46 protein-coding genes and 1 pseudogene (2 of these 47 only partly in view) are annotated in these 57,671 nt (G+C 61.9%); 28 read left to right on the top strand and 19 right to left on the bottom strand.

Annotation, left to right across the window (positions count from 1 at the left end):
• On the top strand, nt 1–1,002 hold the 3' portion of the coding sequence (locus tag AC0NIE_RS19195) for a TonB family protein (protein WP_473486523.1). The gene continues 24 nt to the left of window position 1, outside the view; 1,002 of the gene's 1,026 nt are visible here — the last part of the coding sequence; its start codon lies beyond the left edge, outside the window; it ends in the stop codon at nt 1,000–1,002.
• A 61-nt stretch (nt 1,003–1,063) separates the two neighbouring features.
• Nucleotides 1,064–1,378 (top strand): heme-degrading protein HmuQ, encoded by a 315-nt coding sequence (gene hmuQ, locus AC0NIE_RS19190; RefSeq protein ID WP_473486524.1) that lies wholly within the window; start codon nt 1,064–1,066, stop codon nt 1,376–1,378.
• Nucleotides 1,379–1,486: 108 nt separating this feature from the next.
• On the opposite strand, the gene putA is transcribed toward hmuQ, so the two are convergent.
• Nucleotides 1,487–5,098, bottom strand: a complete 3,612-nt coding sequence (gene putA, locus AC0NIE_RS19185) for a bifunctional proline dehydrogenase/L-glutamate gamma-semialdehyde dehydrogenase PutA (RefSeq protein ID WP_473486525.1) — start codon at nt 5,096–5,098, stop codon at nt 1,487–1,489.
• Nucleotides 5,099–5,260: 162 nt separating this feature from the next.
• On the opposite strand from putA, the gene AC0NIE_RS19180 reads away from it, so the two are divergent.
• Nucleotides 5,261–5,713, top strand: a complete 453-nt coding sequence (locus AC0NIE_RS19180) for an Lrp/AsnC family transcriptional regulator (protein WP_123150538.1) — start codon at nt 5,261–5,263, stop codon at nt 5,711–5,713.
• A gap of 238 nt (nt 5,714–5,951) precedes the next feature.
• On the opposite strand, the gene AC0NIE_RS19175 is transcribed toward AC0NIE_RS19180, so the two are convergent.
• Together AC0NIE_RS19175 and AC0NIE_RS19170 are read right to left on the bottom strand one after the other, a co-directional pair.
• Entirely contained in the window at nt 5,952–7,154 is a 1,203-nt protein-coding gene (locus tag AC0NIE_RS19175) for a cytochrome-c peroxidase (RefSeq protein WP_473486526.1), read from the bottom strand.
• A gap of 13 nt (nt 7,155–7,167) precedes the next feature.
• A complete protein-coding gene (locus AC0NIE_RS19170; protein WP_473486627.1) occupies nt 7,168–7,617 on the bottom strand; it encodes a FixH family protein in 450 nt (149 codons plus the stop codon).
• A 210-nt stretch (nt 7,618–7,827) separates the two neighbouring features.
• Here AC0NIE_RS19170 and AC0NIE_RS19165 point away from each other — a divergent pair, with 210 nt between their 5' ends.
• Complete coding sequence (locus AC0NIE_RS19165; protein WP_473486527.1) at nt 7,828–8,748, top strand: sugar kinase; 921 nt, start codon at nt 7,828–7,830, stop codon at nt 8,746–8,748.
• Nucleotides 8,749–8,951: 203 nt separating this feature from the next.
• Here AC0NIE_RS19165 and AC0NIE_RS19160 read toward each other — a convergent pair whose 3' ends face one another.
• Nucleotides 8,952–9,986: a class I SAM-dependent methyltransferase gene (locus tag AC0NIE_RS19160; RefSeq protein ID WP_473486528.1), complete on the bottom strand. Its 1,035-nt coding sequence runs from the start codon at nt 9,984–9,986 to the stop codon at nt 8,952–8,954.
• 286 nt (nt 9,987–10,272) lie between these two features.
• Here AC0NIE_RS19160 and AC0NIE_RS19155 point away from each other — a divergent pair, with 286 nt between their 5' ends.
• From AC0NIE_RS19155 to AC0NIE_RS19145, 3 genes are all read left to right on the top strand, one after another.
• On the top strand, nt 10,273–12,294 hold the full coding sequence (locus tag AC0NIE_RS19155) for a putative bifunctional diguanylate cyclase/phosphodiesterase (protein WP_473486529.1): 2,022 nt from the start codon (nt 10,273–10,275) through the stop codon (nt 12,292–12,294).
• 419 nt (nt 12,295–12,713) lie between these two features.
• A complete protein-coding gene (locus tag AC0NIE_RS19150; protein ID WP_473486530.1) occupies nt 12,714–13,841 on the top strand; it encodes a multicopper oxidase domain-containing protein in 1,128 nt (375 codons plus the stop codon).
• On the top strand, nt 13,838–15,049 hold the full coding sequence (locus tag AC0NIE_RS19145; RefSeq protein WP_473486531.1) for a ZIP family metal transporter: 1,212 nt from the start codon (nt 13,838–13,840) through the stop codon (nt 15,047–15,049). Before AC0NIE_RS19150 ends, AC0NIE_RS19145 begins: the two co-directional genes overlap by 4 nt.
• A gap of 301 nt (nt 15,050–15,350) precedes the next feature.
• On the opposite strand, the gene AC0NIE_RS19140 is transcribed toward AC0NIE_RS19145, so the two are convergent.
• Nucleotides 15,351–16,139 (bottom strand): DUF899 domain-containing protein, encoded by a 789-nt coding sequence (locus AC0NIE_RS19140; RefSeq protein WP_473486532.1) that lies wholly within the window; start codon nt 16,137–16,139, stop codon nt 15,351–15,353.
• 131 nt (nt 16,140–16,270) lie between these two features.
• Between AC0NIE_RS19140 and AC0NIE_RS19135 the strand changes: the two genes are divergently transcribed.
• From AC0NIE_RS19135 to AC0NIE_RS19115, 5 genes are all read left to right on the top strand, one after another.
• Nucleotides 16,271–16,522, top strand: a complete 252-nt coding sequence (locus AC0NIE_RS19135; protein WP_473486533.1) for a hypothetical protein — start codon at nt 16,271–16,273, stop codon at nt 16,520–16,522.
• Between the two features lie 110 nt (nt 16,523–16,632).
• On the top strand, nt 16,633–17,430 hold the full coding sequence (locus AC0NIE_RS19130) for an N-formylglutamate amidohydrolase (protein WP_473486628.1): 798 nt from the start codon (nt 16,633–16,635) through the stop codon (nt 17,428–17,430).
• Nucleotides 17,427–19,325 carry a flavohemoglobin expression-modulating QEGLA motif protein gene (locus AC0NIE_RS19125; protein ID WP_473486534.1) on the top strand — a complete coding sequence of 633 codons (1,899 nt, stop codon included), beginning with the start codon at nt 17,427–17,429 and terminating at the stop codon, nt 19,323–19,325. The genes AC0NIE_RS19130 and AC0NIE_RS19125 overlap by 4 nt, the downstream gene beginning before the upstream one ends.
• A gap of 9 nt (nt 19,326–19,334) precedes the next feature.
• A complete protein-coding gene (locus AC0NIE_RS19120) occupies nt 19,335–20,381 on the top strand; it encodes a glutathione synthetase (RefSeq protein ID WP_473486535.1) in 1,047 nt (348 codons plus the stop codon).
• Between the two features lie 589 nt (nt 20,382–20,970).
• A complete protein-coding gene (locus AC0NIE_RS19115; RefSeq protein WP_473486536.1) occupies nt 20,971–24,033 on the top strand; it encodes an MFS transporter in 3,063 nt (1,020 codons plus the stop codon).
• Nucleotides 24,034–24,110: 77 nt separating this feature from the next.
• Here AC0NIE_RS19115 and AC0NIE_RS19110 read toward each other — a convergent pair whose 3' ends face one another.
• The 3 genes and pseudogenes from AC0NIE_RS19110 to AC0NIE_RS19100 all read right to left on the bottom strand — a co-directional run.
• Nucleotides 24,111–24,530: a hypothetical protein gene (locus AC0NIE_RS19110; protein ID WP_473486537.1), complete on the bottom strand. Its 420-nt coding sequence runs from the start codon at nt 24,528–24,530 to the stop codon at nt 24,111–24,113.
• Nucleotides 24,530–25,345, bottom strand: coding sequence for a recombinase family protein (locus AC0NIE_RS19105; RefSeq protein WP_473530181.1), 816 nt, complete (start codon nt 25,343–25,345; stop codon nt 24,530–24,532). Before AC0NIE_RS19105 ends, AC0NIE_RS19110 begins: the two co-directional genes overlap by 1 nt.
• Nucleotides 25,346–25,357: 12 nt before the next feature.
• Nucleotides 25,358–25,462 (bottom strand): annotated as a pseudogene (locus AC0NIE_RS19100) (recombinase family protein); the annotation flags it as partial.
• A gap of 23 nt (nt 25,463–25,485) precedes the next feature.
• Here AC0NIE_RS19100 and AC0NIE_RS19095 point away from each other — a divergent pair.
• The 3 genes from AC0NIE_RS19095 (at nt 25,486) to AC0NIE_RS19085 (ending at nt 30,242) form a co-directional block, all read left to right on the top strand.
• Nucleotides 25,486–25,845 (top strand): cyclic nucleotide-binding domain-containing protein, encoded by a 360-nt coding sequence (locus AC0NIE_RS19095; protein ID WP_128185028.1) that lies wholly within the window; start codon nt 25,486–25,488, stop codon nt 25,843–25,845.
• Between the two features lie 136 nt (nt 25,846–25,981).
• Nucleotides 25,982–26,446, top strand: coding sequence for an SET domain-containing protein-lysine N-methyltransferase (locus AC0NIE_RS19090; protein WP_128185026.1), 465 nt, complete (start codon nt 25,982–25,984; stop codon nt 26,444–26,446).
• A gap of 517 nt (nt 26,447–26,963) precedes the next feature.
• The gene (locus tag AC0NIE_RS19085; RefSeq protein ID WP_473486538.1) at nt 26,964–30,242 is read left to right on the top strand and encodes an AAA family ATPase; all 3,279 of its coding nucleotides are present in this window, start codon (nt 26,964–26,966) and stop codon (nt 30,240–30,242) included.
• 362 nt (nt 30,243–30,604) lie between these two features.
• On the opposite strand, the gene AC0NIE_RS19080 is transcribed toward AC0NIE_RS19085, so the two are convergent.
• Nucleotides 30,605–31,294 carry a haloacid dehalogenase type II gene (locus tag AC0NIE_RS19080; RefSeq protein WP_473486539.1) on the bottom strand — a complete coding sequence of 230 codons (690 nt, stop codon included), beginning with the start codon at nt 31,292–31,294 and terminating at the stop codon, nt 30,605–30,607.
• 554 nt (nt 31,295–31,848) lie between these two features.
• Here AC0NIE_RS19080 and AC0NIE_RS19075 point away from each other — a divergent pair.
• The 3 genes from AC0NIE_RS19075 (at nt 31,849) to AC0NIE_RS19065 (ending at nt 35,044) form a co-directional block, all read left to right on the top strand.
• Nucleotides 31,849–32,922: a phosphotransferase gene (locus AC0NIE_RS19075; RefSeq protein WP_473486540.1), complete on the top strand. Its 1,074-nt coding sequence runs from the start codon at nt 31,849–31,851 to the stop codon at nt 32,920–32,922.
• Entirely contained in the window at nt 32,922–34,292 is a 1,371-nt protein-coding gene (locus AC0NIE_RS19070) for an aspartate aminotransferase family protein (protein ID WP_473486541.1), read from the top strand. Before AC0NIE_RS19075 ends, AC0NIE_RS19070 begins: the two co-directional genes overlap by 1 nt.
• A gap of 80 nt (nt 34,293–34,372) precedes the next feature.
• On the top strand, nt 34,373–35,044 hold the full coding sequence (locus AC0NIE_RS19065; protein WP_473486542.1) for a GntR family transcriptional regulator: 672 nt from the start codon (nt 34,373–34,375) through the stop codon (nt 35,042–35,044).
• Between the two features lie 83 nt (nt 35,045–35,127).
• On the opposite strand, the gene AC0NIE_RS19060 is transcribed toward AC0NIE_RS19065, so the two are convergent.
• From AC0NIE_RS19060 to AC0NIE_RS19045, 4 genes are all read right to left on the bottom strand, one after another.
• Complete coding sequence (locus tag AC0NIE_RS19060) at nt 35,128–36,450, bottom strand: NAD(P)/FAD-dependent oxidoreductase (RefSeq protein WP_473486543.1); 1,323 nt, start codon at nt 36,448–36,450, stop codon at nt 35,128–35,130.
• Nucleotides 36,451–37,152: 702 nt separating this feature from the next.
• The gene (locus AC0NIE_RS19055; protein WP_473486544.1) at nt 37,153–38,184 is read right to left on the bottom strand and encodes an aldose epimerase family protein; all 1,032 of its coding nucleotides are present in this window, start codon (nt 38,182–38,184) and stop codon (nt 37,153–37,155) included.
• An 85-nt stretch (nt 38,185–38,269) separates the two neighbouring features.
• Entirely contained in the window at nt 38,270–39,727 is a 1,458-nt protein-coding gene (locus AC0NIE_RS19050) for an NAD-dependent succinate-semialdehyde dehydrogenase (protein WP_473486545.1), read from the bottom strand.
• A 328-nt stretch (nt 39,728–40,055) separates the two neighbouring features.
• Nucleotides 40,056–41,003: an AEC family transporter gene (locus tag AC0NIE_RS19045; RefSeq protein ID WP_473486546.1), complete on the bottom strand. Its 948-nt coding sequence runs from the start codon at nt 41,001–41,003 to the stop codon at nt 40,056–40,058.
• Nucleotides 41,004–41,170: 167 nt separating this feature from the next.
• On the opposite strand from AC0NIE_RS19045, the gene AC0NIE_RS19040 reads away from it, so the two are divergent.
• The gene (locus AC0NIE_RS19040; protein WP_473486547.1) at nt 41,171–41,719 is read left to right on the top strand and encodes a histidine phosphatase family protein; all 549 of its coding nucleotides are present in this window, start codon (nt 41,171–41,173) and stop codon (nt 41,717–41,719) included.
• Nucleotides 41,720–42,479: 760 nt separating this feature from the next.
• Here AC0NIE_RS19040 and AC0NIE_RS19035 read toward each other — a convergent pair.
• Both AC0NIE_RS19035 and AC0NIE_RS19030 read right to left on the bottom strand, forming a co-directional pair.
• Nucleotides 42,480–42,947 (bottom strand): hypothetical protein, encoded by a 468-nt coding sequence (locus AC0NIE_RS19035; RefSeq protein ID WP_473486548.1) that lies wholly within the window; start codon nt 42,945–42,947, stop codon nt 42,480–42,482.
• A complete protein-coding gene (locus AC0NIE_RS19030) occupies nt 42,944–43,198 on the bottom strand; it encodes a hypothetical protein (RefSeq protein ID WP_473486549.1) in 255 nt (84 codons plus the stop codon). The genes AC0NIE_RS19035 and AC0NIE_RS19030 overlap by 4 nt, the downstream gene beginning before the upstream one ends.
• 216 nt (nt 43,199–43,414) lie before the next feature.
• On the opposite strand from AC0NIE_RS19030, the gene AC0NIE_RS19025 reads away from it, so the two are divergent.
• From AC0NIE_RS19025 to AC0NIE_RS19005, 5 genes are all read left to right on the top strand, one after another.
• Complete coding sequence (locus AC0NIE_RS19025; RefSeq protein WP_095486660.1) at nt 43,415–43,696, top strand: acyl carrier protein; 282 nt, start codon at nt 43,415–43,417, stop codon at nt 43,694–43,696.
• A 38-nt stretch (nt 43,697–43,734) separates the two neighbouring features.
• Nucleotides 43,735–44,922: a beta-ketoacyl-ACP synthase gene (locus AC0NIE_RS19020; protein ID WP_473486550.1), complete on the top strand. Its 1,188-nt coding sequence runs from the start codon at nt 43,735–43,737 to the stop codon at nt 44,920–44,922.
• A gap of 19 nt (nt 44,923–44,941) precedes the next feature.
• Entirely contained in the window at nt 44,942–46,213 is a 1,272-nt protein-coding gene (locus tag AC0NIE_RS19015; RefSeq protein ID WP_473486551.1) for a beta-ketoacyl-ACP synthase, read from the top strand.
• 144 nt (nt 46,214–46,357) lie between these two features.
• Entirely contained in the window at nt 46,358–47,386 is a 1,029-nt protein-coding gene (locus tag AC0NIE_RS19010) for a zinc-binding dehydrogenase (RefSeq protein WP_473486552.1), read from the top strand.
• Between the two features lie 37 nt (nt 47,387–47,423).
• Entirely contained in the window at nt 47,424–48,419 is a 996-nt protein-coding gene (locus tag AC0NIE_RS19005) for a lipid A biosynthesis lauroyl acyltransferase (RefSeq protein WP_473486553.1), read from the top strand.
• A gap of 174 nt (nt 48,420–48,593) precedes the next feature.
• On the opposite strand, the gene AC0NIE_RS19000 is transcribed toward AC0NIE_RS19005, so the two are convergent.
• Nucleotides 48,594–49,490, bottom strand: coding sequence for a LysR family transcriptional regulator (locus AC0NIE_RS19000; RefSeq protein WP_473486554.1), 897 nt, complete (start codon nt 49,488–49,490; stop codon nt 48,594–48,596).
• 97 nt (nt 49,491–49,587) lie between these two features.
• Between AC0NIE_RS19000 and AC0NIE_RS18995 the strand changes: the two genes are divergently transcribed.
• Together AC0NIE_RS18995 and AC0NIE_RS18990 are read left to right on the top strand one after the other, a co-directional pair.
• The gene (locus AC0NIE_RS18995) at nt 49,588–50,775 is read left to right on the top strand and encodes an MFS transporter (protein WP_473486555.1); all 1,188 of its coding nucleotides are present in this window, start codon (nt 49,588–49,590) and stop codon (nt 50,773–50,775) included.
• Nucleotides 50,776–50,819: 44 nt separating this feature from the next.
• The gene (locus AC0NIE_RS18990) at nt 50,820–50,963 is read left to right on the top strand and encodes a hypothetical protein (protein WP_473486556.1); all 144 of its coding nucleotides are present in this window, start codon (nt 50,820–50,822) and stop codon (nt 50,961–50,963) included.
• A gap of 253 nt (nt 50,964–51,216) precedes the next feature.
• On the opposite strand, the gene AC0NIE_RS18985 is transcribed toward AC0NIE_RS18990, so the two are convergent.
• From AC0NIE_RS18985 to AC0NIE_RS18975, 3 genes are all read right to left on the bottom strand, one after another.
• The gene (locus AC0NIE_RS18985) at nt 51,217–51,996 is read right to left on the bottom strand and encodes an ATP-binding cassette domain-containing protein (RefSeq protein WP_473486557.1); all 780 of its coding nucleotides are present in this window, start codon (nt 51,994–51,996) and stop codon (nt 51,217–51,219) included.
• Complete coding sequence (locus AC0NIE_RS18980; RefSeq protein ID WP_473486558.1) at nt 51,989–54,244, bottom strand: ABC transporter permease; 2,256 nt, start codon at nt 54,242–54,244, stop codon at nt 51,989–51,991. Before AC0NIE_RS18980 ends, AC0NIE_RS18985 begins: the two co-directional genes overlap by 8 nt.
• A gap of 83 nt (nt 54,245–54,327) precedes the next feature.
• Nucleotides 54,328–55,410: a substrate-binding domain-containing protein gene (locus AC0NIE_RS18975; protein WP_287187388.1), complete on the bottom strand. Its 1,083-nt coding sequence runs from the start codon at nt 55,408–55,410 to the stop codon at nt 54,328–54,330.
• A 248-nt stretch (nt 55,411–55,658) separates the two neighbouring features.
• Between AC0NIE_RS18975 and AC0NIE_RS18970 the strand changes: the two genes are divergently transcribed.
• Entirely contained in the window at nt 55,659–57,062 is a 1,404-nt protein-coding gene (locus AC0NIE_RS18970) for a selenium-binding protein SBP56-related protein (protein WP_473486559.1), read from the top strand.
• Nucleotides 57,063–57,671: the 5' portion of a hypothetical protein gene (locus AC0NIE_RS18965; protein WP_473486560.1), read on the top strand. It continues 57 nt past the right edge of the window; 609 of the gene's 666 nt are visible here — the first part of the coding sequence; its start codon is at nt 57,063–57,065; the stop codon falls past the right edge of the window.

Below are 57,671 nucleotides of genomic sequence, written 5' to 3'. Positions count from 1 at the left end.
GATTTGACAAGCGGGTCGCGGCAGTTTCCGTTCCGCGACATGCGGGAAGTCAGTCCCCTCGCTAACGCCGGCGGCGAGCTGTTCATAGCACCGGCCGAGCTGCTGGCACAGGCGCCGCCATTTGCCCGGAACCGCAAGTGGGCGCTGGCGATTGTCACATCCTGCCTCCTCCACGCCGCCGTGGCGGCAGTTTTCCTCTTCTCGCCGGCCGGGACATTTGACTTCCAGGATGCCACTCAGTCGGAAGGCAGCGATCAATCGGGCGCCAACGTGGTTGGCAGCGCGCTGGATCGGGAAACGCCGGCAATCAAGGTCACATTGGTGCCGAACCCGCAGCCGAAACCAGCGGCGGCAAAGGCCCAGAAGCCGGTGCCGCCAACAAAGCCTCCTCAGCCCACCAAGGAAGTAACGAAGCAGCCCCTTGAGCCTCTGCCGGAAGCAGCCAAACAGTCGGCGGCCATCCCAGACATATTGGTGTCTAGGGCCCCCGATGACCAGAGTGTGGTCCCGAAGACGCCAGCACAGCCAACCGTTCAGACAGAAAGCACCGAGGCGCCTGCTGCGTTTGCCGGGCAGCCGCCGATCCCCAGCGCCAGGCCAAGCCCCGCAATGCCCCCTTCAGGAACAAGCGAAGCTGATGAGAAGCGCGGCACGGCAGATGGCCAGGACCGCTCTGCTCAGGCGGCGAGTAAGGGCAGGAAACAAAATGAAGCAGGTATCGCAGCGGAATCCAGCTACCGCAGCGACGTCATAAGAAAGCTCAGCCGTGTCAATCGCGGCGTCCCGCCGTCGGTGCAAGCAGCCGCACGCAACAATGCCGTTGTCACATTCGTCATTGGCAGTCGTGGCGGCATCAATGAGCTGCGCATCCTAGAGAGCTCTGGTTCGGAAGATTTCGATCAGGCCGTACTTGGCATCGTGCGGAAGGCAGCTCCCTTCCCTCCCATCCCGACAAAGGTCGGCAACAACCTGGTGTTTACAGGCGCGATCGGTCCGTTTTGAGGATCTTCGCCTCGTCGTTTCCATCTACGGTCACAGTTCGCCAATCCCGAAAGGACAACCAATGTACATCGCGATGAACCGCTTCAAGGTCCAGAACGGCTCAGAGGAAGCCTTCGAGGACGTCTGGAAGAACCGTGATTCGAGCCTTTCGGAGATGAAGGGTTTCAAGGAATTTCATCTGCTGCGCGGCCCAGTCAACGAGGCCGAAGGCTACACGCTGTTCGCCTCGCACACGGTGTGGGCGAGGCATGAGGATTTTGTCGCCTGGACCAAATCCGAGAACTTCCGCGCCGCGCACCGCAACGCCGGCTCCACCAAGGTGCACTATCTCGGCCATCCGCAGTTCGAGGGCTTTTCGGTCGTCGAGGGCGCGTAAGTAGGCGCCGTCGGCGAAGCTGCCAATCTCCCCCCTTGTGGGGGAGATTGGCTGTCACCTCGGCATTCGCCAATCTCCTGCCCGCGATGAGCGAGCCCTGGCCGACCTTCACGCCGCGGCCAAAAGGCTGGCATTGCCGCCCGCAGCCGTGGTGTCGACGCAGACGGCGCGCTCATGTGCATAGGTCGCCGGGTTGAGCACTTCGCTGACCAGCGGCACGATCGGGCCGGCGCGGTCGGCGATCACCTTGCGCACGATACGCGCGGCCTCGGGCGTGCCGGAAAAGGCGACGACATCGACACGCAGCGCGCGTGCCTCGACCGGGTCGGGCCGGCCGTCAATGGCCGCCAGCGGCAGGCCCTTGCCGGTCAGCGGCGACAGTGCCGCTGGCGCGCCGGGCGCGACGGCCAGCACCGCATTGCCGGCCGCCAGCGCCTGGATGGTCTGGGCAAGCAGCGTGTCGGCATCCGGTCCGAGGCAGAGCACGCGGCCGCGCGGCGACAGCGACAGCGTGTTGGCCTCGCCGGTCGGTCCGGGCAAATCGACCTGGCCGAAATCGATGCTGGCGGCGGCACCGATGGCCGCAGCACCCTTGCCGCGCAAATGCTTCCTCAGCACCGCCACCCGGTCCGCCCGCGTCGACCAGCCGCCCAGCGCCGGGTCCGGCAGATTGTCGGCGAGTTCGGTCGCCGTCACCTTGCGGCCGTCAAGTATAGGCGTGCCCGCCTGCGGCCCCTTGCGGAACCGCCTGAGATAGTGCGGCCCGCCGGCCTTCGGTCCGGTGCCGGAAAGCCCTTCGCCGCCGAACGGCTGCGAGCCGACGACGGCGCCGATCTGGTTGCGGTTGACATAGATGTTGCCGGCATGGATGCCGTCGACGAAATGCTGGGCGCGGCCTTCGATGCGGGTGTGCAGGCCGAAGGTCAGGCCATAACCCTTGCGGTTGATCGCGGCGATGACCCCGTCGATATCGTCGGCGTCGAAGCTGGAGACGTGCAGCACCGGCCCGAACACCTCGCGCTCCATGTCCTCGATGCCCTTGACCCGGAAGACATGCGGCGCCACGAAGCGGCCATCCTTCGGCGTTTCGAGCTTGGCGATCAGCCGGCCCTGCAGGCCCATGTCAGTGCAATAGTCGCGGATCGATTTTTGTGCCTCGTCGTCGATGACCGGGCCGACATCGGTCGAAATCCGCCAGGGGTCGCCGAGGCTGAGCGCTTCCATCGCGCCCTTCAGCATCTCCAGCATCTTCTTCTCGACGTCCTTCTGCACATAGAGCACACGCAGGGCCGAGCAGCGCTGGCCGGCACTCTGGAAGGCCGAGGCAAGGATGTCGCGAACCGCTTGTTCGGGAAGCGCGGTGGAATCGACGATCATGGCATTCAACCCGCCGGTCTCGGCGATCAGCATGGCATCGGGCGCTGCAGTCTCGGCCAGTTGCTTTTCGATCAGCTTGGCGACCTCGGTCGAGCCGGTGAAGCAGACGCCGGCAATGCGTGGGTCGGCGGTCAGTGGGCCACCGACCGAGGGGCCGTCGCCGGGCAGAAGCTGGATGACGTCTTCCGGCACACCGGCTTCGCGCAGCAATTCGACCGCGCGGAAGGCGATCAGCGGCGTCTGTTCGGCCGGCTTGGCGATGACCGAATTGCCGGTCACGAGTGCTGCCGCGATCTGCCCGGTGAAGATGGCGAGCGGAAAATTCCATGGCGAGATGCAGGCGATCGCGCCGCGCGCTTCCGTGCCGGGTTCGGCATTGGCAGCTTCGGCGGCATAATAGCGCAAGAAGTCGACCGCTTCGCGCACTTCGGCGACACCGTCGGCCAGCGATTTGCCGGCCTCGCGGCTGGCGAGCGCGAAGAATTCGACGGCATTGGCCTCATAGAGGTCGGCGGCGCGGTTGAGGATGGCGGCGCGCTCGGCGACAGGGCGTTTTGCCCATGTCGGCTGTGCCTCCACCGCGATGCGCACGGCGGTCGCGACCTGCTTGGCGGTGGCCTCGCTGACCGTGCCGACCACCTCGTCGGGCTTTGCCGGATTGACCACCGGACGCTGTTTGCCATAGCCGGCGGCCCGGGTGATTGGCTTGGCGTGCCAGCGGTCCGGGCCGGCAAACTCGGTCTTCGCCTTGTCGATCGCGGCCAGCGTCAGCGGATCGGTGATGTCGAACCCCTTCGAGTTGCGGCGGGCAGGACCGAAGATCGCCGACGGGCTGGGGATCGCCGGATTGGCGGCGGGACCCTGTTTCTCGACCGTTTCGAGCGGGTCGCGAGCAATATCCTCCGGCTCGACCTCCTCGTCGGTGAGCTGGTGGACGAAGGAAGAATTGGCGCCGTTTTCAAGCAGCCGGCGGACCAGATAGGCAAGCAGGTCGGAATGGGCGCCGACCGGCGCATAGATGCGGCAGCGCGTACCCTCGGCCCGCCGCGCCGTCTCGTGCAGCGCCTCGCCCATGCCGTGCAGGCGCTGGAACTCGAAGGAGTCACGATCCCCGGCCATCGACAGGATGGCGGCGACGGTGTGGGCGTTGTGGGTGGCGAATTGCGGATAGATGCGGTCGGTCATCGACAGCAGCTTTTTCGCGCAGGCGAGGTAGGACACGTCGGTGTTGGCCTTGCGGGTGAACACCGGATAGCCGTCGAGCCCGAGCGCCTGCGCCCGCTTGATCTCGGTGTCCCAATAGGCGCCCTTGACCAGCCGCACCATGATGGTGCGGTCGTGCTTCTTCGCCAGCGCATAGAGCCAGTCGATGACGAAGGCGGCGCGCGGACCATAGGCCTGGACGACAACGCCAAAACCGTCCCAGCCGGCGAGTTCCGGCTCCGCCAGCACCCGCTCGATTACGTCGAGTGACAGGTCGAGGCGGTCGGCCTCCTCGGCGTCGACATTGAGGCCCATGCGCGAATGGCGTGCCGCCAGCGCCAGCGACAAAAGCCGCTCGGCCATCACGGGCAGCATCTTTTCCTTCTGCGTCACTTCATAGCGCGGATGCAGCGCCGAAAGCTTGACCGAGATGCCGTGGTTCTGTCGGATGTCGGGACCATTGGCGCCGGCATCGAGCGACGAGATGGCGTCGGCATAGGCCTTGAGATAGCGCAAGGCGTCGGCCTCGGTGCGAGCCGCTTCGCCCAGCATATCGAAGGAATAGAGATAGCCTTTCTGGGTCATTGGCCGGCCGCGCTTGACGGCCTCGGCAATGGTGCGGCCGAGCACGAACTGCTCGCCCATTTCGCGCATGGCGGCAGCGACCGCCCTGCGGATGACCGGCTCGCCCAGCCGGCGCACCATGGCGCGCAGCGTGCCTTCGATGCCGTCCTCGCCTTCCTCGAGCACTCGACCGGTCAGCATCAGCGCCCAGGTCGACGCATTGACAAAGATCGAGCTCGAGCCGCCCGAATGCGCCGACCAGTCATGCGGCGCGATCTTGTCGGCGATGAGGTCGTCCATGGTCTCGGTGTCGGGTACCCGAAGCAGCGCTTCGGCCAGACACATCAGCGCCACGCCCTCCTTGGTGGAGAGGCCGTAAGCGGACAGGAAGACCTCCATCAACCGCGGATCGGACGAGCCGCGCACCGCCCGCACCAGATCGGCGGCGCGGGCCGAGATCGCCTTCCGCTCTTTCTCCGAAAGCCCTGTCGCTTCGGCCAGCCGCTTCACCGCCTCGTCTTCGTCGGGCAAATAATTGGCACGGATCTGCTGGCGGATGGCATCGAGCGCTGGCATGACGGTCCTGTAGAGCGAGCATCAGAGAGCGGTCCGGCGGTCACCGGACCGAATGGCGCAAGCTAGCACAAAGCGTGGTTTCGGTCGGTCCAAAGAAATCGACACGGCAGGTCGATTGAACTATCATGGGCCGGATTTTCCGCCAACTTGACCACAGAATCGATGAACGAAGACCAATTGGACCGCATCGACAGGAACATCCTGTCGGCGCTGGGCAGCGACGGCCGGCTTTCCATGTCGGAACTCGCGGCCAAGGTCGGCCTGTCGAAGACGCCGGTGCAGGCGCGGGTCAAGCGGCTGGAAAAGGACGGTATTATCCGCGGCTACCAGGCGATCATCGATCGCGAGCGCATGGGCGAAGGCCATGTCGCCTTCGTCCAGGTGAAATTGTCCGACACCCGCTCGGCCGCGCTCGACGCCTTCAACCGCGCCGTGCAGACGGTGCCGGAGATCGAGCAATGCCACATGATGGCGTCGAGCTTCGACTATCTCCTGAAAGTCCGCACCACCGACATCGCCGCCTACCGCCGCGTGCTCGGCGAGCGCATCTCCGCCCTGCCCCACGTCGCCCAGACCTCGACCTTCGTGGCGATGGAGACGGTGAAGGATCGGTAGGCGCGCTGGTGCGGTAACGAACCTTCGATGCCGGCGGGACAGCGCCCCCCTCTGTCCTGCCGGACATCTCCCCCACTTGGGGGGAGATCGGCGACTTCGGCGACAGTGCCCCTTTTCTTGAATGTTGAAATTGGCGAAAGCCGAGGGGACAGCCAATCTCCCCCCTCGTGGGGGAGATGTCCGGCAGGACAGAGGGGGGCGCGAAGGATCGCTACCGAGAAGCTTGTCCTTGGGTGCCTCACTCCGCCAGCGTCTTCAAAAACGCCACCAGCGCCGCGCGCTCGCGGTTCGAAAGCTGCAGCGGGTGGACCTCGGATACACCCTCGACACTGGCCGGCGCTTTCGAATAATGCGCCACCACCTCGTCGAGCGAGGAAAATTGCCCGGCATGCATGTAGGGCGCACGGGTGGCGGCGCCGCGCAGCGACGGCGTCTTGTAGGCGCGGACGAGTTCCGGTCCGGCCTTGACCATGAAGCGCAGCTCGCCACAGGCGCTGGCGTCGCCATCGCGAAACGCGCCGAAACAGTTGAACGGATCGGCCTCGACCTGCGCCACCGCGTCTATGCGGCCGCGATCCGGCGGCAGATTCGCCACCGGCGGCACGCCGGTGCTGTGAAAACCGCCGTCGGTGAAACGCGGCCCGGTATGGCACGTCACGCAATTGGCCTTGCCGATGAACAGTTTTAGCCCGAGGATTTCTTCGGGCGACAAGGCATCGTCGCCCTGCGGCGCCTGTATACCGGTATCCAAAGCGGCGGCGAACCGGTCGAAGCGCGTCTGCGGTCGCGCGATCGATCGCTCGAAGGCGGCGATCGCCTTGCCGATATTGGCGAAGACGCGGTTGACGTCCTCGGCTTGCGCATCGGACATGGCATTCCAGGCAGCCTTCTCGGCATCGCTGCCGAGCGGACTGGCATTGGCCGGCACATTTGAAAGGTCGGGCAGCGGCCCGAAGATGCGCTCGTAGCGCTCGCCGAATCGCGCCTTGATATAGTGCGCGTAGGCGGCGCGGTTGCCGGCCTGCTCCAGCGGATTTTCCAGCGGCGCCAGCGCCTGCGCCCAGAGACTGTCGCGCCGCCCGTCCCAGAAGAACCATGCGTCATGCGCAACGCTGGCCAGCGGCATGGTGCGCCGGTTGGTGCGGCCGACACCAACCGCTCGCGGCAGATCGTCCTGGAACTGCCGGTCGATCTTGTGGCAGGTCGAGCAGGAAACCTTGCCGTCGCCGCTCAGCCCGACGTCGAAGAACAGCGTCGCGCCGAGCGCGGCGGCGGCCGGCACATCGGCGAAGCGATTGGTGGTGTCGGTCTTCAGCGGCGGCAGCGCTGACAGCGCCAGCGAGGCGATGGTCTTCTTTTCGGCATCGGAAAACTCAGGCTTGCCGCAGCCGGCAAGCAGAGTCATCGCCAGCAGCGCAAAAAGTCGCGAAAAGCGGCTCATCTTGCTCCAGCGCTCAGAGCAACACATTGAAGACCACCGTGTCGGATCCGGCCGCCGCGGAAATGGCGAAATGCAGTTGCCACAATCCGCTCATTGTGAATTTCACCCCGCCGATGCGATAGCGGCCATCGCCCAGATAATCGGTCGCATGCGGGCTGGTCGGCAGACCGTGCCTGTGCTGCGGCATGCCGCCGGAAATCGTGATCGCAGCGCCCTCCACCGGGGTTCCCGCACCTGTCTTGAGGGTCAGCAGCCAGGATTGCAGTTCGCCTTGACGGACAACGCCCCGCTCCGGTTCGAAACTGGCCACGAACAATCCGTTCGCCGTCCTTTTCGAGTGGCCAATTTCGGAACCGGCAAGCCGGGGCGCTTGCGGCGCGGTCAGAAAGACGGCGGCGAGAATGCCGGCCAGCAAGGCAGCCAGACCAAGACCTGCCAGAACATAACGCCATAACGATGCCAAACCGTTTCCTCTTCCGGAGATAACGTCTCGCTGCGCAGCTTGCGTCCCGCCGTCCGCATGAGAAAACGCCGCTGGCGCAAAAATCCACCATGGCCAAGCATGGCGCTGCCGCTCACAAAAAGCTACAGCACCGGGTCTTGGTTTTGTGCATGTCGTTATCCCAAAACCGCTGCGCAAGCTTTCGGGCGACATGCATCAGGAGAGAGATTCATGACAGGAAACGGCGTCGCCTCGATCGGTGAATGCATGCTCGAACTTTCAGGCCAGGCGGGGCCGAACTGGCGCATGGGTTTTGCCGGCGACACGTTCAATACGCTGTGGGCGCTGCATGCGCTGAGCGGCGACCGGCCCGCGACCTATGTGTCGGCCTTCGGCGACGATCCGTTCTCGCGCGACCAGATCGGTTTCTTTGCGCAAAACGGCATCGGCATCGGCGCCAGCCCGATCATAACAGGCGCACGGCCCGGTCTCTATGCGATCACACTGACCGGCGCCGAACGCTCCTTCACCTACTGGCGCGGCGATGCGGCCGCAAGGCAGCTTGCCTCCGACGCGGCTGCCTTGGCGAAAAGCCTTGAAAATCAGGCGCTTGTTTACTTTTCCGGAATCACTTTGGCAATTCTGGATGACGCCGCGCGCAACACGCTGCTGACCGCGGTGGCCAAGGCGCGCGCCGCCGGTTCGCTTGTCGGCTTCGATCCCAACTACCGGCCGCGGCTGTGGCGCCGGCGCGAGGAAGCGCAGACCGCGATCCTCGATGCCCTCGCAGTCACCGACATCGCGCTGCCGACCTTTCCCGACGAGCAGATGCTGTTCGGCGACGCAGCGCCGCAAGCAACCGCGGAACGGCTGGGAAAGCTGGTCGGCGAAGTCGTCGTCAAGAACGGCGAGGAGCCGGCGCTGATCGCCGCAAACGGGACCCCGCAACCCGTTCCGGCCGTGCATGTCGCCGCCCCCGTCGACACGACCGGCGCCGGCGATTCCTTCAATGGCGCCTATCTCGCCGCCCGGCTTGCCGGCCATCTCCCGACCGAGGCTGTGCTGCGCGCGCATCGCGTCGCCGCAGCTGTCGTCCAGGTGCGCGGCGCGCTGGCGCCATTCGAGACGTTAAGGGCGGCGTTCGAAGTTTAATGCATGTCGCGCAAAAGCTTGCCCTCGGGCCCGACCCAGGGCCCGACCCGAGGGTGCGCAGCGGTTTTGCGATAACGACATGCATAAAAACAAGAACTAAAGCGCGTTGCATGAATCCATTCAAACGCGACGCGCTTTAGGATCAAAACGCAATCAGACTGGCTGCCGCCAACGGCTGACAAGCTTGCAGCCAAAGGCGATCGCTATCCGCGCTTTTCGATGACGCCATACAGGACGTTGCGGTTCTCGCCAAAGAACACCTGCGCCTCGACGGTGTTGCGGTCGACGCTGGCGTTGATGATGTTCCACATATCGACTTCCGACCGCAGCAGCAACACCCAGTTCATGAACGTCTCCCGGTAGCCGGCGTCAGGGTTGCCCTCTGCATAGTTCGCGAAAAGGAACTTCCCGTTCGGCTTCAACATCTGCAGGCAGGTTTTCGTGAGCTTCACGGCGACGTTGTGCGCAAGGTAGTCGTAAAGGCCGGAGGCGTAGATGAAGTCGAACTTGCCAAGCTTGTGACCCCGCATGAGCACGGTTCGTACCGAACCGTCGATGGCCTCTACCGCGGTGCCCTGGAAGTCGCGCGTGATCAATCCAACGCTCTGAGGATCCTGATCGAGCGCAACCCAGCGCTTGAGACGGCCCTCCTGCAAGGCGGTCGAGCGATTGGCCTCCCTTAAATGGCCGGCCGCAATCGCCAGGACCTCGGCTTCTGGTCCATTCCTGGTCGCAATCTCATCGACATATCGGGTTAAAAGATCGCGTCGTTCCCGGGCCGCGACGCACGACGGTACATCCTTGGTATGGCTATAGAGCGCCTTGCCGATTTCCGAGGCGTTTGCCACGCTCTCGGCCACGTGCGGATCACAATAGATGTAGTCGAGCAACTGCGCGTCGCCAGAATAACCTCTGGGCTTGTCATGGGACCACCGCGTAAGCGGATCCTCAAGAAAGTACTCCAGGACCGGGTGATTCCGCACTACCGGTATCAATGCTTGCCAAACGTCAGGATGAACCTTGGAACGCATTGCTTCGAGATACGACATCAGACGGCGAATGATCTCCGCGGGGTCCTTTCGTTGCTCGACTTGCTGATGTGTCGTGTGGAGAATGAGCGCAAGCTCTACGCGAGCGGTTTCGAACGCTTCGCTGTGAGGCTCGAGCTTTCTTCGAGGGAGACTGGCGGCGATCATCTCGGCAGTAATCAGACTTTTGCCATCGAGGATGGTTGCCACCACATAACTCCATAGTTACAATTAACTAGATATTAGCTAGATATTGCGTAAAATTTTATCTTTGCCAAGCCACATCTCCAGCATTTTAGCGATGTCGTTAATTTCCCGCCAACCATGCTGGTTCTTTGGACGCCTCGCGGGTCGGATTCCGGATACGAGTTAACGAAAACCTATTTGCGCGACTGCATATTGTTGCGAGGCGCCGCAATCGCTGTCGCGCCCGAGGAGTCGGCCGGCATTGGGGGCAGAAGCTAGAAATGAGTTCGGAATACAAAGCCCCGTTCAAATGGGGTTTGTGGTGACGAACGAATGCGCGTCATCCGCATTGGCCGATATAGCCCATGCGGAACCGTTCGAACCGCGCTACGAGCCGCGGTCCGACGAGCTCCGCAACCTCTACCGAGAGGAAGGCCAAGCGAAGCGAAGAATGGACGCCAGGCCAGGGCTTTGGATCGCCGTTGCCATCTATCTGCTGTTTTCGGCAACGGATCTGCTGCTGATTCCGGACGTGGCACTCTATACGATCACGGCACGCTTCGCGGTCGGAGTGACTGCACTCTCGATCCTGGAAGCACAACTTCGCCAGGGAGTCGGAACGGAATGGATTGACGTGACTTGCGCTGGAGCCATCATCTTTGGCTATGTTGGGTGGCTGTGCCCAGCGGTCATGGGTGCGGACAAGGAAAGCGTCTCGTATTATATGGTCTTTGGCACCATCTTCATGATGAGCGCCAATCTCTTCTTCACGTTTAAATTCAGCCTGTCTATTGTAACTTCTGCAATAATTTTGGTAATATTGTATGTCGTAAACTATTTTGTGCCGTCTACATTAATGTACAAAATGGTATTTGGAGCTTTCTACATTTCATGCTTCACATTTACGTCTTACGTAAACTGGAAGCTGAACGAGGAACGCTACAACGTCTTCCTGAATGCCCTCGAAGCCAAAATCCAGCACAAGGAGGCCACCGAGCGCGGACAGGCGCTGTTGAATCTGTCGAGAACCGATCCGCTTACGGGTCTGGAGAATCGGCGGGCGATTGACGAGAAGCTGCGGGACTACTGGAGCGACTGGCAAAGGTCTGGCAGAAGTTTTGTGGCGATCCTCATCGACGTGGACTTCTTCAAAAGGTTCAATGACTATTACGGACATCAAGAAGGCGACCGCTGCCTGATTCTTGTCGCCAATGCCCTTGCCGAGATGATTAAGCAGTACAATGGCTCAATCGGCCGCTACGGCGGTGAGGAATTCATTGTCCTGGCTCGCATGGAGAAAAGAGAACAGGTCGCGGATATTGCCGAAGCCATTCGAAGCACGGTGGAGAACCTCGCGCTTCCCCACGAGCAGCGCAGAGACGGTATCTCGGTTGTGACGGTGAGCGTTGGCGCTGCAGTCACCAGGCCGCAGATTGGCGCCAAGCTGGAAAAAATCATCCACGAGGCCGATCGCGCGCTCTATCTGGCAAAAGCAGGCGGTCGAAATTGTACATGGCTGTTCGATCCAAACGATCCCCAGAGCAGCGACGAGAGCGAGAATATTGCGGCTTTGCTGAAGATCGCGATCGGCCAGGACCTCGTTTCACTCGTTTACCAGCCTATCCAGAATATCGCGTCGGGCCGAGTTGAAGCCGTCGAGGCTCTGATGCGCCTTAGAATGCTGGACGGTACATCGGTGCCGCCGAGCCTCTTCATTCCCGTCGCGGAACGAACTGGTGCGGTCCTGGCGCTCGGGCGCTGGGCAATAAGGACAGTATGCACTGAGCTTCTGGCGGACGATCACGTCCGTGTCGTCAGCGTCAACGTCTCTCCGATTCAGCTCAAGACGCCCGGCTTCGCGGCTTCTGTTGCGACCATTTTGAGCGAGACTGGCGTAGCCGGCAGCAGGCTGGCCCTCGAAATCACCGAAGGGCTGGAGATGGAGATGCACTCCGGCATTCTTCGCTGCATCAGCGACCTGAAGCTGCTAGGGATCAGGATATGGCTTGATGACTTCGGGACCGGCTTCGCTGGCCTGTCGTGGCTTCGTCTCATCGATTTCGATACGGTGAAGGTCGACCGCTCGTTTCTGCATGACTGCGGCACCCCGAGGGGCAAGGCGATGCTGCAAGACATTATTGCCCTGGTCCGAAATCGCGGCCATAAAATCCTGGTCGAAGGGGTCGAAACCGACGAGCAGATGGCCCTTCTACGCGAATTTGACATAGATAAAATCCAGGGCTTCCACGTCGGCCGCCCTGCTCCCGCCGCCAGTTTCCGGGCGAGACCGATCACCTACAAACGCCCATTTTCGGTCGTTAAGTCCGCATGAACAGCGGCGGAGCGATCTGAGCTCCTGCAAGCGATCACCCCGCGCTCCCTCTGCAGATGATCCAGCGGCTGGCCGAGAATCTTGCCGTTTGAAATCGGCCAGCGGGAACGAGCACAGGGCGCCATTAGCGGTCGTTGCTGACCCTCTCATTCAATGTCGACAGTTCGTGGAGAAGCCGTCGTTCCAGGTCCGTCTTAGTGCTTTGCTCAACGTGGCCAGCGGTCGACTTCGCAACAGAAGCATGATTGTGAGTCGCGATGCGAAGTGGTTGTTCCCGTTGGTTGCTTGTAAGGAGCAAATTCGCACCACATCAATTTGCCGACGGCCCCTCCCCGAATAGATGCGGTTGCGAGTCGATTGCGAAACAATCCGTTTAATGCTAATGCAAATCATTCTCATTTGCATTTGTGGTGACGGTTATGTCCGAGGTCAGCATGTGGTTCCGCGAAAAGATCAGCAGGCGTGGACTGCTGTGGGGCGGCCTAGCGGCGGCCGGAGGCTCGGCGATAGCGGGAACGGCGGCTGGCCAATCGGCCCATTCCGGCCATGGGGCCACGTCGGCCGCGGGCGCTGCACCGCCTCCAGCGCATTTGGCCGCCCACGGATCGATGATCACCGTCGGAGACGTGGACAACGAGCGCAACGGTTTCGATCCTTCCCGGATGGTGACGGACTGGGAAACGGGCTCGGTGTCGACGCTTCCCGACGGACGAATCCTTCGGACTTTCGAGATCGAGGCGGTTGACAAGGAAATCGAAATCGCGCCGGGGATCATGTTCCCGGCCTGGACCTACAACGGGCGGGTGCCCGGGCCTGCGCTCAGGGCGACCGAAGGCGAGCACCTGCGGATGGTCTTCCGCAACTCCGGCTCGCATCCCCACTCCATGCACTTCCACGGCATCCATGCCGCAAGGATGGACGGCGTCCCCGGTGCAGGCTTGATCGATCCGGGAGAAGAATTCGTCTACGAGTTCGACGCCAGGCCCTTCGGCTGCCATCTCTATCACTGCCATGCGCTGCCCCTGAAGCGGCATATCCACAAGGGCATGTACGGCCTTTTCGTCATCGACCCGGATCCGGCCCGCCATCCGGAGCTTGCCGATGTCGCCCGTTCCCGCTTGCTCGGCACGCCCGAGAACGCCGAATGGCAGGAATTCGCCATGGTGATGAACGGCTTCGACACCAACTTCGACAACGGGAACGAAGTCTATGCGGTGAATACCGTCGCACACGCCTACATGAAGCGGCCGATCAGGATCGTCCGCAACCGCCCAGTCCGCATCTATCTGGCCAATGTCGTCGAGTTCGATCCCATCAACTCGTTCCACTTGCACGCCAACTTCTTCGACTATTTCGAACAGGGGACGACGCTCACGCCGACCTTGAGGACGGTCGACTTGATCACTCAGGTGCAGGCGCAGCGGGGAATCCTCGAGTTTACCTACAAGGATCACGAGACCGGTCTCTACATGTTCCACCCGCATCAGTCGGAGTTCACCGAACTCGGCTGGACGGGCATGTTCGACGTGGTGGAGGCGGTCGCATGAACGAGGTCTCGCACATCGCCGCCGCCGACCCGACCGCTCCCGTCGGCTCCGGAAAATCGCGCGCCGCTTTGCTGTGGCTGATCCTGCCGCTGGCCGCCCTCGGCCTGGCGATCACCTGGCTAGTGGTCTCTGACCCGCTCAGAAACTTCGGGAACGGCGCTCCGCCTGTGGAGAGCCTGACTTTCGAGCGGACGATCCTTTCGTCCGACGGCATCCGTGTCCTGGTCCGCGCCGGTGGCTCGGAGCCGATGACGATCGCCCAGGTCCAGGTTGACGACGCATACTGGCAGTTCACGCAGGAACCCGCAGGACCGCTCGCCCGCGGCGCTACGGCATGGATCCACCTGCCCTTCCCCTGGGTGCTGGGGGAGGCGCATGCCATCAACATCGTCACCAAAACCGGAGCGACGTTCGGGCACGAGATCGCGGTCGCCGTGCCTACCCCGACGCGGGATGCAAGGAGCCTCGCCTCCCAGGCGCTGCTAGGCGTGTTTGTCGGCCTTGTTCCAGTCGCCATCGGAATGATGTTTTTTCCAGCGCTGCGCGGAGTCGGCCGCAACGGCATGAATTTCCTGCTCGCCCTGACTGTCGGCCTGCTGGCGTTCCTGTTAGTCGACGCCACGGCTGAAGCTTTCGAACTGGCGGCCGAGTCCGCCGCAATATTCCAGGGACAGGCCATGGTCGTCCTCACAGCCGCTGCGAGTTTCCTCCTGCTGATGGCGGCCGGCCGCCGCGACGGAGTGCCGACCGGACTTGCGCTCGCCACCTTCATCGCGCTTGGAATCGGCCTGCACAATCTTGGCGAGGGGCTGGCCATCGGCGCTGCGTTCGCGGCAGGCGCGGCCGGATTGGGCACTTTCCTGGTGTTGGGCTTCATGCTGCACAACATCACCGAAGGCATCGGCATTTCCGCGCCGATGCTGAAGAAGCGCCCGCCTCTGTGGACCTTCGTCGGCTTGGCGCTTCTGGCGGGCGGTCCCGCCGTCATCGGCCTTTGGATCGGAAGCCTGGCCTATGCGCCGCAGTGGTCGGCGCTGGCTCTCGCGGTCGGAGCGGGAGCCATTCTGCAGGTCATCGTCGAGGTCACTGCGTACCTGATGAGGTCGGACGGGAGAGGCCCTGCGGCGCTTACGGCGCCAGCCACGATGGCGGGATTGGCCGCAGGCGTCTCGTTCATGTATGTGACCGCTATGCTCGTCAAAGTCTGATCTGCCGCGGCGACAGCTTGTCCGGTCGCTCCTGCCGGATTGTCGCCTGTGAACTGCGGGCGCGGAGATCGGTTGCGGCAAATAAAAAAAAAAAGGTCGGCTTGGGTCCAACGTGCGTCGCCCCGGCTACCCGGCGTCAATCGACCGACAACCTTGCCGTTTGAGTCGGCCGGGCGAGCACAGAGCGCCGGTTCCGGACATTCGCGACCGCTCCTCGTAGCGGAGCTTCGCGCTACGGTCGCGATCGGGGACCCTCAGACCGACCGCCGCCGCCCGTCGGATCCACCGGACCAGGCCTGGCTCATTGCTTCGTGTTCGCCTCCCGGAACGCCGCCTCTCCGGCGTCCGACACCTCGGCCCACTTCTTGTCGGCCGCTGGATCCGCGGCGTAGCTGTCATGCCAGTTCCACCACTTGTAGGTCGGGGTCTGGGGATAGCCCTCGGGCGAGTCCTCCCAGACCTCCTGCCGGCCCAGCGGGGTGATGTCGAGGTAGTTCCAGGTGCCTCCCATCTGCTCGTCGCCGCGGTTGTTGATGAAGTAGGTACGGAATACGCGGTCGCCGTCGCGGATGAACACGTTGTGGCCGTGCCACTCGTCCACGCCGAAATCGGCGTCGAAGCTGTCGGTGAGAGTGAACCACGGCATCTCCCAGCCCATCCGCGCCTTCAGCCGCGCGATATCAGCCTGAGGCGCACGCGAGACGAAGACAAGGGTGGTGTCACGGGCGTTCAGGTGGGCGACGTGGGCGACCTGGTCGGCCACCAGGGAGCAGCCGCGGCAGGCGTGGTCGGGCCAGCCGAACACTCCCGGCTCGAAGAAGGCGCGGTAGACGATCAGCTGACGCCGACCGTCGAACAGGTCGAGCAGGCTGGCCTTTCCGTCAGGCCCCTCGAACGCATAGGTCTTCTCCACCGCCATCCACGGCATCCGCCGGCGCTCGGCGGCCAACGCGTCACGGGCGCGGGTCTGGGCCTTTTCCTTCACGAGCAGCTGCTCGCGGGCCGCCTCCCACGCCTGCGGCGACACGACCGGTGGTGTGTGCATGGCAGTCTGTCCGCTTTTCCGTCCGCTCTTGGCTAATGAAGTCATGGCTTTGATACCTCCTGATCTGGGCGAATTCCCGCGCCTCATGGCTGAAACGCGGTTCCATTCGCTGCTCATCGCTCGTTTTTTCGGCATGAGGTAGTTTGGCACCGGAAAGCGAACAGTGGGAGTAACAAGTGTGGCGCTATTCCGATGCCGTCTTGACCGGCCAGCATCTGAAACCCTCCGCACGAAAAGACATCGGCATTTCAGATAGTTCCATCGGAACAAGAAAGCGGTACGGGACGTTACTTGAGGTCGGGGATACCGTCACGAGTAACACACTGGCCACAGCGGCGGACACGGCTGAGCACTTAAAGGAACGAACCACCGGCAAACTCAGGACGTTTGCCAAACGCAATTCGCAACTCGACGGAAACGCAGTTTGATCGCCAGCGTCCTCGGTCCCACCCCGAACACCAGATTGTCCGGCCGAACACGAAGCTCCGAAATGGCTTCGCCGATCGACAAAATTCTGGCTGGCGACGCCCCCCTGAAAATGGAAATTGGGGGAGCCGATTGGTGGACGGTTCATCGCGGCTTGTCGCCTATCCTGGGTACGGCCATTCACAACGGTCATGAGGTCCGCGGTGCCGTCGAGGCGTTGCTGGCGATCTCCGACGACGACCGGTTGCGGGAGGAAGATCCTTTCACCGAGTTCGTCATTCGAGATGTACCCAACCGTATCGTATTCCACCGGTCGCGTTTCGAGGTCGACCTCAACCGCGCTCGCGAGGCGGCGGTCTACCTCTCGCCCGAACAGGCCTGGGGCATGGACATCTGGAGCGAGAAACCCGCGCCCGAAACGGTCGAGGATTCGCTCCGTGTGCACGACGACTATTATTCGATGCTAAGACAGGTTTTACGCGGGCTTGAAGAGCGCCATGGACGTTTCGTCGTGCTCGACATTCACAGCTACAATCACCGTCGTGGCGGGCCAGACGCGGCGCCATCCGATCCGGAAACCGCGCCTGATATCAACATCGGCACCTTCTCTATGGACCGTGAACGATGGGCACATGTCGTTGAACCGTTCATAGCCGCGTTGCGCATGTTCGAGTTCCGCGGGCGCCGGATGGACGTGCGCGAGAATGTCGCTTTTGAAGGCAGGGGTGAGCAAACGCGGTTCATTCACGAAGCCTTCCCGGAGACCGGCTGTGCTGTCGCCGTCGAGTTAAAAAAATTCTTCATGGACGAATGGACCGGATTGCCCGATCAGGCCGCGCTGGTCGCGATGCGTGCTATGATCCGTTCAACGCTGCCGATCCTGGAGGATAGACTGCAAGCGACGAGATGAGCAAAGCGCGAGTAAGCGACAGGCCGGCGAAAGCGCTCGATATGGCGCTTGTAGAAGATGTTCTCGCCGATATCGACGCTGGGAAACCGGTTCGGCGAGATCTTGAAGGTGGCGGGCGCCTCCACATCGATCGCGCGCTTCCCTTCCTTTGCATTCATTTGATCGACGGGCGTGAAGACGATGCGGCGCGGGATGTGGCATCGTCCAACGCGTCTTACCTTATCACTCCCGATCTGGATGCCGCCGTTCTGGTAATCGAAGCCATAGGCTCCGCCATGGCGAAACGCTTCGGCGCCTTCGTGCTGCTGGACGTCGGCGAGTTGGAACGGGATAGGCTACTCAGCGATGACGCCCCGTTTCTTCCACCTTTCGAGATCACGCTTTCCGCCACCGATCAACGAGCGATCCGCACTGCCCTCGACAGCTTTGCTTCGGCGGTCGAGAGCGTGGAGGTCAAGTTCCGTTCTCCGCGTCTCGATAAACGTCGTTCAGCGGACGACCCGCACGCGCGCCTTGCTGCGCGTCTCATTGGCCTTCCCTGTCTCACCGTGCGTTTCGCGCCGATCTATCGACAGCCCGACTCCGACGAGATCTATCCCGATCTGCGGGCAAGACTGATCGCCAATATCTTCGATGCCGGACTGCAGGCCATTGCCGCCTTCGTCAAAGCCACCGGCATTCTGAGCCTGCCAACGCACCGCGCGCTCGGAAGGCAGGCCTTCGTCGACTCAGTCAGCCGCGCCGATCGGAGCATCGACGACATCGTGGCGACCTTCGACTTTCTTCTGGCTGTAACACCGATCAACGCCGACGCGGCGTGGCGGGAATTCGAGGCCAGCAGATTCCAGCATGCGCCAAGGTTCCTCTATCGGCCGCTGGCCGTTCAGGTGGATGTCGAGAAGAGCAAGCTCTTCTCGATCGACTTCGATCGCTTTGAGGATCCCGTGCTTTTCAACCTATATCGCGAAAAGCAGCAGGAACTCGATCTGCAACTTTCGATGCTGTCCGCCCGGGAGACGACACGTTTCGTCGAGTTGGGCCGCGCGCTCTACGGGCGTGTCGAGCCTGCATTGTTTGATGCTGCGAAAGACATTCTGGCGAAAACGGCGAATGCAGGAGGCAACCAGGTGGGGGATGGCGAGCACGGCGAAAGCGCCGATTGCTTTTTCGTAGAGCGCCAGGCGCGTTCGATGATCGAAATCTATCGCAGGCAGCATTCCGGTTTCGAACCGATGATCGAATTGCGCGACGATCTGCCGGCTGGCCTGATGGTTTCGGGTTCCCGCCTTCTAATCTCACGCAGTACAAACATGGCGCGCCACAGGGTCGAGGCGCTGCTCAGCCATGAGATCGGTGTCCATCTGCTGACCTACTTCAATGGGTCGGCTCAAGGGCTGCGCCTCTTCCGATCGGGCCTTGCCGGATATGAGGGCGTGCAGGAAGGGCTCGCGGTCTTCGCCGAGTATCTGGCAGGCGGCATGACAAGAGGGCGTGTGCGTCTCATCGCCGCTCGCGTGGTTGCTTGCGCGGCCATGCTCGAGGGTGCATCGTTCCAGGAAACCTTCCTGGTTCTGGTTCGCGACTACGGTTTCACCGAAATTGGCGCTTTCAATCTGACCCTTAGGCTATTTCGTGGTGGTGGCCTCGCGAAGGACGCGATCTACCTGCGCGGCCTCTTCGAGGTGCTCGACCATCTCGGAAAGGGCGGAGCGCTCGATCCGTTCTGGATGGGGAAGATTTCGGCGTCGCATTTTGGTGTCATGCAGGAATTGAACCTGCGCGGCCTGCTCAGGGCGCCAGAGATAACGCCTGCCTTTTTGTTCGATCCGCAGGCAGAGCGGCGTCTCGAAAAGGCACGATCGGGGCTCTCGCCAGTCGAAATGATCGCAACCTAGGGGCTCTTGATGCGCATTGCATTCTTCGTCAATTCGATCGAACGCGAAACGCCTCACTATACAACCACCTTGCTCGCACTGGGGGCGCTCAGCCGCGGTCACGAAATCTCCTATCTGACGCCCGACGATTTCGTGCTGCGTCCCGACGACAGCCTCATGGTCCGCGCTATCACTTTGCCGAGCTCGACTTACAAGAAGCCGGAGACGCTGTACAAGGATTTGCAGAGCGACAGGACCGAGATCAAGACGATCGACGTTCGCGAGATCGACATCATCTTTCTGCGGAACGACCCCTCGCTGGACGCCGCCGATCGCCCGTGGGCAGTGAATGTCGGCGCGATGTTCGGGCGCCTTGCGGCCGAGCGCGGCGCGCTCGTCGTCAACGATCCGGGTGGGCTGGCCCTCGCTCAAAACAAGCTCTACTTCCAGGACTTTCCCAAAGCCGTGCGACCGGTCACGCTGATTTCCAAGAGCATCGAAGAGATCCGCGCCTTCATCAAGCAGCAGCCCAAAGGCGCTATCGTCAAGCCACTGCAGGGATCCGGCGGCAGGAACGTCTTCAAGATCGACTCGCCAAAGGACGCCAACCTCAACCAGATCTTCGAAGCGGTCAGCGGGGAAGGCTATCTGATTGCGCAGGGCTACCTGCCCGAAGCCAAGGCCGGCGATGTCCGTCTCTTCGTGATGAATGGAAAGGCGCTGGAACGCGACGGCAAATATGCCGCCTTTCGCCGCGTGCCTGCAAAGGGCGAGGTTCGCTCCAACATCCACGTCGCGGGCACCGCCGAGAGGGTGGAGGTAACGAACAACATGCTTTCCGTCGCCGAGATGGTGCGACCGAAACTCGTTCAGGACGGGATGTTCCTCGTTGGGCTCGATATTGTCGGAGACAAGCTCCTGGAGATCAATGTGTTCACTCCTGGCGGGCTTTCGAGCATGTCGGAAATGTACCAAACAAATTTTGCCGAGAGCGTGATCATCTCCCTCGAAAACAAGCTTTCAATACGAGCCGCTTATCCCGCCTCGATGTCCAATCGAGAACTGGCGGCATTATGAATTGTCGGGGAACCACAAGTAAAACTGTAACGCGACAGAGCGTTCGGCCAAAAGACGCTCTAATGCATGTCGCGCAAAAGTGCGCAGCGGTTTTGCGATAACGACATGCATAAAAACAAGAGCTTAAAGCGCGTCGCATGAATCCGTTCGAACGCGACGCGCTTTAGTGGTGAAATCCTGACGCTTGGTACCGTTTGTGAAAAGCGGAAATGGGTGATTTCGTGCGGTCGATTGCCGACTGGAAACGAGCAACCAGCGCCAAAAGCGGTCATCCACCGCCAGTTCTCGAATGACCGCAGTGAGGCCGGAAGCAGTAGGTCCGCTTGTGGTGTAGGAAGGCTGATAGCGGACGTTCAACTCCCAAGTTCCGATGTCGTGAGTGACCCAAAGGTGACATTTGCCGGTCACCGGTTCCCGTCGTGCGTTCTGGGAGTGCTTCTACCGCAAGGCACTATCCTTCGCGCCAATGAAATGGTCTGGTTCCAAGAGACCCTATTGGCGCAACTTAGCTATTCATGAATGCGACGTTTGACCCAAGGCGGAAAAGATTTCGAGTGGCCAACCCATGAGTGCCCCCTCGGGAATCGAAATGCTCCTTCGCTGGCTTCGTAGGCTGCCGATTCCCAACGATCGCATCGGGCATCTCGTACTGAGCGCCTTCCTGCTCGCGACCGCAAACACCTTCGGTTCCTCCTTGGCGGCTGCCCGGTTTCTATCGACCCAAGGCGGCGAGGGGATCGCGATTTACTACATGGTGTTCGCTCTCGTCTCGATTCCCGCGTGGGTTGTCTATGCCCGGATGATCGACCGCGGCAGCCGTGTTGTCCTGCTGCAGCGGTTCATGGTCGCCGTCATTGTGATGACAGCATTGTTGATCCTCGCCAGCGGGTTTGGCGGTACGGCAGCGGACTATGCGCTCTACGCGGGAATCAGCGTGTTGGAGTCGCTGCTCTACAGCGTCTTCCAAGTGGTGTTGATCGACTATCTGACTGCGCGCGAAATGACGCGCTATTCGACGCGTGTCGCTGTCGCCTTGTCCGCAGGGGGCATGGTGGGTGGCAGCCTCGCCGGCTTGCTTGCAGGTTTCGTATCGCCCTTCTGGCTGCTCTTCGGCATGCCGCTGATACTGTGCCTCTGCCTCGCGCATCTGGCCTGGCTGTCTCTCCGCTGGAAGCCGGCGGGCGAAAGGGAGGAGCAGGGAGAGTCCGGAATACTTGAAAACCTTCGCAGCATAGGCAGCATGATGCGGGGATTTTTAATAGCGATTCTGCTTTCAACCGCACTTTTCCTGAATATTGTTACGCAATGCATCGCCGAGTATATGGTTTTCAACATCTACACCGACAGTTTTCCGGACGAACAGTCGCTTGCCAAGTTCTTCGGACTGATGAGCGGCGCCCTGAATTTTGTTGGCATGGCGATCGGGTTGTGGCTGACCAGCCCGCTGATGCAACGGCTCGGCATCGCGCGCATGAACCTTGTTTTCCCAGCCGCGTGCGGAGTGAGCTTCATCGCCATGCTTGCCAGTCCGGCGCTGCCGGTCGCGATGTTTGCGCACGTCGTCTATGATGGTCTTTCCAAGAATATCGATGCGCCGGTCACGGCAATCAACTACAACGCGGTTCCAGGGCGGTTTGCAAGCCGGCTGCGCGCCTTCAACGACAGCCTGATCTATCCGATGGCATTGGCCGTATCCGGGCTGCTGGTCTGGGTGGTGGCGCAATTCGCAGGTCTTTTCGGTGTCGGCGTGCTCGGCGTTGTTCTTAGCCTCTGCTTCCTCGCATGCGGATGGAGTATCGGCTGGCGCTATGTCAGCGGGCTTGTAGGGATACTGCGAGAGGGGGCTGTTGATCTCGATCGCGACGAGTTCCTGATACGCGAAGCATCGGCCGTCGCCGCGAGCAACAGTGCGGACCTCGTCGTGATGCTAAGTGGACAGGACAGAACTGCGACCGAACTTGCTCTGCGTATTGTTGCCCATACCTCGATAGGACCATTCCTCGAACCAATCACCGAGAAACTCACGACATCGGGCGACGAAACGGTCATCGCCCTGGCTCGTGGAGGCGACCGGCATGCAGCAGATCTGTTGACACTCTGGCCCAATGCGGAACCGGTGCTCCGCGTCCGCATCGCCCAGTACCTTGTGGCAGTGGGGCGATCCCTGCCCGAGGATCGGGATCAGGCACCGGTGATGATCGCGCTCGATTTGGCTGCACGCCTCGGCAAATCGCCGGAAGCGGCGCAAGCGCTCGTAACGATGGTCCAGTCTCAATTGGAGGTAGCCACGGCACTGCTGCCAATCGCCGCCGCGCGGTGCGACGACGCGTTCACGCCGATGCTCGTCAGCATCATTCGCAATCATGCTTCGCTTGAAGAGGTCATAGTCAAGACGATCGCTGCCCTGCCTTATTCCAAGCCCGGGAGTACTGGTCTGCCCCAGGACCTGCTCGAGGAAGCCGTCCGTTCCAACGACACGGGACGACGAGTGATTGGTTATCAACTGGCGGTGCGAGGAGGCTGGCCGGCGAAGCGTATCGCTGTCGGGCTGACGGATCGGGATGAATCGGTACGCCGCGTCGCAATCGCGGCATTGGTCGCCCGCAAGGATTCCGTGGCAGCGGTATTGCCTATGCTGCGAGATGAGAATCCATCCGTCCGCCTCGCCGTTATCGAGGTGCTCGGCCACGTAGGCGCCACCGAAGCCCTGTTCAGCTATCTGCAGAAAGATGCCTTCCCCCGTATTAACAGGTATCGCCAATGGCGTCAGGCAGTGCCCGACAGCAACCTCGCCTGGGCTGCGATCGCCAGAATTGCAATGGCAGAGGCCAATCAGGCCGCGATCGACGAGGTCCTGGTGACGCTTGCTGCCCTCGGCCACAAACAGACGGTCAGCTATATCCGGCGCTTCCTGAGCGCCCGCGATGAGCGTATGCGTGCTCGCGCGGCAGAGGCAATTACCGCCGTCGACCAGCGGCGGTTGGTGACGCCGCTCATCCCACTGCTTGACGGTGATACGGCCAAGCGTGGCAAGACCCTGCCTATCAAAACCGTGCTCGATGCCATGAGCACCTCCTCGTTGCCCTGGCTACGCCGGGCCGCTGTGGCTGCACGATCATTGGAGTCCGATATGCCGAATGCCGAACACGGTTTGCTCGACCGCCTGCTTTTCCTGCGCAATGTGCCAATTTTCGAAAGCTGCTCGCTCGACGATTTGTATGCGGTGCAACAGGTCATGAAGCGCACCGACTACCTATCCGACGAGGTTATCGTCAAGCAGGGCGCGCATGGCGAGGAGCTTTTTGTCCTCCTTGAAGGCGAAGTCAAAGTGAGACAGCGCGGTCCTTCGGGCTTCACCGACTTTGCAACGCTGAAACCCGGCTCGATGTTCGGAGAGATGGCGCTGTTCGGCGAAGGTGAGCGCTCGGCGGATATAGTTGCGGTCGGGTACGCAAGCTGCCTTGTGCTGGAGCGTTCGCATTTCGAGGACCTTGCCCGGCAGCGGCCGGGTATTCTGCTGCAGATCTGCCGGGTGTTGGGTGGAAGACTGCGTGCCGCGAACCAGAAACTCCATGACCTGCAAACAGCGAAGTCAGCAAAGAGTGGGTTGCTGGAATCCAGTTCTACAGCCCAATCGCGCGGATTGCAGTGATTTTCAGGTAATCGGAATGTCCGTTACGCGGCGCAAAGCTGCCTACCGTCTTGTCGCCAGCGCAAGTCAGATATGGGTCAAAACGGACGTTCAGTAGCGTACGTTACTGCACCTCTGCCGCTTCCAATCCAAGTCAGCCCGCGCATCAGCGGCTGAAGCTCCATTGTGCGCGGCTGCTTGCCATCAAGTATTGCCTCGATCAGATCCGGCGCGAGTAGCGTCAGCCTGAGCATATGAGACACGAACGACCTGTCGAGGGTCTCCCCTTCTGCCAGTTCGCTGATCGTCGCGAACTGGCCTGATTCCAGTTGCTGCTTCCAGCGGAACGCCTGCACGACAGCTCGAAGCAGCGTGTTGTCGATGCGTGGGCGTGACGGCACCCATGGCTCGGCGCCGGCTGGTGAGACGATGACCTTGCGGCCGCCGCGCTTGCGGATGGCGAGCGGGATAGAGACGGTCAGGGTGGTGCCGTCGCGATTGATCTCGTGATTTATCATCAGGCCGCCTTCCGCAGGTTCGGCCGAAGCTCGGCAATGATGCTGGTGATCCCTTCGGTTCGAAGACGAATGGAGATGCCTTCGACATCGACGTCGATGCGCTCGACCAGAAGCTGGACGATGCGGGCCTGCTCGGTCGGGAACAGTTCGTCCCAGAGCGCATCGAACTGGATTAGTGCGTTACGCACCTCGGTCTCGCTGATGTCGCTGTCTTGTTCGCACACCACGGTCCAAGTCTTCACGATCATCTCGGGCGATCGGAGCAGAGCGCGAAGCTGGTCGATGACGGCTGACTCGATCTCGCCTGCTGGCAACCGTCGCACCAAGCAGGTTTCCGGTCCGAGCTTCTGCACGCTGGTGGTGACGTAGTAGCGGTAGAGGCGACCCTTCTTCCGCGTGTGTGCTGGCGTCATCGCATAGCCGTTGTGGGCGAAGATCAGGCCGCGTAGCAATGCCGGTGTTTGCCCGCGGCAATGCCCTGCCCGCTTGCGCGGTGTCTCGGCAATGATCGAACGAACCTTGTCCCAGAGGTCTCGCGATATGATCGCCTGGTGCTCGCCGGGATAGCTCGTGCCCTTGTGGACGGCTTCGCCGATGTACACCCGGTTGCTGAGCAGCTTGTAGAGATAGCCCTTGTCGACTGGCCTGCCACCGCGGCTTGTGACGCCGTCGGCATTCAGGGTGCGTGCCAGAATGGTTGCCGATCCGATCGACAGGAACCGCTCGAAGATCATGCGGACCGTTGCGGCATCTTCCTCCTGGATGACCAGTTTGCGATTTTCGACGCGATAGCCGAGCGGGACGTTGCCGCCCATCCACATGCCCTTCCGCCGCGACGCCGCGAACTTGTCGCGGATGCGTTCGCCAATCACCTCGCGTTCGAACTGCGCGAACGACAGCAGGATATTGAGCGTCAGCCGTCCCATCGAGGTCGTCGTGCTTTGCTGAAACCGTCATGCCGATCATCGGGTCATTGCAGAGAGCGGGCATCACCAGCCTCCGCGGCATTGCAATGGCCGAAGGTACGCCTGAACAAACACGGATTGCCCTGCTCAGGGACGGCGACTATTTTGGCGAGATTGCACTGCTTAAAAATGTCACTCGCACCGCGAGTGTGAAAACGCTCACCCCATGCACCTTTCTATCGCTGCAGCGCGAACAGTTTTCATATCTGCTCGAACGTGCACCGCACCTACGGGCGCGGCTGGAACAGGTGCTGACCTCGAGAGAGGCAGAAGGTGAAGCGGAGCGGCCTTTGACAAAGGGCGCTGCACATGATCCTCTGACCCGAGGCGTCGGTTTATCGACGGCATGATCCCGACCGAAGCGACTATACAGTAATGATGCATCACACAAGCCCTCCCTTCGGAGCAAGTTGCTAATTACGATAGTAGAGCCGCATCGTCGATTTCCCGAGTCCAACGAACTATCCGTTACGCAGGAGTTTGCTGATGCAAAACGAAATTGTTTTTGCCCATAATCCTTTTAGCGAGCTGACGGAAGTTCGCGCTAGCGCCTTGCATGGTTGGGGTGTGTTCGCGAGACGACTCATCCCTAAGGGGACAGTTTGGTGGCAGGCGCGTTCGCAAGATGTGCTGGTGATAGAGCGAGATCAATACGAAGCTATTGACTCCTTGCCCCGTACCGTTCTTGTCAATGGGCTTCTGGACGCCATTTTGCATTATAGCTACTACCCGAGTGGTCTTAACCGGCTTATTTTGATCCTGGATGGAGCACAATTCACCAACCATTCATTCACCCCCAACTCCGTCGACGACCCAACCAAACTTCAAAGCTTAGCGCTTCATGATATCGGACCGGGAGCCGAAATCCTGGAAGACTATTCCCACTATGGAAAATGTCCGTGGGCCCCTCTGTATGGCGAATTCGCGAAAGCGATTTGGGAACGGAATTGATGCTGCTGTCACGTTTTTCCGTTGATCTCATTACCAAAACTTGCTGATCAGAACCATGGCCCCATTTTCGCATTCCGGCCCGCGCGCAGTGTCGGCCATGTCGCTCAGGGGGCTTTCCGGAGCCCGGAACGCGACCATTTCTCGGATTGCCTCTTGCTCGGCCTCGTGCGGGAGGTGTTCGCCATCGCCTCCGAACGTCCGAAAGGGGGCCGGAAGCCGTCGGTCCGCTTTGAGAGTTAAAGGCGCACAACGCGGACATTCTCCTGGATCAGGCGGCCCGGTTTTGAGCCATTTTAGGCATTCGACTTACCTTCTCTGGCACCAAGCTCCTTGAACTCCCGAATGTTCAGATTCCGGAGATGCGATCGGGCGCACCGATGGGCGCTAGGACCGGTTCAGAGCTAGGCAGGCGACGGACAATTGACTTGCATGGCCGACACAGCGCGAGCGAGAATGCCGCTCCTAGGATCGGCCCGCAATTCGTTCGGCTTTAGCCAGGTCCAGTTGAGGAACCGCCATGCGCGACATCGCCAAGTGGCTGGAGAGCCAAGGTCTTGGCGAATACGTGGAAGCGTTTGCCAACAACAAAATTGATGCCGACGTGCTGCCCAGCCTGACGAGCGATGATCTCAAGGAGTTGGGCGTTGCCGCGGTAGGTGATCGGCGCAGGCTTCTGAGGGCGATCGCCAGCCTTTCAGCGCCTGATATCGGGCAGCGTCACGAAGGGGCCGCTGCGCCGGTCACATCGGCTGAGCCCTCGCAAGAAGTGTCGCCCGAACGCCGCCAGGTTACGGTGATGTTCTGCGACCTAGTGGGTTCAACGCCTCTCTCGGTCGAGTTCGATCCCGAGGATGTGGCCGACGTAATACGTTCCTATCACACGAGCTGCACAAAAATCGTGGGGCGATGGGATGGGCATATCGCCAAGTTCATGGGCGACGGCGTGCTGGTCTATTTCGGCTGGCCGCGTGCCCATGAGGACGATGCAGAGCGCGCCGTCGAGGCGGGTCTTGAACTGACATTGGCAGTCTCGACGTTGGATACCGCCATTGGACGACCTATGGCAGCTCGTGTCGGTATCGCGACAGGTCTAGTAATGGTCGGCGAAACGACTGGCACTGGAACGGCGCGCGAGCGCGCCGTGGTCGGCGAAACACCGAACCTGGCCGCGCGGCTACAAGGCATCGCGGAACCCGGAACTGTCGTGGTCGCCGCCAGCACGCGACAGCTACTTGGCAACCTCTTCGAGACTGCCGATCTTGGCGAACACCTCTTGAAGGGTTTTCCGGAGCCCGTACGCGCTTCACGTGTCCTGGGCAAGGCCGCCAAGGAGACACGCTTTGAAGCGCTGCACGGCCGGCTCCATACGCCGCTGATCGGGCGCGGCGATGAAGTGGAACAACTGACGAAGCGATTTCAGCAAGCGGAGGCGGGCGAGGGCCAGGTCGTTCTCATTTCGGGCGAACCAGGGATCGGCAAGTCGCGCCTTTGTGAGGCGGTGCGAGCCAAGCTGCTGCACCGGCCGCATGCGCGCCTGACCTACCAGTGCTCGCCGTCGCACGCGGACCGAGCATTTTACCCTCTGGTCACGCAGCTTGAACAGGCGGCCGACATTCGCCCGGACCTCGATCCGGGCGAAAAATTGCGAAGGCTGACGGCGATGCTTCCCAGGTCTGGCGAGAGCGCTCAGGTCCAATTGTCGATTCTCGCCGCTTTTCTCTCCATCCCGACGAATGGAGGAGAAGGCCCGCCGAGCCTGGATGCGCTTCAACAGACGGAACGAACCTTTGATGTGCTTATGAGCCTCTTGGAGGATTCCTGCGCCAAAGGCCCCGCGGTCATCACCTTCGAGGACCTGCACTGGTGCGACCCGTCGACGCTCGAGTTCCTCAACCGGCTCGTCGACAGGGTAGAGACCCTGCCAGTGCTGCTGCTCGTCACCTCGCGCCCCGGAATCAGCGTGGCATGGTCGGATCAGCCTCATGTCACGACGGTTTCGTTAAATCGCATAACCAGGCGCGAGTCCGAGAAAATGATCGATTCGCTTGCCAACTCCGACGTGCTGCCGGAGCGCGTCGTCGAGGAGATCGTGAAGCGGAGCGATGGAATACCGCTGTTTCTCGAAGAGATGGCCCGGACCTTGATCGAGGCACAGAATCAGCCGAACGCCGCCGGCGCGCTCGAGAGGGGCGTGCCGGCATCGCTCCAGGACATGCTGATGGCCCGGCTCGATCGGCTCGCCACCGGAAAGCGGATCTATCAGACCGCGGCCGCAATCGGTCGCGAGTTCACCATCGGACTGCTCGAGCGCGTATGCGATCTCGATGGAGCCGCGCTGCACCTGGCTTTGGATGCCCTGGTGGAGGCCGAGCTTCTGGTCTGCCGGCAAACCGTCTCGGGAGCGACGTATGTCTTCAGGCACGCTTTGCTTCAGGACGCGGCCTATGGCAGCCTGCTGCGTGATACACGCAAGGAACTGCACGCGCGCATCGCCGCTGCGCTTGCACAGGCGGAAACCGACGATCCAGCATTGCTGGCGCATCACTACGAGAATGCAAATGCCTGGACCGAGGTCTTGAACTGTCGGCTCCTGGCGGCGGCGAAAGCCGAGAGTCGCGGGGCTCGCTGGGAGGCGGCCGAGCACCACCGGCGCGCCATCCAGGCTCTCGAACGCCTTCCCGACACGGCGGCGCACCGGCAAACCTACGTCGAGACGGTCTTGGCGCGGGCCAGGAGCGGCCGGCAGTACGCGAACAAGCAGGAACGTGCCGAAGCGCTTCACCAGGTCGACAGGGCAATCGCGTTCGCCGACGGGGACACCGCGGCCCTGGCGGGGCTGCAGTCCTTCAAGGGAGTGGATTTGCTGGAAGAGCCGTTGCTGGTCAGCGCCGAACGACATGCCGGTTTCGCGGATGCGGCGCGCCAGGCCGAAGTTGCGTGGCGCTATGCCAACTTCCTCGGCAATACCGGACGGCTTGAAGAATCACTCGGCAAGATCGAACGGGCTGCGGCGCTGTTGCAGGAAGTCGGGGCCCTGGAAGAGCTCGGTTCGCTCGCCGCAGGTGCAGGCCGTTGCTACAATGCCCGCGCCGGGCGGTTGCAGCGGTCTCTGCAATTCGCCGAGATGGTTCGGGAGATCGCCGCGTCGACGCAGGACGTCGAGGTGCGCTCGTGGCTGGCGATGGAAGCAGAGCCTTTGCTTTACAAGGGACTCTGGCAGCGGACGGTGGAGGTGGTCGAGCAGAACCTCGCCACGACCTGGGAGAACGCGAGGTGGAGCGTTGTATTGTGGGCGTCGGGCTGGGCAGCCATAGCCTGTCTGAAGCTGAACCGGATTGCCGATGCAAGGGCCTTCCTGGATCCGGTGATGAAGACAGTGGCACGGCGGATAGATAACGATTTCTGCAAGATCTATCCCCACATCGCCTTGAGCCAATTGCACCTCGCCGAAGGGGACGCTGCAGCCGGGCTGCAAGCGGCGGAACGCGCGCTGGAGCTCGCGGAGCGTGTAACGGCGAGGCTCGAGATTGGCGCTGCCCGTCGCGCGCTCGGCCAAGCCTACGAGGCCAGGGGCGATCGCCAAGCGGCGGACGGGCAGTTCCGTCGAAGTGTTGATGTTCTCCAGACAATCCAGTCCCGACCCGAGCTCGCCCAAAGCATGCTTGCCTTTGGCAGATTTGAACTGGTTGCGGACGGAGATAAAGCAAAGGGGTTGCTACACAGCGCCCTTAAGCTATTCAAAGAAATCGAGGCAGACGGTTGGGTGGCGGAGACACAAAGCGCTCTTCTTCGCTGATCTCTTCAATCTGACACCAGAAGACCATGCCCGCGAAACGATGACCGAGTGCGACTGTTCGCTTCTGTCGAGCAGCACCCTCCGCTGTTGGCGTGCTGTCTCAAGTCGCCGCCTGCGTTCGTTTTAGAGCAGCGTGGCTCTTCACGATTGGGCAGACATGACGCGCCTCTCGGACGGCCGTTCGGGGGCCGTTTGCTGACTGGCCGGTTTTGGCCGACAAGATATGGGAAGCCGACGCGCTGTTACGCCCCTTGGTGCTATCTGGTTCGCCGGCCTGGCCGCCGATCAATCTCGTCCCGCAGAAGAAAGGGGCGGATGACCCGCCCCTTCTTGCTGCATAGTCTTCCGGCCACCACCATTTGTCAGGCGCGCTTCAGGACCGGCTCCAGGCCCACGGCTGCTGCAAGTCCGCCGATATCCTTGATCTCGGTATATTCGTAGAACGGATTGGCCGGTTCGTGGCCGCGATTGACCCAGACCTTGCTCTTGATCCCCAGGTCATAGGCTGGCATCAGGTCATAGCGGAAAGAGGAGGAGACGTGGGTGATGTCTTCGGGTCCGCAGCCGAGCTTGTCGAGCATGTACTCGAAACCCTTCATTAGCGGCTTGTAGGCGCCAACCTCTTCGGCGGTGATGACGGTGTGAATGGGCGCGCCGAGCTTTTCCACATTCGACATGATCAGGTTCTTCATCGAGTTCGATAGGATCACCAGCGGAATTTCCTTCGCCACTCTGGACAGTCCTGCCGGAACGTCCGGGTGCGGGCCCCAGGTCGGCACTTCGTCACAGATGCGCTGCGCGTCTTCGGGCTTGAACTGAATACCGATGCGCTTGCAGCTGCGTTCGACGGCATTGTGCACCACCTCGGAGAAGGGCTTCCAGGCGCCCAGGACCTCGTCCAGGCGATATCCCCTGAAGGCTTCGACGAAGTTGTCCATCGTCTCAGCAGAAAGGCGCTCGGCATACACACGCCGCGCGGCACCGGCCATGTCGAAGTTGGTTAGCGTCCCATAGCAGTCGAAGGTGATATACTTTGGCCTAAATTTGGTCATGGCGTGAGATCCTTTCACTTTGACGACCCAGATTGGCCGCTCCCGGCACGTCATATTTGTACGGACAGCAGAGCATAGCTCTTCGAACACTCGCCACTTGAAGTACATTGTTCTGATTTTGGCCGCTCCTCAGGCATAATCTATCGCCTTCGCGCTTACGAGGGCAGACGGATGGACGGCGCTCACACAGCATTCCAGTCCACCTTTCACCGCTCGGTATTGTACAACACTTATTCGTTACCTTCGGCGCCCAACCGCCTATTTGACGGCACGATGACAGAAGGTGCACACCTTGACGCCCGCATCCTGCCGAAAGAACATCAGCTCCATAGCGTGCGGATATTTCTCGCTATTTCGCAATCTCTGACGCTTCCGACACCAAGTTCGATAGCTGCCGGATTGCAGCCAAAAAAATGGACCGCGACTCCCTACCCCTCCTGGTAACCAGAAGGCCATCTTGCACCCACGCATAAATTGTTGTACAAAATTGCGACGCAATATACGAATCCTGCGGCGTTGAACCCTGTTTCGGGGGCACCTGAACTGAGTAGAAAATGGGTCAAAATCTACAGACCAAGCCGGTCCGAGCGTCGGAGCTCTCCGAAGCCTGCCATCCCGTCCGCGAGGCAGAAGCCGAAGTAATCGCTGCGCGTCTCTATAATATTTATGGCTCTGCCACGCGCTTTGATACAGAAAAAGACGACACGTTTCTTCTCAACAGCGCGAACCGTGGGAAGTTCGTCCTGAAGATCGCTCATCCTTCCGAGCGGGTGGAGGAGCTCGATTTCCAGGTGGCGCTCTTGCGCCATATCGCACAGCGCGCTCCGGATCTGCCCGTTCCCCGTGCGCATTGCGACGTCGACGGCGTGGATTTGCCCATCGTCACGACCAGCGCCGGAGAGCGGCGCGTCGTGCGGCTCATCACCTTTCTCGCCGGCACGCCGCTCGACCGGACGACCTCCACCGGTCGGCAGCGCGAACGGATCGGCGAGATTTTGGCGAAACTGCGTCACGCCATGGCCGATTTCTCTCATCCCACGGACAGTCGAACCCTGGCATGGGACGTCACCCACCTGCTCGATCTCTCCGATCTGCTGGGCTTCATCCCAGCGGGCAGCAAGCGCGCATGGACCATGCGTGCGCTGGAGCGATTTGCCGAGATCAAGCCGCAGCTCGACCAGTGCCGGCGGCAGGTGCTCCACAACGATTTCAATACGTCGAACCTGGTCGTTGATCATGCCAATCCGCAATTCCTGACCGGCGTCATCGACTTCGGCGATGCGGTTCGTACGGCCATCGCCGTCGATGTCTCCACGGCGTTGATGAACCAGATGCCCAAAACCTTGGGCCACGGTGGTCGGCGTGACCTCTTCGACGAACCGCGCGACGTTTTGCGCGGCTATCTCCGCCACGCTGAACTGACGGACGAGGAGCTCAGGCTCATCCCGTTCCTGGCACTGGGCCGCCTGGCGGTCCGCGCGCTGCTGACCTGCTGGCGCGCCGAACTCTTCCCTGAGAACAGCCGCTACATCCTGCGCAACACCGAAGCGGGTTGGGCTCACCTCGAGTGGTTCAACTCGCTGTCGACCGCACAAATATCAGACCTTCTGACCCGAGAGGAACCGTAATGTCCAAGCAAGCGACCGTTCTGCCCAAGGGCTTCCGTGGCAACATGGCGAATGGCTTCAACCCTCGGGATGCAGCTCATCTCTCCGGCGAAGACGCGGCGCATGTGGCCAGGCGGCAAAGGCTGCTTGGGCCCGCCTATCGGCTCTTCTACAAGACGCCGGTCGAGATTTCCCGCGCCAAGGGCGTGTTCCTCTACGACAAGCATGGCAACGAATACCTCGACGCCTACAACAACGTCGTATCGCTGGGTCACGCTCATCCGCGCGTGGTCGAGGCCATCCAGAAGCAGCTCGAAATCCTCTGCACCCACACGCGCTATATGCAGGAACCCCTGCTGGACTATGCCGAAGCTCTGATCAACACATTTGGTGGCGAACTCGGCCGGACCGGATGCGCGATGTTCACCTGCACCGGCTCGGAAGCCAACGATCTCGCCTTGCGCATTGCGCGCTATCATACAGGCAGGGCTGGCGTCATTGTCACGGCCGAAGCCTATCACGGCAATAGCGGCGCGGTGGCGGCGATCTCCCCGTCGCTCGGCAAGAAATCGGCGCTGGATCCCTACGTTCGAACTGTCGCTGCCCCGGACTCCTATCGCCTGCCCGTCGCGGAAATCGGCCGGCGGATGGCGGAGGATGTCGCCCGACAGATCGCCGATCTCGAAAGGCATGGCGACGGCCTGGCCGCATTCATCGCCGATTCCGTCTTCTCCTCCGATGGTCTTTATGTCGACCCCACGGATGTGTTGGCGCCGGTGGCGGAAGTTGTTCGCAAGGCCGGCGGCCTGTTCATCGCTGACGAAGTACAGTCCGGTTTCGGGCGGACCGGCACCCACCTCTGGGGACACGCCCGCCACAAGGTCGATCCGGACATCGTCACCCTTGGCAAGCCCATGGGCAACGGCTATCCGGTTGCGGGCCTGGTTGTGCGGCCCGAACTGGTTGCCGAATTCGGGGCCAGCATGCGCTATTTCAACACGTTCGGCGGCAATTCCGTCGCCATCGCCGCCGCGCAGGCCGTGCTCGACACGATCCTGGAGGAAGGGTTGATGGACAACGCGACCAGGGTCGGCGGTGAAATCCTCGACGGCCTCCGCGCCTTGCAGAACAAATACGAATTCGTCGGCGATGTTCGCGGAGCGGGCCTCTATTTCGCCGTCGAGCTCGTAAAGGACCGCGAGAGGAAGGTTCCGGACATGGATCGCGCGCTCGCGGCCGTCAATGCTCTGCGCGACCAGCGCATTCTCATCTCCGCGACAGGAGCGGATGCGCATATCCTCAAAATCAGGCCCCCTCTTGTCTTCACATCAGCCAATGCAGGGCGTCTGCTCGAAGGTGTCGACAATGCGCTGCGGGCGGTGCAGATCTAGGAGAAGATGCAAAAGGATTCCTTGCCGGCGCTGCGTCACCTGACGCAGCCGCACGCGCGACACCAGCAACGACCAGGCCCATGAAGCAAGTCCAGGACCTCGAGGCCAACGCCGAACCTGTCCCCGTGAGCGCCGTAGACATTCTGGCGCAGGACTTGCGCCGCCGTATCCTGTCGGGGGATTTCCAGCCCGGCCAATTCCTCCGCGACGCCAGGATGTGCGAGGAGCATTCGACCTCACGCCACACGTTCCGCGCGGCGGCCCAGTTGCTCGTCACACAGGGCCTGCTGCGCCAAATACCGAACCGAGGCTTCATGCTGCCCGAATTCGGAGCGGACGATATTGTCGACATCACACGGGTGCGCGGCGCCATTGAAGGCGAAGCCATTCGGTTGATCGTGCTGACCGGGGTCATCCCGCCCCAGGCGCTCGAGGCGGTTGCGGTCATGCATGATTCGAGCCTGTCCTCAGACCAGTCGGCGCTGGTTGCCGCAGACCGCGACTTCCATCGCGCCATCGTCGCAGCGAGCGGAAGCGTGCGCCTGAACCGAGCCTATTCGAACCTTGAAGGCGAGATCGAGCTTCTTCTCGTCCAGCGGCAAGCCTTCTACGGCTCGGCCGAAGAAATGGCGCTGGAGCATGAGCGGCTCGTCAAGAGCCTGAAAAGCCGCCACTTCGACACCGCGCGGGAGGCCTTCGAGGAGCACTGGGAAGATCTTCAGATCAAGCTGCTCGATCCGCGCTTACGCTGAGGCTCCTCATCGCTGATCTTATCCAGCGTGCCATGACTGCCAGCTTCGCTTGGAGCGCCTTAGGCCTGACTGCCGGCAGGTCTTCAGATGGCGGCGATGTCCAGCTTCGAGCCGTCAACCAGACGCGACAGGCGGAACGGTGTAGGATCGACGCTGGGCGTGTCGTTTACGACAAGCTCTGCGGCCAGATAGCCAAGCCCCGGGCCCAAACCGAAGCCGTGGCCCGAGCAGCCCGCTGCGAGGACGAGGCCCTCCACCGCGTCCACCTGCGACACCACAGGCACTGCGTCCGGCGTGCAATCGACGAAGCCGCCCCAAGCACTATCGATCTGTATATCGCCGAGTTGGGGGAAGGTCTTCCGGACACTCTCCACCACTTGGCTTATCAGCCATTTCAAGGGCGGAGGGTCCAGCACCCGATTCTGTTCGAAGATCCGATCGTCGCTGGTCAGCAGCGCCGGCATTGAATCCGGCCCCGAAAGGAACGATTGGCCGATGCCGAGCCTGACGTTCTTCAGGCGACGCAAGAATTGCGGCATGAATTCCCGGCTATACCGGATAGCCTGGGGCGTGATTTCGAGGTTCGCCTTGCCGCTGATCGCAAGCGTATAGCTTCCGTCCAGTCGGCGCGTGATCGTGCAGTAGGGCGTGGAGATCGCCTCGCCTACGTTGATTGTCGGGGTAGAACGCAGCGCGGTCTGCCGGATGCTTGCCTGGGGGAAACTGATCCCGAGCGGCCTAAGGAAGCGCGAGGACCAGGCGCCAGCGGCGCACAGCACCGCGCTGGTTCTGATGTAGCCCTTCTCCGTGTGCACGCCCGCAATCTTGCCATTAGCCAAGTCGAGCGCCCGCGCGGCGCATTCCTGGTGGATGGTGGCGCCCAGAGCTCTGGCGCCCTCGGCGATAGCCGGCGCGGCAAGCGCAGGTTCGGCCTTACCGTCCCGTTCCGAATAGGTCCCGCCGACCCATTTGCCGCGCGCTTCGGGGACACGCTCGGCCAGCTCAGCCCGGCTGAGCAAGCGGGTGTCGACGTCGTACTCCCTGGCGACCTCGCGCCACCTTTCCCAGCCGGCGAGCACCGCCTCGTCGTGGGTCGCATAGACGAGACCGCAGCGTCGAAATCCAAGGTCCCGATTGATATCGTGCGTCAGTTCGTCCCACAGCCGCATGGAGAGAACCGAGAGCGGCAGTTCGCGCCGGTCGCGGTTCTGCTGGCGGCACCAGCCCCAATTTCGGCTCGATTGCTCGCAGGCGATGTGGCCCTTCTCGAGCAGAGCCACAGAGAGGCCACGCTTCGCCAGGAAATAGGCGGCCGTGGAGCCGAGAATGCCGCCGCCGACGATAGCGACGTCGACCTCGGCCGGGAGACGTTCATCGCTGTGAATGCGTTCGACTCTGGGCGACATGTTCCAACAACCTCGGCGGCCAAGAATGCGGAAGCAAAGTTCCGATTAGCCCTTCATCGCATCGTGCGCTCGAAAGAATGTGCCGAAACCATCCAGGACTTCGCCAGATGTGCGGTTTTTTGATCGCTTGATCGATAAGATCTGCTCAAGCCCGATCGAGTTCCAGTTCGACGCAGGGCGGCGCAACTTGCTCGCGAGTCCGTTGGATCGCGCCTGAGGGTCGGTCTTGAGCCTGCGAGCGAAGGCTTTCAGGAGAAGGTTCTCCGCTCAACCGCAAACCCCGCATGACCCGTCAGGCTCCTCTCGTCATCCACAGTGGCTCAAGTGCGGCCTCGGCGATCCCGTCAGCGCTCGCTCCAGCTTCGGATACACCACGACCAGACGATACCGAGATGTCATCTCCTTCTCGTCTCATGATCGAAACTAGCACGACCGTGTGCAATACGGCGCCTATCCGTCCCCAAATGGACCTTGATGCAGCTCTGCCGAAGTGTCCGCTTTCAGGCGCTGGAAGAGGAGGCGTTAACGTCTGAAATGGGGCGCAAAGCTGCCGTTCGCGGCGTGGAAGACGTACGTCTGCTTTGGGTCATGGGCGTGAATTCGGCCGGTGGCGAACGAACTTCCGCCAAGGGGCCTCCGGCATTCCGCGCCGGTACTAACCGAAGGTCAGCACAGCAAAAGGCCGGTACTGGCTTCCGGGCGTCAGGCGCCAGGCAGTCTGAACCGGTATTCCGTCACATGATGGTAGATCTGGCCCGGCCATAGCGTGGCCTGCGGGAAATACGGCCGGTTCGGTGCGTCCGGCCAGACCTGAGGTTCCAGGCAGAAGCCCGAATAAGCCTTGTAATGACGTCGTTCGAGTCCCGGCGAAGGCGGTGCCAAATACTGGCCGGTATAGAGCTGGACGCCCGGTTCCGTGGTCCAGAGCTCCATCTCGACGCCGGAATTCGCACCTTGCGCCCATGACGCCAGCTTGAGCGGCCCGCGCGTCGGGGCAAGGCAGAAATTCTGGTCGTAGGGGAGCTGGCTGCCCTCACTCTCCATGCGCAGCGGCCGCGCCTGGCGGAAATCGAACGGCGTGCCGTCGACCGGCTTCACGACGCCGGTCGGGATAAGGTCGCCATCGACCGGAAGATAGGCGCCGGCGTTCAGCATCAGCCGGTGGTCGAGGATGTCGCCGGCGCCGCCGTCATCCAGGTTGAAATAGGAATGCTGGGTGAGGTTGCATAGCGTCGGCTCCTCGCAGGTCGCACTCATCTCAACGCTGAGCGTGCCGGGGATTTTCAACCTGTAGGTGCAGGTCACGTCGAGCGCGCCGGGAAAGCCCATCGTGCCGTCGGGATCATGCAGCGTCAGCGTGACAAAATCCCTGCCATGCAGCGAAACCTCCCATGGCCGGTGCGAAAAACCTTGCGAGCCGCCATGCAGCGTGTGTTTGTCGAGAAAGTTGCGCTCGGTCTGGTAGCGCTGGCCGGCGATGGTGAAACGGCCATCGCGGATGCGGTTGGCGTAGCGTCCGACGACGGCGCCGAAGAAGGCGGTATCCGTTTCATAGGGCTTGAAACTGCTATAGCCGAGCACCAGCGGCGCATCGTGCCCGGCCAGGCGCAGATCCTGGATGATGGCGCCCAGCCCGATGATGTTGGCGGTGAGGCCGCCGCCACGGATGCTGAAGCGGCGGATGGCCTCGCCCGCTTGCGTCGTGCCAAAAACCTCGCCGTCCTTCATCGCCATGTCCGAAACGCCAGTTGGTTGATCGATCCCGGCTGGCCGCCTTCGGCCGGCTTGGGTCTGTTGATAGTCAACAGGCCCTGCCCGATCAGAGGCCGAGGCCGCCGATGCAGACATATTTGGTGTCGAGATAGTCCTCGATGCCCTGATGTCCGCCTTCCTTGCCGAGGCCCGATTCCTTCACGCCGCCGAACGGTGCCTCAGGCGTGGTGATGAGGCCTTCATTGACGCCGACCATGCCGTATTTCAGCCCTTCCATTACCCGGAAGGCGCGGCCGAGATCGCCGGTGTAGAAATAGCAGGCGAGGCCGAACTCGGTGTCGTTGGCAAGTGCCACGGCTTCCTCTTCGGTTTCGAACTTGAACACCGGCGCGACCGGGCCAAAGATCTCTTCCTTCATGAAGCGCATCTTCGGCGTCGCGTCGGCAATCACCGTCGGCTGGAAGAACGAACCGCCGAGCGCATGGCGCTTGCCGCCGGCGACGACCTTGCCGCCCTTGGCGGTGGCGTCGGCGATCAGTTCCTCGACCTTCTCGACTGCCTTCTCGTCGATCAGCGGCCCCTGCTGCACGCCGTCGTCGAGGCCGGAACCGACCTTCAGCTCGTTGCTGGCGGCGGCGAGCTTTTCGACGAACTTGTGGTAGACGCCGGCCTGAACCAGGAAGCGGTTGGTGCAGACGCAGGTCTGGCCGGAATTGCGGTATTTGGCGGTGATCGCGCCGGCGACCGCACGCTCGATGTCGGCGTCGTCGAAGACGAGGAACGGGGCGTTGCCGCCGAGCTCCATCGACACCTTCTTGACGGTGACGGACGACTTCTGGATCAGGATCTTGCCGACCTCGGTCGAGCCGGTGAAGGTGATCTTCTTGACCAGCGGGTTGGCGCAGATCTCGTCGCCGATCTCGCCGGCGGCGCCGGTCAGGATGTTGATGACGCCTTTGGGGAAGCCGACCTCCTCGGCGAGCGCGCCCCAGGCAAGGCCGGAATAGGGCGTCTGCGAGGCCGGTTTGACCACCGCGGTGCAGCCGGCGGCAAGTGCTGGGCCGAGCTTGCGGGCCAGCATCGAGGACGGGAAATTCCACGGCGTGATGGCGGCGATGACGCCAACCGGCTCCTTGGTCACCAGGATGCGGCGGTCCGCCCAGGGCGACGGCACGACATCGCCATAGGTGCGGCGGCCTTCTTCGGCGAACCACAGGATGTAGGACGCGGCCGAACCGATCTCGCCCTTCGATTCGAACAGCGATTTGCCCTGCTCGATGGTCAGCAGTTCGGCCAGCACATCCTGATTGTCCATCATTGCGTCATGCAGCTTGCGCAACAGCTTCGAACGCTCGAGCGCGGTGGTCTTGCGCCATGTCTTGAAGGCGGCGTCGGCGGCTTCGATGGCGCGGCGCGTCTCGACCTTGCCCGACTTCGGCACGGTGCCGATCTTGAGGCCGGTGGCCGGATTGTTGACGTCGACCGTCTGGCCGCTGTCGGCCTGCACCCACTCGCCATTGATAAGATTGGCCTGGCGCATGAAATGGCTGGTTTTCTGAAGCATGGTCTAGCCTCCGTTCGGCGCACTGACGGGCCGCTATCTGGATTTCTTTAGTGGGCGTGCGCATTGACATCGATGCCGGCACGCCTGGAGCCACTGCTCTTTACCTAGGGCAAGCCCCGCAATCAATCGCAAGATGGCATATAGGGTTTGGGCCAGCGCAAGGCGAGGCCAAGTTGCGCTTCTGATGTTGCTTGAGGGTGTGTTCAGGTTCAGGTCAGGCCGCGCCGAGAAGGGTGCGTTCCGAAAATCGGAACGGAGCGTAACGTTTGGGTAAATGAGTACCGGAAGTACCAGGCCGTTCGCCGGCATTACCTAGATATCGACATGCCTATCTAAACACGTGGACCACCACAGTCAGCCAGAACGCCGTGGTGACGACCGCGCAGGCGGTGGCGATGGTCATCTGGTTCGATGCCAATGCCTGGCCGGTGTTGAACTGCGTGGCGATCAGGTAGGAATTGACCCCGGATGGCAGCGCGGCGGCCACAACCGCGATCTTCGCTGACAGCGGCGGCAGGCCGAACAGCCAGACCAGGCCGAGCGCGACGGCCGGCATCAGCATCAGCTTCAGCGCCGACAGCGCCAGCGCCGGCCGCACGTTGCCGGAGATGCCGAAACGGCACAGGCCAAGCCCCATGGCAAACAGCGCGACCGGTCCGGCGATATTGGCCAGCGCGTCGACCAGCCGGACGGCCAGCGCCGGCAATGGCAGGCCGGTGATACGCCATACCCATCCGGCCAGGATGCCGATGATCAGCGGATTGGAGAGCAACTTTCGAAAGAAGCGCCGGATGATGCGCAGCGGATGCACATGCTCGTCACCGCGGCCAAAGATTTCAAACAGGATGATCGACGCCATGATCATCGTCGGCAGATGCACGGAAATCAGCAGCGACAGCACTTCGAACCCACTTGGCCCGAATGTGCCGAGGACGAACGGAATGCCGAGCAGGACGAGATTGGAAAAAGCCGACGACACACCGCCAACGACCCCCGCACGCGCGTCGCGCCCGAACACCCGCGTGATCACCAGATGGCCTGCGGCCCATGTGACTGCGGCCGCCGCGAAATAGGCTCCCCAGAACAACCAGGGCGCAGTGCCGTGGAAATCGGCGTTGACCATGGTGCGAAACAGAAGCAGCGGCATCGCCACCCCGACGGCGAATTCGGCGATGGCCTCGCCCGCCTCGGCCTTCAGATAGCCGGTGAGCCCGGCCAGATAGCCGAGCGCGACAAGGCCGAAGACAAAAAGGACGGTTTCGATGAGTGGAGACATTTTTCTCCTGATAGGCGAGCCGGCATTGCAGCGCAATCGCCCCGCCTTGCGAAGCGGCCTGCCCTCGCCAACAACCGGGCTTGGTCATGCCTTGTTTTTCAGCCGGCTTTGCCGTCCCTATATGCGGTCACCGGAACCCACCTCCGGTGACCGGAAAAGGACGCCTGATGCTTCGATCTGTGCTGGCTCTATTGCTGCTCGTCATTCCCGCCGCGGCCCAAGCGACTGAAGCCGGCTGGGCGCTGTTGCGCGACGGCGGGCATGTGGTGCTGCTTCGCCATGCCATGGTCACCGGCACCACCGATCCGGCGAATTTCGACATCGAGAAATGCGCGACCCAGGTCAATCTCTCGACGCGCGGCAAGCAGCAGGCACGCAAGATCGGCGCGCTGTTCGGCGCCCGGGCGGCGCCGATCGAGCGTGTGCTGTCCAGCCGCTATTGCCGCTGCCGCGACACCGCCCGCATCGCTTTCGAAGCAGAGCCCGAGCCCTTCGCCCCGCTTGACCTGCTGAAGACCGACGCGAGCGAGAAAGCCGCCCAGCTCGCTGCGGTCGTGAACGAGATTCGCGCCTATTCCGGCTCCGACAATCTGGTCATGGTCACCCATCTGGAAAACATAATGGCGCTCACCGGCATCTCGCCGCGCGAAGGCGAAGCCGTGATCGTCGAGCCGCAAGGCGACGGCCTGCGCGTGCTCGGCCGCGTCACCTTTTAATCAGCGCATTGGGGTCACGGCTTGCCCTTCAATTTTCTCCGAAGGAAGGCGGAGAAGGGTCGAACCCGGTATTCCGCTTAGGGTACCAGCGCTAGATTTTCACCAGTCGCGACGGCTTTCAGTTGCGAGCGTCGCTTGCTGGAGCTGCGTTAGTCAGGAGGAGGCTAATGGTATTTTTAATGGAACGCTAATATACATGGACGCTCGAACGAGCAGCGCCTGCCAAATACTTGAGGAATGCCATGCGAAGATTCATCGTCACGGCAATGTATATCGCCGCCGCAACAGCCGCTAACGCCCATGATTGGTACGAAGACAAGGTTGACCCGCAGACGAAATTCCGGTGTTGCGGAGGTTCTGATTGCCGTGCCATACCTCGGTCTTCGGTGCAGTCCAGGATCGACGGTGGTTACACTTACTTGCCGCATAATTTCAACATCCCACGGGACCGTGTGCAGGAATCCCCAGACGGCCAATACCATATCTGCGAGAATACCTATGTCGTAACCAATCAGCTGTATTGGCGCTGCTTTTTCGCACCTCGTGCCACGGTCTCTCTACTTCTCCCACGTTAAGGTAAATATTGCGCGTCGCTGCCGGGATCGACATCGGCAAGGTGCGCAGCTGTGGCAAATTCGGTCGCGCCGCCCGCTGCCCTGAACGGACGTTCGCGTTCGCTACACGGGAAAGCATTCTATAGCGGATTGTCCGGTCCTGGCGCACCTGGCTCGTTCCAGCAACCAATGCGGATGACGGCTAACTACCCGCTACCTAGCGTTAGATTTCGCACTTGCAGCCACGCATCGATACGGAGCTTCCATGCCTCGATCATGTGCGCGAACGCGTCCTCCGTCAGCTCGGACAGATACGATCTTCCTGCCGTGCTCAAGGCAGTGATAGTGTAGGCAATCGACGCCTCCGTGCCTCCGTCAGCGGTCGAGCGGCAGGCCACCTCGACAAATCCGAAACGCGAATCCGGCGTCACCCGGACATAGCGGATGCGATGCGCCACGGGGTCCCAGTCCGTGCAGGCCCAGAGCGTGGTCTCATCACCGTGAGCGGTCCTGAAGACCATGCCCTGGCCCGTCTCCCCGTCTTGTGGATGCAGAAATTCCGGATCCCAGCCGTCCACCCACAGGGTCTCCCCAGTCGGCGTGAACAGCGGAAAGACGCGGTCGACCGGCCCCGAAAGCACGATGCTATGAGTGCGCTCAAGATGGTTCGTCACTCGTCCTCCCCGCTCGTTTCCGAAAAACGGTGGCTGTCTGCCGCACTGAGCTCCAGCCCGTAGATGCGCTTCAATTGGCCGATTGTTTCCAGGGTCGTCGGGGAAAACGGCGTCTGGCCTTCGAAGGCATGCAGCACGATGCCCTCGATGAGGTCACCCAGGCTCATGTCGCGATGCTCGGCCAAGGCCTTGAGCACCTTCACCAATCGTTTTTCTAGGCGCACCCCGGTCTGCACGCGTTCTATGGTCATAGATGCATGTACCATGGTACATTGGTACATGCAATGACCAGAGATGGGGTGGTTGCGGCATATCGCCGGGAGGGTCGCCAACGGCTCTTTCTTGCGTTTACGAAGTGGGTATCCCATCTGCGCCCGGCGTTCAGGCCTTTTCCTGCCCGGAAAAACCGATTAGACAGCGCGCAAACACATGCGGACAGATTCCGCCCGCAACCGAAGGAAAAGCCGTTGTCCACCACGTTCGCCAAAGTCGCCAAGATCATCGCCGACACCAGTGAGATCGATATCGACACGATCACCCCTGAAAGCCACACCATCGACGATCTCGGCATCGACAGCCTCGACTTCCTCGACATCGTCTTTGCCATCGACAAGGAATTCGGCATCAAGGTGCCGCTGGAAAAGTGGACGCAAGAGGTCAATGACGGCAAGGCCTCGACCGACGATTACTTCGTCATGAAGAACCTGTGCGCCAAGATCGACGCTCTGGTCGCGGCCAAGAACGCCTGAATTGGTTCGCCTTCAAACCTGACCCACAACAGCCGCCCATGAGCCCCCACCACGTCGTCATATCAGGCATCGGCCTTGTCTCTTCGCTGGGAGAAGGCCCGGATGCGCATTGGCGCAAACTCGTCCAGCCCGGCCTGGAACCGGTGCTCGAAGCCGCGCGCTTCTCGCCCTATACCGTCCACCCGCTGCCGGAGATCGACTGGAACCTGCAGATCGCCAAGCGCGGCGACCAGCGGCAGATGGAAACCTGGCAGCGGCTCGGCACCTACGCCGCCGGCATGGCGCTGGACGACGCCGGCATCAAGGGCAATGACGAACTCTGCACGACCATGGACATGGTGGTGGCTGCCGGCGGCGGCGAGCGCGACGAGGCGGTCGACGCCGATATTCTCGCCGCCTCGGAAAGCCGCAACGACCGCGACGTGCTGCTCAACGAGAAACTGACCACCGAATTGCGGCCGACGCTGTTTCTGGCGCAGCTTTCAAACCTGCTCGCCGGCAACATCTCGATCGTCCACAAGGTGACCGGCTCGTCGCGCACCTTCATGGGCGAGGAAGGCGCCGGCGTCGCCGCCGTCGAGACGGCCGCCGCGCGCATCCGCTCCGGCCAGTCGACGCATATACTGGTCGGCGGCGCCTTCCAGACCGAGCATTCCGACATGCTGCTTGGCTATGAATTGGCCGGCTACCTGCATCGCGGCCCCTGGAGACCGGTCTGGCAGAGACAGGGCCTGGACGGCGGCGGCGTGGTGACCGGATCCGGCGGTGCGTTTCTCGTCCTGGAACAGCGCGAACATGCGATCAGCCGCGGGCGAAAGATCTATGCCGAACTCGGCCCCGTCATATCCGGACGCGCCAAACGCCGGCAGGGCGAACTCGATGCCGAGATTGCCGCGCTGCTCAGGCAGGCGGCATTGCCGAACGGCGAGTTGCTGGCGATTTCAGGCGCTTCGGGTGCCCATGCCGCGACTGCTGCCGAGAAATCGGCGCTCGACGCCAATCCGGCGATTGCCGCACGCGGCTTTTCGACGCTGACCGGCCACATGAAGGAAGCGCAATTTCCCTTCGCCGTGGCGCTGGCGGCACTGGCTGTCGAACGCAAGGCCGCCTACCCGGCTTTTGATGCCGCCACCGAGAAGCCGTTCAACGGCGTTCCCAAGACCATCCTTGCAACGGCGATCGGCTATCACCAATTCGAGGGCATGGCGTTGGTCAACGCCGCCTAGAGGGTGTCAGGATAAAAATATGGCCAATCTGAACGATCACATGGGCAGGCCGATCGTCGCCGTCACCGGTATCGGCGTGGTGACGTCGCTGGGCGTCGGCAAGGCCGACAATTGGGCAGCACTCACCGCGGGCACGTCCGGCATCCATCCGATCACCCGCTTTCCGGTTGACCATCTGAACACCCGCATCTCCGGCATGGTCGATTTCCTGCCGTCGAGCTCAAAGGGCGCCAGCCTTCTTACCTACGATCTCGCCGAGATCGCCGCGCAGGAAGCCGTGGCCGAAGCCGGCCTCGATTCGGGCGATTTCGGCGGGCCGCTTTTCCTCGCCTCGCCGCCGGTCGAACTCGACTGGAGCGAGCGCTTTTCGCTCTACAATTCCGACAACCACGACATCGGCGCCGAACGGCTGCTTCGCGTGGCGCGCGGCTTGAAGGAACTGGATGTCTTCGAGACCACCCAATTCGGTTCGATCGCCGACCGGCTCGCCGACCGTTTTGGGACACGCGGCCTGCCGATCACGCTGTCGACGGCCTGCGCCTCGGGCGCCACCTCGATCCAGCTCGGCGTCGAGGCGATCCGCCGCGGCGAATGCGATAGGGCGCTGTCGATCGGCGCCGACGGCTCGGCGACCGCCGAGGCGCTGATCCGTTTCTCGCTGCTTTCCGCGCTCTCCACGCACAACGACATCCCTGAAAAGGCGTCCAAGCCGTTCTCCAAGGATCGCGACGGTTTCGTGCTGGCCGAGGGCTCGGGCGCGCTTGTGCTGGAATCGCTGGAGGCCGCGCTGGCCCGCGGCGTGACCATCCTTGGCATCCTGCGCGGCTGCGGCGAGAAGGCCGACGATTTCCATCGCACCCGCTCGAAGCCGGACGGCTCACCGGCGATCGCGGCGGTTCGCGCCGCCCTCGCCGATGCCGGCTTGGGCGAGGACGAGATCGACTATGTCAACGCCCACGGCACCTCGACGCCGGAAAACGACAAGATGGAGCATCTGTCGCTGTCGACCGTGTTCGGCGAGCGGATCGGCTCGATGCCGATCTCGTCGAACAAGTCGATGATCGGCCACACCCTGTCAGCCGCCGGCGCCGTCGAGGCCGCGTTTTCGCTGATGACCATGCGCGAAAGTGTCATCCCGCCGACCATCAATTACGACAATCCCGATCCGGCGATCGTGCTCGACGTGGTGCCGAACCAGAAGCGCAACGCCGAGGTCGGCACGGTGCTGTCGAACTCCTTCGGCTTCGGTGGCCAGAACACCTGCCTTGTCATGGCGCGGGAACCGGTCTAATGCATGTCGCCCAAAAGTGCGAAGCGGTTTTGGGACAACGACATGCATAAAAAACAAAGACTTAAAGCGCGTCGGCTGAATCCGTTTCAACGCGACGCGCTTTAAGCGAAGCCTTTTCCCGCTCAACAGAACCCGACAGGCTCCATGCGCGCATTGCAACTTATCGAGGACCGCCGCCTTGAAACGGTGGACCTGCCGCTTCCGCCGCAGCCTGCGCTGGGCGAAGTGACGCTGCGCATCAAGGCCGTGGCGCTCAATCATATCGACGTCTGGGGCTGGCGCGGCATGGCCTTCGCCAAGCGCAAGCTGCCGCTGGTCGTCGGCGCCGAAGCTTCAGGCGAGGTCGAGGCGGTCGGCCCCGGCGTCTCCAGCCTTGTGCACGGGCAGCTTGTGTCGATCTACGGCGCGCGCACCTGCGGGCTTTGCCGCGCCTGCCGCGAAGGCCGCGACAACCTCTGCGAGCATGTCTCGGGCGTACACGGCTTCCATCTCGACGGCTTTGCGCAAGAGAAGATAAACCTTCCGGCGCGCCTGCTGGTCCCTGCCCCGCCCGGCGCGACGGACATTGGGGCGGCCGTCGCGCCCGTCACCTTCGGTACGGTCGAACATATGCTGTTCGACAATGCCAGGCTGCAGCCCGGCGAGACCATCCTCATCCATGCCGGCGGCTCGGGTATCGGCTCCGCCGCGATCCAGCTGGCGAAGAAAATGGGCTGCACCGTGATCACCACGGTCGGCTCGAACGACAAGATCGACAAGGCGAAGGCGCTTGGCGCCGACCATGTCATCAACTATCGCGAGGACCGTTTCGAAGGCGTCGTGCGCAAGCTGACGAAGAAGAAGGGCGTCGACGTCGTCTTCGAGCATGTCGGCGCCGACACCTTTGCCGCCTCGATGCTGTGCCTGAAACGCGGTGGCCGCCTGGTGACCTGCGGCTCGACCTCGGGCGTGTCGACGCAGATCAATCTGATGCAATTGTTCCAGCAGCAATTGAAACTGCTCGGCTCCTTCGGCTGCCGCATGCAAAATATGTCCGACGCCATGCAGAAAATGGCGGCGGGGCTGGTTTCTCCGGTCATCGACACCGAAGTCGGCTTCGACGGCATCGACGCCGCGCTGAAGCGCATGGAAGGCCGTGACGTGTTCGGCAAGATCATCCTGCGCATCGGCTGACCATGATGTTGCTGTCTAAAAACATCATGGTCTAGGAATGGTCGGCAACGCCTTCAAGAAGCTCCGCAGGGACTTGGCGTTCCGCCACGGCAGGCGGCTGCGCCAATTCAACTACTGGTTGCTTGCGCGCGTCGCGATGACGATAATTTGGCTGCTGCGTCTGCTGCCGGTCGACAGCGCGCTCAATTTCGCCGACCGCGCCGCCCGTCGCATTGGCCCGTGGGTGGGGCGCCACAACGTCGCCATCGCCAATCTGCGCAACGCCTATCCGGAAAAGAGCGACCGCGAGATCCAGGCCATCGCGTCCGACATGTGGGGCAACATGGCTCGGCTCGCCGCGGAATACATCTTTCTCGACGCCCTGTTCGACTACGATCCCGCCGCGACGAAACCGGGCCGCATCGAGGTCAAGGGGATCGAGCACTTCGTGCATATCGCCGAGGAACCGAAGCCGCATATCATCTTCACCGGGCATCTCGGCAATTTCGAACTGCTTCCGGTCGCGGCAGCCACTTTCGGCATGAACATCACAGCGCTGTTTCGCCCGCCCAACAACCCCTATCTTGCCGACTACATCCTCTCGACTCGCCGCTCGACCATGGGATCGCTTCTGCCCTCCTCCACCGGCGCTTCGTTCGCGCTGGCGGCAATCCTGGAGAAAGGCGGCAATATCGGCGTGCTAGTCGACCAGAAATTCTCGAGCGGGCTCGAAACGACATTCTTCGGCCGCCCATGCGAGAGCAACCGGGTTCTGGGCACCCTGGCGCGGCACTATGACTGCGATGTCTATCCGGCCCGCTGCGTGCGCTTGCCCGGCAACCGCTTCCGGCTCGAGATCGAGGACAGACTGACCTTGCCGCGCACCGCCGGCGGCAGTGTCGACGTCCATGCCACCACCCAGCTGCTCAACGACGTGGTCGAGCGCTGGGTGCGCGAGGATCCCGGCCAGTGGATGTGGTTCCACAAAAGGTGGGAGATCAGCGGCCCGCGCAGGAAGCGTCAACGGGCGAGACAGCGCGGCGAAGCCGCCTGAGCGGCAGGACAATGGGAGGCAGCGCAAGCGCGAATCGATTGCCCTGCAACCGTGGGTAGTCTCGGCTTGACAGGTGACGGCAGTTATGCTAAAAATTTAAACACAATATTGATCTGCGCCCGCCCACTGAGGCGGGTTTTTTGTTTCGGTCGGATCGCTCGACCGCCAGAGGGTCTATCGAGATTGGTACCGGAAAGCCGCGACAAAGGCGCCAAAGGCGGGCGATTGATTGCGCCGGCTCGGGTAGTAGAGATGATATCCCTGGAAGGTCGGACACCAGTCGGCAAGGACTTCCTGGAGCTGACCACTGTCGACATATGATTGAACAAGATCCTTCGGTGCATAGGCCAAACCGATGCCGTCGAGCGCCGCGTCAAGCGCCGGCGCGATATTGTTCAAAGTCAGCTGGCCGTCCACACGGACGCTGAATTCGCGTCCGTTCTTCCTGAATTCCCAGGCATATAATGCGCCTGAGGTGGGAAGCCGCAGATTGATGCAGTTGTGGTCGGTCAAGGCCTGAGGGCTCTTCGGCGCGGCCCGACGAGCGAAATAATCGGGTGAGCCGACGACGGAATAGCCGACATCAGGACCAATCCGAACCGCCACCATGTCGCGGGCGATTGCCTCGCCAAGTCGAACACCGGCATCGAATTGACGGTCGACGATGTTGGTGAAGCCGTTGTCGACAATGAGCTCCACGTTGATGTCCGGGCAATCTCGTAGGAAGGCTGGCAGCCTGGGGCGAAAGACGAGGTTAACGGCATCATCGGGGCACACGATGCGGACCTGGCCCGAGGGTTTGCCGCGCAGCGCGCTGATCGCGCTGAACCCGGCGGCAATGCTCTCGAAATGCGGCTCGATGCTTTCGACGAGGCGTTCTCCGGCCGCCGTGGGCGCCACATCGCGGGTCGTGCGAGAGAGGAGACGGACGCCAAGCCGCTCCTCCATTGCCCTGATCGTATGACTGAGGGCCGATCGGGTGACGCCCAACTTGGCGGCCGCTCGCGTAAAGCTCCGCTCCCGAGCGACCTCAAGAAACGCTCGCATCTCACTGAACTCGTCGCGGGGCATTGGTGAGCTCCATTCACTACGACATGCAGATTATAGCTGCTAGTCGGACAAGACCAGTCTGGCTACCTAGTCTGGCAAACGGACAGGAGCGTACGGCATGGCCATCGAACTGACACTGGATGACATCCCTTCGGCCGAAAGGGCGGCGACTCCATGGGCTGCGGTCACCTGCCTCTCGCTTTTGACCTTTCTCCTGGTCGGCTTGGAGTTCATGCCGGTGAGCCTGTTGACTCCGATTGCGCAGGACCTGGCCATCTCGGAAGGCCAAGCCGGACAGGCGATCGCCGTGTCGGGGCTCTTTGCCGTGATCACCAGTCTGTTCGGCAACTCGCTCCTGGCCGAGCTCGACCGGAGAACGGTCGTCCTGCTTTACACAGCAGTGCTGGTCGCATCGAGTTTGGCTGTTGCCCTCGCTCCCAACTTCTTCGTTTTTCTGGCCGGACGGGCCCTGGTCGGGATCGCGGTCGGCGGCTTCTGGTCGCTCTCCACGGCCATTTTGGCGCGCCTGGCCTCAGGTTCCGACCTGCCCAAAGCCATCGCCCTGCTGCAGGGCGGGACAGCATTCGCGATCGTCATCGCCGCGCCGCTCGGCAGCTTCCTCGGCGAACTGATCGGGTGGCGGGGCACCTTCTTCGTCACAGTCCCAATCGGCCTCGCGGCGCTCATCTGGCAGTTCGCCGTTCTGCCGAAGATGCCGCCGATGGAAGCCGTTTCGGTATCCAGCATGTTCCGTCTGCTGCGCAATCGGATATTCACCATCGGCATGGCCGCAACTGGGCTCGCCTTCATCGGAATGAATTCGCTCTCGATTTATCTGCGTCCTTTCCTCGAAAGTGTCACGGGCCTCGACGTGAACGTCCTGTCGGTGGTGCTCCTTGGCCTGGGGTTGGGCGGCTTGGCCGGGCTGTTCATCGCCGGCTTCGTTCTCCGGCGGAACCTCACCGCCGTGCTGGTCGGGCTGCCGAGCGCGCTTGCGCTCCTCGCCCTGCTCCTGATCGCAGCGGGACCGGTCCTTTGGGCCACGGCTGCGCTTCTGGTTCTTTGGGGGCTGTTCAACACCCCGATTCCGGCGGCGTGGGGTACATGGATGGCTCAGATCATTCCCGACGACCTCGAAGCTGGAGGCGGGCTGCAGGTCGCATTGATCCAGTTCGCCATCGCCGGCGGCGCTTGCGCGGGCGGCATGCTGTTCGACATTACCGGCTGGTGGAGCGCCTTCCTGCTCGCCGCGGCCCTGCTGGCGGGCTCAGCCCTGCTCGCCGCAGCCGCCAGCCCTCGCGCATAGTCCCAACTAACGCCCTAGGAGCTCATCACGTGCGAGGCGCAGCCATGACGACGGTATCGCCACATCTCGCCTATTATGGTCCGGTCGCGATCGATGAGGAGAAAAGCACCTTCACAATCACTGTTGAGTCGTCCCTGGTGCGCGATCTCATCGGACAGGAATTGGAGCGGGTGTTCGAGGTCACCTGAGATCAGCTGGTGATCATCCCGGTCGATCCCGAGGAAGGCTGGCGCGTCACTTACGAGCGCGATCGCATCGCCCCGCGAACGCGGGGCCCACTCTCCACCGCTTCGAAGGAGCGCACGGTCTAGCGGATGGATGATCTCGCTGCTTGGTCAGCATGGCGTGAGACAGGTTTCGTGACACGGCTCCGTAAATGCCCACTCTCCACCGCGTTTAGCCGCATTTCTGCGACGCCAGGAGAAAAGTGATCCTGATCGGTCAAAGCCTTGCCTCATCGGCCGAAAGTGCATGCTCTCGCGTGCCGGAGACGATGATCTCCAGGACCTCATGCTCGTCGGTGTTTTTGATGTAGCGATCGCCGACGTTCTCACCGCGCTTCAGCACCATCACGCGGTCGCCCACAGCGAAGATGTCAACGAGGCGGTGGGAGATGATGATCTGGGCAACGCCCTGCTTCTTCAGTTCCAGCATGGTTTCGAGCAGCCGCTCGGTCGCCATCACCGAGAGATTGGCGGTCGGTTCGTCGAGGATCACCACGCGCGGCTGGAAGGAGATAGCGCGGGCAATCGCCACCGATTGCTGGCGGCCGCCCGAAAGGCTCTCGACCTTTTGATAGACGGAGTTCACGTCGACCTTGAGCCGCTTCAGCACACTGTCGGCTTCCGCGTACATTTTCCGCCGATTGACGAAAAGGCCCCTGCGCGGCCAACGGCCAAGAAAGATGTTCTGACCGACATCCATATTCCCGCAAAGAGCGAAATCCTGGTAGATCATCTCGATGCCGGCGTCGCGGCTTTCGTGCGGGCTCTTGAAGTGCACCGGCTGCCCGGCGACGAAGACCTCGCCGGCGTCGCGCTGGTAGGCGCCGGTCAGGATCTTCATCAGCGTCGACTTGCCGGCCGAGTTGTCGCCGACGAGGCCCAGGATCTCGCCGGGATAGAGCACGAGGTCGACGTTGCGGAGCGCCTGCACCGCACCGAAGGCTTTTTCGATGCCCCGCATTTCTACGATCGGTGCAGGCGTGGTCGGGTCACGCATGGGTGGTCTCCGCCGTTTTTGTGCGCCGCGCGAGGCGCGCCCGCAGGCGGCCAAAGATGTTGGCCTGGCGCACCCAGATGTCGATCAGCACCGCCACGATCAGGATGCCACCGATGAAGACGTTGATCCAGTGCTGCGGCATGGTAAAGCCCTGGACGTTGAGCTGCAGCAGCGCCCGGATCAGGGTGATCACCGCCGCCCCGGCGAGCGCCCCGATCACGGTGCCGTAGCCGCCGAAGATCGAACCGCCGCCGATGATCACCGAAGCGATGGCGTCGAGCTCGCGGAACTGGCCGGCTACCGGGTTGAAGCTGCGGAAGTAGGCGACGTTGATGATCCCGGCCATTGTCGCGCAGAGCGCCGCCAGCATGAGCGCGAAGAACCGCACCCGGTTGGTGTTGATCCCGGCATAAGCGGCGGCGCGAATGTTGCCGCCGGTCGCATAGACCTTCTGCCCGAACGGCATGTAGGCGAGCACGACGCCGGCAATGAGGGCGACCAACAGCATCCAGATGGTCTGGACGCTCACCACCTCGGCGATCGAGCGCAGCAGCCCGTCCGGCAGCGAGATGCGGTAGTGCAGCAGGATATCGTTCACCTTGCGGCCAAGCAGGTTGTAGCCCTCGGGCCAGCCGGTGAGCTGCTGCCCGGCGACGAACCAGGCGGCGAGGCCGCGGGCGATGTAGAACATGCCGAGCGTGGCGATGAAGGCCGGCAGCTTGAAGCCGACGGTGACGATCGCGTTGACGAGGCCGGCGCACATGCCCGCGAGCAGGCCCATTGCCACGGCGGTCACGGGGTCGGCGCCGAGGACCTTGAGGAAATAGGCGGCGGTGCTGCCGGCGAGAGCGAGCACCGCCCCGACGGAGAGATCGATATCGCCGGCGGCGATGACGTAGGTGAGTCCGATGGTGATCAGCGCAAGCTCGGTGTAGTTGAGCAAGATCGCGAAGCTGTTGGACAGGTTCCACCAGTAGTCCGGCCGCAGCGCGAGGCCGGTCAGCCACAGGAGCGCGGTCAGGATGATGGCGAGCGCGTCGCGCCGGGCGAGGAACTTGCCGAACCCGGTGGCCGACAACGCCATGTCGGTCGCCATCGCGCCCTTGGTCTGCACCCCCTCGATCGCGATGCCGCCGATCTCGTAGGCCGGTGGCGGCGGCCGGTCGCGGAGCCAGGCCCAGAGGCGCCCTGCCACCTGGCGGCGGATGAGATAGGGCTCGATGAGCACCGCGACGACGAGCAGCAGCCCGAGGAACACCGGCACCGCGCCGACCGGTAGCGAGAAAACGGCATTGACCGTGATCTCCTCGTCGCCGATCTTGATGATGCGCGTGATCGGCCAGCCCTCGCGCAATACCTTGTCGAGCAGCACCACCAGCAGGGCGCCAAGGCAGGATCCGGCGACCCGGCCGCGGCCGCCGAGGATCGAGGCGCCGCCGATGATCACGGCGGCAATGACGGTCAGCTCACCGCTGACGCCGTAGAGGGGCGTCACGCCCTTGTCCTGGGCAGCTGACATCAAACCGGCCAGCGCCGCGCAGAGCGAGGAGATCAGGAAGGCTCGGATGCGCACCCAGTTGGTCGGGATGCCGGCATAGGACGCCGCCTGCTCGTTGCCGCCGGTGGCGAAGGTCTCGTAGCCCCAGCGCGTCTTGGCAAGCACATAGGCGCCGATCACGGCGACAACGAGGAAGATCACGATCTGGTTGTTGAAGCCGAGGAGGTTGGTCTCGCCGAGGTGAAAAAAACCCGGATAGCCGGTCGCCTTGGCAGGGTAGTAGATCGCCTGGCCGTGAGTGAGCGCCAGCACGAAGCCGCGGCCGATGAAGAGGACGGTCAGCGTGGCGATGAACGCCGGCACCTTGAGGATGGTGACGAGCACGCCGTTGATCAGCCCGATAAGCGTGCCGAGCAGCAGGCAGAGGATCGCCGACGTGACGACGCCGAGGTCAAGGAAGTTCGGCGCGAACAGCCTGGCAAAGACGACGGCGACTAGGCCGTAAGTTGAACCGACCGAAAGATCGAGGTCCTTGTTGACGATGACGAAGGTCACTCCGACCGCGATGATGGCAACCCGCGAGGTGTCGCGGAGCAGCGAGTGAAACGCTCCTGTTGACCCGAAGAACGCGGGATTGACGAGAGCGCCGCCGAGATAGAGCAGCAAAAGCAAGGCAACGAGCCCCACCTCCCAGCCGCCGACAATCTGGGACGGCGCACGGCCGAGCGATGTGGTCGCGGTAAGCGCCATGGTCTCTTCTGGTCGATTTCCTGCTGCCGCATTGCGGGAGAGCCTGCGCCCTCCCGCAATGATTTCAGACGTTCCGAGTGGACTCAGTTCTCGAAGCGCTTGCCGACGTCCTCGACGGTCTCCTTCGTCACCAGTTGGGCGCGTGTGTCGAGGTTGGCCGCCGCGATGCCGCGATCGATCTCCAGATAGAGTTGCATGACCGGCCAGAAGCCCTGCAAGAAGGGCTGCTGCCCGAGCGCGCCGGTCAGATCGCCGCTCTTCATCGCATCCTGCTGGGCCGGGCCCAGGTCGAAACCGTAGGCGCAGATCTTGCCGGTCATTCCGGTCTGAGCGACGGCCTTGGCAAGCGCCGGCGTGAACACGTTGTTGCCGGCGAACGCGCCAACGACATCGCCGCGCGATTCGAACAGCGTCACGATGCCGTTCACCGGATCATTCGGATTGGTGTCTATACCGGTGTTCTCCGGACCCGCGTCGACCTTGAAGGCATCAAGCTTGCCGGCATCCCTCAAGCCCTTGACGATGGCGTTGAAAGCCGAAGTGACGCGATTGTTCACCTCGATGTTGCCCATTGCGGTCGACGACGGCAGGACGATCGAACCCTTCTCGATACCCTTGTCCGCGAGGCACTTGACGAGCGCCTCGCCGGCGATTGCGGCAGCGGAGGCGTCCTGGCCAGTGTGGCCGATGCCGCTGCGGTTGAGGATCGTGCCGTCAAAGGAATTGGTCGTAGCGACCGGTATGCCCTTCGCCTCGGCGGCCTTGACGATGTCGTTATAGGCGCCGACCTGGGGCGTTGTCATGATCAGCCCGTCGATCGTCGGATCCTGCACGATCTGGTTCAGGATTTCGATCTCGCGGGCAGGGTCGTCGGTCGGCGATTCCGAGCCGAGCAGCAGGACCTTGGCGCCGATCAGGTTGCCGGCGACGGTCGCGCCGACGTAGACCGGATCGAAGAAGCCATTGCCGGCAGTGTGTGTCACGATAGCGAAAGTGAGGTGACCATCGGCCGAATGGAAGTCCTTGGTACCGGGGGCCTCCTTTGCGGCTTCTTCGAAGCTGTAGCCGCCGACCGCCTTATCGACGCCGCCCGATTGTGCGTAGGCGTTCGATACGCCGAGCGATAATGCCGCGGCACACGCCGCGAGCGAGAAAATACGTTTCATGATTTTCCTCCCTTGCAACCAACGGTCGGAAGCCGTTCGGGCGCATTTATTCAGGATTCCGAATGCTTCCTCCCACCCCGTATATTCTGCCCAAAGCCTGCCCACGTAAATAGTGCTAGCGCGACGCGGTGTCAGACAGACGAGGAGACTTGGTGTATTATGATCCCTACCTGGGCCGCATTTCAAAAGGGAGCGACACAGAGAGCACCAAGAATAAAGTTTCACAAACGCGTAGGGAGGATACCGCGATGAATCTGCGACCAGACCCCACATTCTATGCGTCACCGAAGCTGGCTATGGAAGGGCCGCCGGAAACTCTGGCCTACACGTTGATGCTTAGCCCGGACTTCTCGCAACCCGACGGCCTGGCTGTGGTGAATGTCGATCCAAATTCGCCGGAGTTCGGCAAGATCGTCCACACTGTCATCATGCCAAACAAGGGCGATGAGTTTCATCACTTCGGCTGGAATGCGTGTTCTTCGGCGCTATCACCACTGACTGGCCACGCCTTTTTGGAGCGTCGTTATCTGATCATTCCGGGGATGCGTTCGTCGCGCATCTACATAATTGATGTGAAGGGCGGGCCGACGGCCGCCAAGATTCACAAGATCATCGAACCCGCAGAAGTCTTTGCCAAGACGGGCTATTCCCGCCCGCATACGATCCACTGCGGACCCGAGGGCATCTATGTCTCGACCCTGGGCGGCGGCGGCAAGGACGGTACCGACGGTCCTCCGGGCATCTTCATCATGGATTGTCAGACCTTCGATGTCATTGGCCGCTATGAGATAGATCGTGGCGCCCAGGACAAGCACTATGATTTCTGGTGGAACCTGCCGCGCGACTACATGGTCAGTTCCGAATGGGCCCTGCCGCCGCAGTTCGAAAACGGCATCGTCCCGGAGGATCTACTGTCCAACAAGTACGGCCACCGCATGCATTTCTGGGATCTGCGTGCGCGTAAGAACATTCAGACGATCGATCTGGGCGCCAATCACCAAATGGCGCTCGAAATCCGCCCGGCGCATGATCCAGTCCAGCAATACGGCTTCTGCGGCGTTGTGGTCGATACCACCAATCTCGAAGGCTCGATCTGGACTTGGTGGCGCGACGCAGATGGCAAGTTCCAGGCCAAGAAGACGGCGATCATCCCGCCTCAACCGGCCAATGCCGACGATCTGCCGGATCTTCTGAAGGGTTTCTCGGCGGTGCCCCCGCTGGTCACCGACATCGACCTCAGCCTCGACGACAAATATCTCTACGTGGCTTGTTGGGGTATGGGTGAAATGCATCAATACGATGTCAGCGACCCGATGAAGCCGGTTCTGGCGGGCAAGGTCGAACTGGGTGGGATCGTCAAGAAGACCAAGCACCCCTGTGGCAAGGTCTTCGGCTATGGGCCACAGATGGTCGAGATTAGCCGCGACGGCAAGCGTGTCTATTGGACCAATTCGCTCTATTCGACCTGGGACGATCAGTTCTATCCCGGCGAGCGCGGCGGGGCTATGGTGAAGGCCGATGTTGGCGCCAATGGTGGCCTGACGCTCGACACCAACTTCTTCGTCGAGTTCCCCAAAGGCTATCGAACGCACCAGATCCGACTTGAAGGCGGCGACTGCTCTACCGACAGTTTCTGCTACCCATCGGTCTAGGTGTCGCCCGAACTCCTTTCGACCACAGCCGGCCTCTGGTTTGCTGTGGTCGCCAGCGGGATTTACCATGGCGTAAACCCGGGTATGGGCTGGCCGCTTGCTGTTTCGGCCGCCCTGATGGAACGGCGGGCCTATGCGCTGCCGGGCGCACTCCTGGCGCTGGCGTTCGGGCATCTTGTCGCCATGACGGTGGTCCTCTTGCCCTTCGCGCTGATGACCGTGCTGGTTGATTGGCAAACCGAGATCCGCGTTGGCGCAGGTCTAATTGTCGTCGCGCTCGGAGTCTGGCTGCTCTTCAACCGGCGGCATCCTAGATTTCTGGCGCGCGTGCCGCCGTCGCGACTGGCGCTCTGGTCCTTTCTGGTCGCCGTCGCGCATGGCGCCGGCCTGATGCTGGTGCCGATCTACCTCGGCCTGTGCGGCGTCGTTGAAACGGATGCTGGGCACCGTGCCGCGACCGCCCTCATTGCACGAACTGCAGCGCTCTCGATCGGCGTGGCAGCGGTCCACACCGGCGCCATGATCACTGCGGGCGGCGCTTTGGCCTTCGGCGTCTATCGGTGGCTGGGATTAAGGTTTCTTTCGAAAAGCTGGTTTGATCTAGATGTG

This window comes from Mesorhizobium sp. WSM4842, assembly GCF_055901575.1.
Note: the sequence above shows the minus strand (reverse complement) of the source record. Positions and strands in the feature narration are given on the sequence as shown.

What these genes read in the sequence shown, in the direction of transcription:
- hmuQ (WP_473486524.1), top strand. Translation starts at nt 1,064, where the DNA reads ATGTACATCGCGATGAACCGCTTCAAGGTCCAGAACGGCTCAGAGGAA.
- putA (WP_473486525.1), bottom strand. Translation starts at nt 5,098, where the DNA reads ATGCCAGCGCTCGATGCCATCCGCCAGCAGATCCGTGCCAATTATTTG.
- AC0NIE_RS19180 (WP_123150538.1), top strand. Translation starts at nt 5,261, where the DNA reads ATGAACGAAGACCAATTGGACCGCATCGACAGGAACATCCTGTCGGCG.
- AC0NIE_RS19175 (WP_473486526.1), bottom strand. Translation starts at nt 7,154, where the DNA reads ATGAGCCGCTTTTCGCGACTTTTTGCGCTGCTGGCGATGACTCTGCTT.
- AC0NIE_RS19165 (WP_473486527.1), top strand. Translation starts at nt 7,828, where the DNA reads ATGACAGGAAACGGCGTCGCCTCGATCGGTGAATGCATGCTCGAACTT.
- AC0NIE_RS19155 (WP_473486529.1), top strand. Translation starts at nt 10,273, where the DNA reads ATGGGGTTTGTGGTGACGAACGAATGCGCGTCATCCGCATTGGCCGAT.
- AC0NIE_RS19150 (WP_473486530.1), top strand. Translation starts at nt 12,714, where the DNA reads ATGTCCGAGGTCAGCATGTGGTTCCGCGAAAAGATCAGCAGGCGTGGA.
- AC0NIE_RS19145 (WP_473486531.1), top strand. Translation starts at nt 13,838, where the DNA reads ATGAACGAGGTCTCGCACATCGCCGCCGCCGACCCGACCGCTCCCGTC.
- AC0NIE_RS19140 (WP_473486532.1), bottom strand. Translation starts at nt 16,139, where the DNA reads ATGACTTCATTAGCCAAGAGCGGACGGAAAAGCGGACAGACTGCCATG.
- AC0NIE_RS19130 (WP_473486628.1), top strand. Translation starts at nt 16,633, where the DNA reads ATGGAAATTGGGGGAGCCGATTGGTGGACGGTTCATCGCGGCTTGTCG.
- AC0NIE_RS19125 (WP_473486534.1), top strand. Translation starts at nt 17,427, where the DNA reads ATGAGCAAAGCGCGAGTAAGCGACAGGCCGGCGAAAGCGCTCGATATG.
- AC0NIE_RS19120 (WP_473486535.1), top strand. Translation starts at nt 19,335, where the DNA reads ATGCGCATTGCATTCTTCGTCAATTCGATCGAACGCGAAACGCCTCAC.
- AC0NIE_RS19115 (WP_473486536.1), top strand. Translation starts at nt 20,971, where the DNA reads ATGCTCCTTCGCTGGCTTCGTAGGCTGCCGATTCCCAACGATCGCATC.
- AC0NIE_RS19110 (WP_473486537.1), bottom strand. Translation starts at nt 24,530, where the DNA reads ATGATAAATCACGAGATCAATCGCGACGGCACCACCCTGACCGTCTCT.
- AC0NIE_RS19105 (WP_473530181.1), bottom strand. Translation starts at nt 25,345, where the DNA reads ATGGGCGGCAACGTCCCGCTCGGCTATCGCGTCGAAAATCGCAAACTG.
- AC0NIE_RS19095 (WP_128185028.1), top strand. Translation starts at nt 25,486, where the DNA reads ATGCCGATCATCGGGTCATTGCAGAGAGCGGGCATCACCAGCCTCCGC.
- AC0NIE_RS19090 (WP_128185026.1), top strand. Translation starts at nt 25,982, where the DNA reads ATGCAAAACGAAATTGTTTTTGCCCATAATCCTTTTAGCGAGCTGACG.
- AC0NIE_RS19085 (WP_473486538.1), top strand. Translation starts at nt 26,964, where the DNA reads ATGCGCGACATCGCCAAGTGGCTGGAGAGCCAAGGTCTTGGCGAATAC.
- AC0NIE_RS19080 (WP_473486539.1), bottom strand. Translation starts at nt 31,294, where the DNA reads ATGACCAAATTTAGGCCAAAGTATATCACCTTCGACTGCTATGGGACG.
- AC0NIE_RS19075 (WP_473486540.1), top strand. Translation starts at nt 31,849, where the DNA reads ATGGGTCAAAATCTACAGACCAAGCCGGTCCGAGCGTCGGAGCTCTCC.
- AC0NIE_RS19070 (WP_473486541.1), top strand. Translation starts at nt 32,922, where the DNA reads ATGTCCAAGCAAGCGACCGTTCTGCCCAAGGGCTTCCGTGGCAACATG.
- AC0NIE_RS19065 (WP_473486542.1), top strand. Translation starts at nt 34,373, where the DNA reads ATGAAGCAAGTCCAGGACCTCGAGGCCAACGCCGAACCTGTCCCCGTG.
- AC0NIE_RS19060 (WP_473486543.1), bottom strand. Translation starts at nt 36,450, where the DNA reads ATGTCGCCCAGAGTCGAACGCATTCACAGCGATGAACGTCTCCCGGCC.
- AC0NIE_RS19055 (WP_473486544.1), bottom strand. Translation starts at nt 38,184, where the DNA reads ATGGCGATGAAGGACGGCGAGGTTTTTGGCACGACGCAAGCGGGCGAG.
- AC0NIE_RS19050 (WP_473486545.1), bottom strand. Translation starts at nt 39,727, where the DNA reads ATGCTTCAGAAAACCAGCCATTTCATGCGCCAGGCCAATCTTATCAAT.
- AC0NIE_RS19045 (WP_473486546.1), bottom strand. Translation starts at nt 41,003, where the DNA reads ATGTCTCCACTCATCGAAACCGTCCTTTTTGTCTTCGGCCTTGTCGCG.
- AC0NIE_RS19040 (WP_473486547.1), top strand. Translation starts at nt 41,171, where the DNA reads ATGCTTCGATCTGTGCTGGCTCTATTGCTGCTCGTCATTCCCGCCGCG.
- AC0NIE_RS19030 (WP_473486549.1), bottom strand. Translation starts at nt 43,198, where the DNA reads ATGACCATAGAACGCGTGCAGACCGGGGTGCGCCTAGAAAAACGATTG.
- AC0NIE_RS19020 (WP_473486550.1), top strand. Translation starts at nt 43,735, where the DNA reads ATGAGCCCCCACCACGTCGTCATATCAGGCATCGGCCTTGTCTCTTCG.
- AC0NIE_RS19015 (WP_473486551.1), top strand. Translation starts at nt 44,942, where the DNA reads ATGGCCAATCTGAACGATCACATGGGCAGGCCGATCGTCGCCGTCACC.
- AC0NIE_RS19010 (WP_473486552.1), top strand. Translation starts at nt 46,358, where the DNA reads ATGCGCGCATTGCAACTTATCGAGGACCGCCGCCTTGAAACGGTGGAC.
- AC0NIE_RS19005 (WP_473486553.1), top strand. Translation starts at nt 47,424, where the DNA reads ATGGTCGGCAACGCCTTCAAGAAGCTCCGCAGGGACTTGGCGTTCCGC.
- AC0NIE_RS19000 (WP_473486554.1), bottom strand. Translation starts at nt 49,490, where the DNA reads ATGCCCCGCGACGAGTTCAGTGAGATGCGAGCGTTTCTTGAGGTCGCT.
- AC0NIE_RS18995 (WP_473486555.1), top strand. Translation starts at nt 49,588, where the DNA reads ATGGCCATCGAACTGACACTGGATGACATCCCTTCGGCCGAAAGGGCG.
- AC0NIE_RS18990 (WP_473486556.1), top strand. Translation starts at nt 50,820, where the DNA reads ATGACGACGGTATCGCCACATCTCGCCTATTATGGTCCGGTCGCGATC.
- AC0NIE_RS18985 (WP_473486557.1), bottom strand. Translation starts at nt 51,996, where the DNA reads ATGCGTGACCCGACCACGCCTGCACCGATCGTAGAAATGCGGGGCATC.
- AC0NIE_RS18980 (WP_473486558.1), bottom strand. Translation starts at nt 54,244, where the DNA reads ATGGCGCTTACCGCGACCACATCGCTCGGCCGTGCGCCGTCCCAGATT.
- AC0NIE_RS18975 (WP_287187388.1), bottom strand. Translation starts at nt 55,410, where the DNA reads ATGAAACGTATTTTCTCGCTCGCGGCGTGTGCCGCGGCATTATCGCTC.
- AC0NIE_RS18970 (WP_473486559.1), top strand. Translation starts at nt 55,659, where the DNA reads ATGAATCTGCGACCAGACCCCACATTCTATGCGTCACCGAAGCTGGCT.